This window comes from Bacillus multifaciens (assembly GCF_030756675.1).
GTDB lineage: Bacteria > Bacillota > Bacilli > Bacillales > Bacillaceae_G > Bacillus_A > Bacillus_A multifaciens.
In genome coordinates this window covers 1-55,529 of sequence record NZ_JAVBXD010000034.1, presented here as the reverse complement: position 1 = coordinate 55,529, position 55,529 = coordinate 1, and the positions used below count along the sequence as shown (strand labels likewise).

Annotated in this window: 52 protein-coding genes and 1 riboswitch; of the genes, 29 read left to right on the top strand and 23 right to left on the bottom strand. The window is 35.2% G+C overall.

Going from position 1 to position 55,529, the window contains the following annotated elements:
• Positions 1 to 373 precede the first annotated feature (373 nt).
• Together Q9306_RS18970 and Q9306_RS18965 are read left to right on the top strand one after the other, a co-directional pair.
• On the top strand, positions 374 to 1,144 hold the full coding sequence (locus Q9306_RS18970; RefSeq protein ID WP_306201263.1) for an ABC transporter ATP-binding protein: 771 nt from the start codon (positions 374 to 376) through the stop codon (positions 1,142 to 1,144).
• On the top strand, positions 1,131 to 3,077 hold the full coding sequence (locus tag Q9306_RS18965) for an ABC transporter permease (protein ID WP_306201261.1): 1,947 nt from the start codon (positions 1,131 to 1,133) through the stop codon (positions 3,075 to 3,077). Before Q9306_RS18970 ends, Q9306_RS18965 begins: the two co-directional genes overlap by 14 nt.
• A gap of 153 nt (positions 3,078 to 3,230) precedes the next feature.
• On the opposite strand, the gene fliB is transcribed toward Q9306_RS18965, so the two are convergent.
• Positions 3,231 to 4,478, bottom strand: coding sequence for a flagellin lysine-N-methylase (gene fliB, locus Q9306_RS18960; RefSeq protein ID WP_306201259.1), 1,248 nt, complete (start codon positions 4,476 to 4,478; stop codon positions 3,231 to 3,233).
• Positions 4,479 to 4,712: 234 nt separating this feature from the next.
• A complete protein-coding gene (hpt, locus tag Q9306_RS18955; protein ID WP_306201257.1) occupies positions 4,713 to 5,243 on the bottom strand; it encodes a hypoxanthine phosphoribosyltransferase in 531 nt (176 codons plus the stop codon).
• 559 nt (positions 5,244 to 5,802) lie between these two features.
• Between hpt and Q9306_RS18950 the strand changes: the two genes are divergently transcribed.
• The gene (locus tag Q9306_RS18950) at positions 5,803 to 6,126 is read left to right on the top strand and encodes a hypothetical protein (RefSeq protein WP_306201256.1); all 324 of its coding nucleotides are present in this window, start codon (positions 5,803 to 5,805) and stop codon (positions 6,124 to 6,126) included.
• Positions 6,127 to 6,507: 381 nt separating this feature from the next.
• Here the strand turns inward: Q9306_RS18950 and pgtP are convergent, their stop codons facing one another.
• Positions 6,508 to 7,872, bottom strand: coding sequence for a phosphoglycerate transporter PgtP (gene pgtP / locus Q9306_RS18945; protein WP_306201255.1), 1,365 nt, complete (start codon positions 7,870 to 7,872; stop codon positions 6,508 to 6,510).
• Positions 7,873 to 8,278: 406 nt separating this feature from the next.
• On the opposite strand from pgtP, the gene Q9306_RS18940 reads away from it, so the two are divergent.
• From Q9306_RS18940 to Q9306_RS18930, 3 genes are read left to right on the top strand one after another with little or no spacing between them, the layout of a single operon-like run.
• Complete coding sequence (locus Q9306_RS18940; RefSeq protein WP_306201254.1) at positions 8,279 to 9,181, top strand: substrate-binding domain-containing protein; 903 nt, start codon at positions 8,279 to 8,281, stop codon at positions 9,179 to 9,181.
• Complete coding sequence (locus tag Q9306_RS18935; protein WP_306201251.1) at positions 9,165 to 10,628, top strand: sensor histidine kinase; 1,464 nt, start codon at positions 9,165 to 9,167, stop codon at positions 10,626 to 10,628. The genes Q9306_RS18940 and Q9306_RS18935 overlap by 17 nt, the downstream gene beginning before the upstream one ends.
• A complete protein-coding gene (locus Q9306_RS18930; RefSeq protein ID WP_306201250.1) occupies positions 10,597 to 11,247 on the top strand; it encodes a response regulator in 651 nt (216 codons plus the stop codon). Before Q9306_RS18935 ends, Q9306_RS18930 begins: the two co-directional genes overlap by 32 nt.
• A gap of 72 nt (positions 11,248 to 11,319) precedes the next feature.
• Here the strand turns inward: Q9306_RS18930 and Q9306_RS18925 are convergent, their stop codons facing one another.
• From Q9306_RS18925 to Q9306_RS18915, 3 genes are all read right to left on the bottom strand, one after another.
• The gene (locus Q9306_RS18925; RefSeq protein WP_306201249.1) at positions 11,320 to 12,282 is read right to left on the bottom strand and encodes a sugar phosphate isomerase/epimerase family protein; all 963 of its coding nucleotides are present in this window, start codon (positions 12,280 to 12,282) and stop codon (positions 11,320 to 11,322) included.
• A 36-nt stretch (positions 12,283 to 12,318) separates the two neighbouring features.
• Complete coding sequence (locus Q9306_RS18920; RefSeq protein WP_306201246.1) at positions 12,319 to 13,614, bottom strand: MFS transporter; 1,296 nt, start codon at positions 13,612 to 13,614, stop codon at positions 12,319 to 12,321.
• A gap of 334 nt (positions 13,615 to 13,948) precedes the next feature.
• Positions 13,949 to 14,323, bottom strand: coding sequence for a RidA family protein (locus tag Q9306_RS18915; protein WP_251226185.1), 375 nt, complete (start codon positions 14,321 to 14,323; stop codon positions 13,949 to 13,951).
• 398 nt (positions 14,324 to 14,721) lie between these two features.
• Here Q9306_RS18915 and Q9306_RS18910 point away from each other — a divergent pair, with 398 nt between their 5' ends.
• Positions 14,722 to 15,393, top strand: a complete 672-nt coding sequence (locus Q9306_RS18910; protein WP_306201243.1) for a helix-turn-helix transcriptional regulator — start codon at positions 14,722 to 14,724, stop codon at positions 15,391 to 15,393.
• A gap of 170 nt (positions 15,394 to 15,563) precedes the next feature.
• Here Q9306_RS18910 and thiT read toward each other — a convergent pair whose 3' ends face one another.
• Entirely contained in the window at positions 15,564 to 16,133 is a 570-nt protein-coding gene (thiT, locus tag Q9306_RS18905) for an energy-coupled thiamine transporter ThiT (RefSeq protein ID WP_306201241.1), read from the bottom strand.
• Positions 16,134 to 16,219: 86 nt separating this feature from the next.
• Positions 16,220 to 16,321: riboswitch (TPP riboswitch) on the bottom strand.
• 360 nt (positions 16,322 to 16,681) lie between these two features.
• On the opposite strand from thiT, the gene Q9306_RS18900 reads away from it, so the two are divergent.
• The 7 genes from Q9306_RS18900 to Q9306_RS18870 all read left to right on the top strand — a co-directional run bounded on the left by Q9306_RS18900 (position 16,682) and on the right by Q9306_RS18870 (position 21,975).
• On the top strand, positions 16,682 to 16,909 hold the full coding sequence (locus Q9306_RS18900; protein WP_306201239.1) for a FeoA family protein: 228 nt from the start codon (positions 16,682 to 16,684) through the stop codon (positions 16,907 to 16,909).
• On the top strand, positions 16,906 to 18,894 hold the full coding sequence (feoB, locus tag Q9306_RS18895; protein WP_306201236.1) for a ferrous iron transport protein B: 1,989 nt from the start codon (positions 16,906 to 16,908) through the stop codon (positions 18,892 to 18,894). Before Q9306_RS18900 ends, feoB begins: the two co-directional genes overlap by 4 nt.
• 16 nt (positions 18,895 to 18,910) lie before the next feature.
• Positions 18,911 to 19,078 carry a FeoB-associated Cys-rich membrane protein gene (locus Q9306_RS18890; RefSeq protein WP_272188658.1) on the top strand — a complete coding sequence of 56 codons (168 nt, stop codon included), beginning with the start codon at positions 18,911 to 18,913 and terminating at the stop codon, positions 19,076 to 19,078.
• A 227-nt stretch (positions 19,079 to 19,305) separates the two neighbouring features.
• Positions 19,306 to 19,971 (top strand): PspA/IM30 family protein, encoded by a 666-nt coding sequence (locus Q9306_RS18885; protein WP_306201233.1) that lies wholly within the window; start codon positions 19,306 to 19,308, stop codon positions 19,969 to 19,971.
• Positions 19,972 to 20,219: 248 nt separating this feature from the next.
• Positions 20,220 to 20,624 carry a DUF350 domain-containing protein gene (locus tag Q9306_RS18880; protein WP_306201231.1) on the top strand — a complete coding sequence of 135 codons (405 nt, stop codon included), beginning with the start codon at positions 20,220 to 20,222 and terminating at the stop codon, positions 20,622 to 20,624.
• A 22-nt stretch (positions 20,625 to 20,646) separates the two neighbouring features.
• Positions 20,647 to 21,153 carry a DUF4178 domain-containing protein gene (locus tag Q9306_RS18875; RefSeq protein ID WP_306201229.1) on the top strand — a complete coding sequence of 169 codons (507 nt, stop codon included), beginning with the start codon at positions 20,647 to 20,649 and terminating at the stop codon, positions 21,151 to 21,153.
• A 12-nt stretch (positions 21,154 to 21,165) separates the two neighbouring features.
• Complete coding sequence (locus Q9306_RS18870) at positions 21,166 to 21,975, top strand: DUF4247 domain-containing protein (RefSeq protein WP_306201227.1); 810 nt, start codon at positions 21,166 to 21,168, stop codon at positions 21,973 to 21,975.
• Between the two features lie 52 nt (positions 21,976 to 22,027).
• Here the strand turns inward: Q9306_RS18870 and Q9306_RS18865 are convergent, their stop codons facing one another.
• From Q9306_RS18865 to Q9306_RS18855, 3 genes are all read right to left on the bottom strand, one after another.
• Positions 22,028 to 23,059, bottom strand: a complete 1,032-nt coding sequence (locus Q9306_RS18865) for a YdcF family protein (RefSeq protein ID WP_306201225.1) — start codon at positions 23,057 to 23,059, stop codon at positions 22,028 to 22,030.
• A gap of 386 nt (positions 23,060 to 23,445) precedes the next feature.
• The gene (gene cydB, locus Q9306_RS18860; RefSeq protein ID WP_306201223.1) at positions 23,446 to 24,474 is read right to left on the bottom strand and encodes a cytochrome d ubiquinol oxidase subunit II; all 1,029 of its coding nucleotides are present in this window, start codon (positions 24,472 to 24,474) and stop codon (positions 23,446 to 23,448) included.
• Entirely contained in the window at positions 24,464 to 25,810 is a 1,347-nt protein-coding gene (locus Q9306_RS18855; protein ID WP_306201221.1) for a cytochrome ubiquinol oxidase subunit I, read from the bottom strand. The genes cydB and Q9306_RS18855 overlap by 11 nt, the downstream gene beginning before the upstream one ends.
• Positions 25,811 to 26,034: 224 nt before the next feature.
• Between Q9306_RS18855 and Q9306_RS18850 the strand changes: the two genes are divergently transcribed.
• A complete protein-coding gene (locus Q9306_RS18850; protein ID WP_306201219.1) occupies positions 26,035 to 26,598 on the top strand; it encodes a beta-class carbonic anhydrase in 564 nt (187 codons plus the stop codon).
• On the opposite strand, the gene yidD is transcribed toward Q9306_RS18850, so the two are convergent.
• Positions 26,595 to 26,825, bottom strand: a complete 231-nt coding sequence (gene yidD / locus Q9306_RS18845) for a membrane protein insertion efficiency factor YidD (protein ID WP_020061405.1) — start codon at positions 26,823 to 26,825, stop codon at positions 26,595 to 26,597. The two genes, Q9306_RS18850 and yidD, sit on opposite strands and share 4 nt — an antisense overlap.
• 129 nt (positions 26,826 to 26,954) lie before the next feature.
• Between yidD and luxS the strand changes: the two genes are divergently transcribed.
• Positions 26,955 to 27,428 (top strand): S-ribosylhomocysteine lyase LuxS, encoded by a 474-nt coding sequence (gene luxS / locus Q9306_RS18840; RefSeq protein WP_306201216.1) that lies wholly within the window; start codon positions 26,955 to 26,957, stop codon positions 27,426 to 27,428.
• Between the two features lie 117 nt (positions 27,429 to 27,545).
• Positions 27,546 to 27,806 (top strand): hypothetical protein, encoded by a 261-nt coding sequence (locus Q9306_RS18835; protein ID WP_306201214.1) that lies wholly within the window; start codon positions 27,546 to 27,548, stop codon positions 27,804 to 27,806.
• 172 nt (positions 27,807 to 27,978) lie between these two features.
• On the opposite strand, the gene Q9306_RS24690 is transcribed toward Q9306_RS18835, so the two are convergent.
• Genes Q9306_RS24690 through ytzI form a run of 3 tightly spaced genes read right to left on the bottom strand, consistent with a single transcriptional unit; the run spans position 27,979 to position 28,637 of the window.
• Positions 27,979 to 28,230: a YczI family protein gene (locus Q9306_RS24690; RefSeq protein ID WP_371932405.1), complete on the bottom strand. Its 252-nt coding sequence runs from the start codon at positions 28,228 to 28,230 to the stop codon at positions 27,979 to 27,981.
• The gene (locus Q9306_RS18830) at positions 28,181 to 28,486 is read right to left on the bottom strand and encodes a YczI family protein (protein ID WP_306201212.1); all 306 of its coding nucleotides are present in this window, start codon (positions 28,484 to 28,486) and stop codon (positions 28,181 to 28,183) included. Before Q9306_RS18830 ends, Q9306_RS24690 begins: the two co-directional genes overlap by 50 nt.
• A 1-nt stretch (position 28,487) precedes the next feature.
• On the bottom strand, positions 28,488 to 28,637 hold the full coding sequence (gene ytzI / locus Q9306_RS18825) for a YtzI protein (RefSeq protein ID WP_306201210.1): 150 nt from the start codon (positions 28,635 to 28,637) through the stop codon (positions 28,488 to 28,490).
• A gap of 108 nt (positions 28,638 to 28,745) precedes the next feature.
• Between ytzI and Q9306_RS18820 the strand changes: the two genes are divergently transcribed.
• The 5 genes from Q9306_RS18820 (at position 28,746) to Q9306_RS18800 (ending at position 31,944) form a co-directional block, all read left to right on the top strand.
• Entirely contained in the window at positions 28,746 to 29,060 is a 315-nt protein-coding gene (locus Q9306_RS18820; RefSeq protein WP_306201208.1) for a hydrolase, read from the top strand.
• An 81-nt stretch (positions 29,061 to 29,141) separates the two neighbouring features.
• A complete protein-coding gene (gene ytkD / locus Q9306_RS18815; protein ID WP_306201206.1) occupies positions 29,142 to 29,621 on the top strand; it encodes an RNA deprotection pyrophosphohydrolase in 480 nt (159 codons plus the stop codon).
• Positions 29,622 to 29,843: 222 nt separating this feature from the next.
• Complete coding sequence (locus Q9306_RS18810) at positions 29,844 to 30,929, top strand: recombinase family protein (protein ID WP_306201204.1); 1,086 nt, start codon at positions 29,844 to 29,846, stop codon at positions 30,927 to 30,929.
• A 59-nt stretch (positions 30,930 to 30,988) separates the two neighbouring features.
• Entirely contained in the window at positions 30,989 to 31,330 is a 342-nt protein-coding gene (locus Q9306_RS18805) for a hypothetical protein (protein WP_306201201.1), read from the top strand.
• A 215-nt stretch (positions 31,331 to 31,545) separates the two neighbouring features.
• Positions 31,546 to 31,944, top strand: a complete 399-nt coding sequence (locus Q9306_RS18800; RefSeq protein WP_306201199.1) for an RDD family protein — start codon at positions 31,546 to 31,548, stop codon at positions 31,942 to 31,944.
• A 23-nt stretch (positions 31,945 to 31,967) separates the two neighbouring features.
• Here the strand turns inward: Q9306_RS18800 and Q9306_RS18795 are convergent, their stop codons facing one another.
• From Q9306_RS18795 to Q9306_RS18785, 3 genes are read right to left on the bottom strand one after another with little or no spacing between them, the layout of a single operon-like run.
• The gene (locus Q9306_RS18795; RefSeq protein WP_306201197.1) at positions 31,968 to 32,774 is read right to left on the bottom strand and encodes an ABC transporter permease; all 807 of its coding nucleotides are present in this window, start codon (positions 32,772 to 32,774) and stop codon (positions 31,968 to 31,970) included.
• Entirely contained in the window at positions 32,767 to 33,531 is a 765-nt protein-coding gene (locus Q9306_RS18790; RefSeq protein ID WP_306201194.1) for an ABC transporter ATP-binding protein, read from the bottom strand. The genes Q9306_RS18795 and Q9306_RS18790 overlap by 8 nt, the downstream gene beginning before the upstream one ends.
• Positions 33,532 to 33,542: 11 nt before the next feature.
• A complete protein-coding gene (locus Q9306_RS18785; protein WP_371932404.1) occupies positions 33,543 to 34,568 on the bottom strand; it encodes an ABC transporter substrate-binding protein in 1,026 nt (341 codons plus the stop codon).
• Between the two features lie 403 nt (positions 34,569 to 34,971).
• On the opposite strand from Q9306_RS18785, the gene Q9306_RS18780 reads away from it, so the two are divergent.
• The 5 genes from Q9306_RS18780 to Q9306_RS18760 all read left to right on the top strand — a co-directional run bounded on the left by Q9306_RS18780 (position 34,972) and on the right by Q9306_RS18760 (position 40,631).
• The gene (locus Q9306_RS18780; protein ID WP_306201190.1) at positions 34,972 to 35,946 is read left to right on the top strand and encodes a phosphotransferase enzyme family protein; all 975 of its coding nucleotides are present in this window, start codon (positions 34,972 to 34,974) and stop codon (positions 35,944 to 35,946) included.
• Positions 35,947 to 36,230: 284 nt separating this feature from the next.
• Positions 36,231 to 37,511, top strand: coding sequence for an ArsB/NhaD family transporter (locus tag Q9306_RS18775; protein WP_306201188.1), 1,281 nt, complete (start codon positions 36,231 to 36,233; stop codon positions 37,509 to 37,511).
• A gap of 52 nt (positions 37,512 to 37,563) precedes the next feature.
• Positions 37,564 to 38,901 carry a TrkH family potassium uptake protein gene (locus Q9306_RS18770; RefSeq protein ID WP_306201187.1) on the top strand — a complete coding sequence of 446 codons (1,338 nt, stop codon included), beginning with the start codon at positions 37,564 to 37,566 and terminating at the stop codon, positions 38,899 to 38,901.
• A gap of 33 nt (positions 38,902 to 38,934) precedes the next feature.
• Positions 38,935 to 39,588 (top strand): potassium channel family protein, encoded by a 654-nt coding sequence (locus Q9306_RS18765; protein ID WP_306201184.1) that lies wholly within the window; start codon positions 38,935 to 38,937, stop codon positions 39,586 to 39,588.
• A gap of 266 nt (positions 39,589 to 39,854) precedes the next feature.
• Positions 39,855 to 40,631, top strand: coding sequence for a 2-phosphosulfolactate phosphatase (locus Q9306_RS18760; protein WP_306201182.1), 777 nt, complete (start codon positions 39,855 to 39,857; stop codon positions 40,629 to 40,631).
• A gap of 227 nt (positions 40,632 to 40,858) precedes the next feature.
• On the opposite strand, the gene hblB is transcribed toward Q9306_RS18760, so the two are convergent.
• The 6 genes from hblB to Q9306_RS18730 form a co-directional block, all read right to left on the bottom strand.
• The gene (gene hblB, locus Q9306_RS18755; protein WP_306201180.1) at positions 40,859 to 42,259 is read right to left on the bottom strand and encodes a hemolysin BL regulatory component HblB; all 1,401 of its coding nucleotides are present in this window, start codon (positions 42,257 to 42,259) and stop codon (positions 40,859 to 40,861) included.
• A 1,017-nt stretch (positions 42,260 to 43,276) separates the two neighbouring features.
• Positions 43,277 to 44,398: a ClyA family alpha-helical pore-forming toxin gene (locus Q9306_RS18750; protein WP_306201178.1), complete on the bottom strand. Its 1,122-nt coding sequence runs from the start codon at positions 44,396 to 44,398 to the stop codon at positions 43,277 to 43,279.
• Between the two features lie 233 nt (positions 44,399 to 44,631).
• The gene (gene hblA / locus Q9306_RS18745; protein ID WP_306201176.1) at positions 44,632 to 45,750 is read right to left on the bottom strand and encodes a hemolysin BL binding component B; all 1,119 of its coding nucleotides are present in this window, start codon (positions 45,748 to 45,750) and stop codon (positions 44,632 to 44,634) included.
• Between the two features lie 33 nt (positions 45,751 to 45,783).
• Entirely contained in the window at positions 45,784 to 47,013 is a 1,230-nt protein-coding gene (gene hblD / locus Q9306_RS18740; RefSeq protein ID WP_306201174.1) for a hemolysin BL lytic component L1, read from the bottom strand.
• 70 nt (positions 47,014 to 47,083) lie between these two features.
• Positions 47,084 to 48,403: a hemolysin BL lytic component L2 gene (hblC, locus tag Q9306_RS18735; protein WP_306201172.1), complete on the bottom strand. Its 1,320-nt coding sequence runs from the start codon at positions 48,401 to 48,403 to the stop codon at positions 47,084 to 47,086.
• A gap of 1,128 nt (positions 48,404 to 49,531) precedes the next feature.
• Positions 49,532 to 50,665 (bottom strand): ClyA family alpha-helical pore-forming toxin, encoded by a 1,134-nt coding sequence (locus Q9306_RS18730; protein WP_306201170.1) that lies wholly within the window; start codon positions 50,663 to 50,665, stop codon positions 49,532 to 49,534.
• 994 nt (positions 50,666 to 51,659) lie between these two features.
• Between Q9306_RS18730 and Q9306_RS18725 the strand changes: the two genes are divergently transcribed.
• Both Q9306_RS18725 and Q9306_RS18720 read left to right on the top strand, forming a co-directional pair.
• Positions 51,660 to 52,718 (top strand): sensor histidine kinase, encoded by a 1,059-nt coding sequence (locus Q9306_RS18725; protein ID WP_306201168.1) that lies wholly within the window; start codon positions 51,660 to 51,662, stop codon positions 52,716 to 52,718.
• A gap of 92 nt (positions 52,719 to 52,810) precedes the next feature.
• On the top strand, positions 52,811 to 55,045 hold the full coding sequence (locus Q9306_RS18720; RefSeq protein WP_306201166.1) for an N-acetylmuramoyl-L-alanine amidase family protein: 2,235 nt from the start codon (positions 52,811 to 52,813) through the stop codon (positions 55,043 to 55,045).
• Positions 55,046 to 55,529: the final 484 nt, after the last annotated feature.

Below are 55,529 nucleotides of genomic sequence, written 5' to 3'. Positions count from 1 at the left end.
ACCTATAGATTTAGCAATTGTCTTTCCGCCTTCAGTACCCTCTAAATATCGTTTTACTGCTCGTATTTTTTCTTTTGAAGAAAATTTAGCCATAAAAAAGTGCACCTTCAATTGTTAGACTGTGTCTAACAATTGGGGTGCACTTCATTGGAAGAGTGGCTTTTTTTAACCTTACATAAATGTAAGGTTTATGTAAGAGAAATAGATAGCCTGTTATTATGGTAAATGGTATAGTAACAAGGTGATTTGGAAAAGAATTCTAATATAATTTTTTTATAGAGATAAGGTTTCTTATATAACAATTCTAATTGTGTAAGGAAGTGTAATCGTGGCAACAGTAATGATGAGATAAGGTAAAGCGAGGGATATAGTAATGAAAACAGTGTTAGAAGCTAAGGATATTAGAAAAGTATATAATACTGGTGGAAATACATACGAAGCGTTAAAAGGCATTAACTTGCAAGTGAAAGAAGGCGAGTTCGTTGGAATTATGGGACCGTCTGGATCGGGGAAAACAACGTTATTAAATGTTCTTTCTACAATTGATAACGCAACGAACGGTGAAGTTTTAATTGATGGAAATGATATTGTGAAAATGACTGATGATAAATTAGCGTTGTTCCGTCGCGACCACTTAGGATTCGTTTTCCAAGATTGTAATTTATTGGATACGTTAACGGTACAAGAAAACATTGCGCTCCCGCTGGCATTATCAAAAGTTAAGGCAAGTGAAATTGACCGTCTAGTTCTTGAAATCGCGAAAAAATTTGGCATTGATCATATTTTGGAGCAATATCCATACCAAGTATCTGGTGGACAAAGGCAGCGCTGCGCAGCTTCTCGTGCAATTGTTACAAATCCAAGTATGATTTTTGGGGACGAACCAACGGGAGCGTTAGACTCTAAGTCTGCAACTGATTTATTGGAGAGTTTGAAAGCATTAAATGAATATGACCAATCGACAATTTTAATGGTTACACATGATGCATTTGCCGCAAGTTATTGTGAGCGCGTTGTTTTTATTAAAGATGGTGAGTTATTTAAAGAACTGCACAGAGGAGAATTAACACGTAAGCAATTTTTTGGACGGGTTTTAGACGTAATGTCTACGATCTCTGGGGGTGCAGTAGATGACGTTATCTAGTATTGCCCTTCGTAATATAAAGCGTAACTTTAAAGATTATGCTTTATATTTTATGTCGATGATTTTTAGTATCGTCATTTACTTTACGTTTGCATCGCTTCAATATAATACGCAAATGGAAAAGGCAGCGGAAGGGTCAAAGGAAATTAGCGGTGCCTTCCAAGTTTCTAGCGTGATGCTCATTATTTTCGTAGCATTATTTATTATTTATTCCAATGGTTTCTTTACACGTAAACGAAAAAAAGAAGTTGGTTTATATTCTTTACTCGGAATTCGGAAACGCCAAATTGGGAAAATGCTGTTTTATGAAAATATGTTAATGGGGTTAATGTCGCTAGTAATAGGGATTATAATTGGCAGCGTACTGTCTAAGGGATTTCTTGAATTATTAGTAGGCTTAATGGGGCTTGATTTACAAGTTTATTTTGAGGTCCCATTAGCGGCGATTATTGATACAACTGTTGTTTTCTTTGTTATTATTTTATATACATCGTTGCAAGGATATCGTTTAATTTATCGTTTTAAACTGATTGAACTATTTCGCGCTGAGCGTGAAGGAGAAGGAATGCCGAAAGGATCTATTATTATCGCAGGTATCGCTATATTTTTAATTGGTTCTGGGTACTTCTTATCACTTTTGTTTACGAAAGTTATTAAATATGCAGACTTCATGATAATCGCATTTTATATTTTATTTGCGACTATACTTGGTACGTATTTATTCTTTATGTTCTTTACAGTTGTTGTTTTAAGAAGAGCAAGAAATTATAAATCATCCTTTTATAATGGAATGAATATGGTAACAACATCTCAGCTTTTATACCGCATTAAAGGAAATGCAAAATCTTTGGCGACAATTGCTATTTTGAGCGCGGTAACATTAACGGCTGTTGGTACATCTGTTACGACGTATTATAATACATTTACTCAGGCGAAAGATTTTGCTCCGTATAGTTTTTCTTATGAGAAAAAAGATCCCGCTTTCGAACAAAAGGTGAATGCAATCTTCGCAGAAGAGAAGAAACGTAATTCGATTACAGAGCAATTTGAAATTGAAATGGTGCCGGTGAAAGGGAAATTCGAAGGTGAAAAAGCAGATATAAGTATGAATTCTCATTATATGATGACGGAACAATATCAACTTGTGTCACAGTCTGCTTTCAATGTAATTGCGAAAAAGATGGATGTGGACGTGGTAAGTTTAACTGCTGGAGAAGCATTTATATTTGATGGTATGTATATCGAAGGACACGAGTTTAGTACAGCATATAAAGGTAATAAAGCAGTGTTTCCTATTGGAAATGAAACGAAGGCATTAACAATTAAAGATGCTGAAAGTCGTAATGTTACGAACTTAGGAGAATTAGTTGTTGTTGTGCCAGATGACGTATACGAGCAAGCGAAAAAGACAGTTGAAACAAGAGTTGTTAAAAATATGAATGTAAAAAATGAGAAAGACAGTAAAGTATTAACGGAGAAGCTAGTAAAGACTATGCCGAGAGGGTCTGAAGCTGCACCGGTCTTTAGAGATTTCTATACAGGGTTTAAAGGCGGAATGGAAGCAGCGGGTATGATGATGTTCATCGGTGTTTTCTTAGGACTTGTATTCTTACTGGCAACAGGATCTATCATTTACTTCAAACAGTTAACAGAAGCGAATGCAGACCGTGATCGTTACGTCGTACTTCGTAAAATTGGAGTAACAAAGCAAGAAATGAAGAAAGCAATTGCAAAGCAGATCTTCTATATTTTTGCGATTCCGTTGGTGGTTGGAATTTTGCACAGCTTATTTGCGTTAAAAGGATTATCAAACTTATTGCCGTTTGAAATTTTAATTCCGTTATTAATGAGTATCGGTGTATATAGTATCATTTATGTTGGATATTACTTTTTAACAGTTCGTTCTTACTTTAAGATTGTGAGCGGGGAGTAGGAAAAACTCCCGTAAATCAGTTTAACTACATCATCCTTTCTAAAATAGAAATAGCCCCTACTCCAATGATTAGAGTAGGGGCTTACATTTTATAGATAATACTGACATAAATCAAAGTTTTTTTCTGTTGGCTGTTTTATTCAGATTTCCTGCCTAATTCTTTATTAAAATTGCCATATAAGGCATTGTTGTAAATTCATTTGCCTTTAGTAAATCAAATACATTTTTTAGATAAAAAACGTTATGCTCAACTGATTTTGCGAAAGATTGAATAAGTTTGATTACTAAATCTGTCGTTAATTCTTTATGAAAGCCTGCCATTCCGATTAAATGAAGTTTTATCATTGAATAGTGAATGACTAGCATCACATAATCATCGAAAATCGTTTTGTGTCCAAGTGGGAACAAGTTTTTAAATACATAATTGACTAGGTAATTTTCTAAAATGTACTCATGTTGTGTCATAAATGGCTCGTAAAATTCTTCATAGGCCTTTTTATAGTGCTCTGTAATCTCTTCAACAGATGCTTCTTTTGTATATTGAATACCTTTTAACATCTCTGTTAAACAATCGCGGTATCGTTGGCTTGTTATAGCTGTGCTAGCACGATAATCGACTAATTCTTTACATAATTCCATTTGTACCGCCAAATGAGTAGGTATTTTGTCAAGTGATTCTTTCATTCCTTGATTAGACATCCAGTTGGTGAAATTAGCAATGACATTTGGAATTCCATGAACATCATCTTGATCAATGTGTTTCTGTATCTTTTGATAGAACATTCCCAAAATGATAAGACGCTCCGCTAGCGTATAAGAGCGGTCTTGGATAACTTGAATAGAGAAAATTCGTAATTCCCAAAAATATTTTTTTGGCGTATTATCGATTTTCAGGCCATCTGTTTTTAACTGTTTTACAATGGACCCAGGAGTACTAGCCGGTTCTTCAATCTCAGCAAAATCAATACCATTTGGATTTAAAAGAGCTAAACGTGCAACTTCAGGACATGACGTAGTAGCTGATTTCTCAATTACGCCGTTAATACTATTAATAGAGCGGGGGTAGACTGTACAAGTATTAGATAAATACTCTTCCCCTAATTTTAATTGAACCTTGCAAAGGTTCTCTTCAGATAGGAAGGAACATCTTCCTCCATCCTCCATTTTAATTTTAGCGTAAGACGAAGAAGATGGATTTGAACGTTGTCTTGTTACCTTATTCTTGAAAAGTGGCTTTAGTTCTAAATCACGAGATTTTTTGTATTTTTTATACGTGTCTTCATCAACTGTCACTTTCCATCCAATGCAACAAGAATCTTCACACTCTGATCCTATACAAGAGAATTGTTGCATATACTGAGGAACAAGTAGCTGTCTGTTTTTTGTGTCATTAAGTGTCATAGTACGCGTCTCCTTAGCTAATATTACAATGAGCTTTTTATTATGTATCAATTGTATATTAAGAAATACAGATTATCAATATTAGGTTGAGATAGTATTTTGGACATGAGAAAGTTACATCTAAGATACTTTCTTAGCTTAAAAAGGGACAGCTCTTATTTATATGTAAAAAAGCGAGGCTACCCAAAAGTGAACCTATTGGGACAACCTCGTTTTTTGTTAAGTATAATTATATTATTTATCCGTTGCAACTGACGCAATATATGGTAAGTTTCGATATTTCTCAGCACAGTCAATGCCGTAGCCAACGATGAATTCATCTGGGATCACGAAGCCAACATATTCAGCTGTTAAATCAACTTTACGGCGCTCTGGTTTATCAAGAAGCGTACAGAATTTTAACGTTTTTGGTTTATGCATTAAGAAGTGGTCTTTTAAGAAGTGAAGTGTTAAACCAGAATCGATAATATCTTCTACTACGATTACGTTTTTACCAGTAATATTTACATCGATATCTTTTAGTAATTTTACTTTTCCAGTTGTTGTTGTTTGGTTCCCATAGCTAGATGCAGAAATAAAGTCAATTGTTACGTCATTTTTAATATGGCGAATTAAATCTGCTGCAAATACGAAAGAACCTTTTAATACAGCAATAACAAAAATTTCTTCTCCTTCAAAATCACGTTCAATTTGCAGTGCTAATTCTTTTACCTTTTCTTGCAGCTGTTCTTGTGAGATTAAAGTGTCTTTTAGTTGAATGTCCATTGAGAGCCTCCTACATTGTCAAACTTGTGAACAGTTTGACTGTAAAGGATTGAGGGGGAAAAGTCAAAGGAGAGAGTACTTATTTTAAATAGGAAATGCAAAATATTCAGAATATGCAAATGCAACCTGGAAAAATGACATAAAGTAAAACTTTAATCAGTGGGGGTTTTCTTCATCCCCCACTGATTATTAGCCCTCACCAATCGGGCTTTTACTGCCCGTTAATGCGGGATAAAAACATCTTTCTTTTTAGTGGAGGACGAGAGCATCTGGCCATGCATAGTAGCGGTCAGTTCCTTTTCCTGCTACTTAAAACAAAGGGAGCAAGAAAGTGCAGGTCATGGTGTATTCTGCATAGCAGCGATTTATATATGATTACAAATGAAAATTTTAAATTTGTATATCCTTATTAAATATTATAATCCTTACAAAAATGTAAGGTTTTTTGTAAGGTTAATCGATAGTTTAGCAGCATGATTTTGAATAAACTTATCTATGTAAGGCACACACATTTTAGGGAAATAAGACGTTAGGCACTACAACTGAAAGGAGAAAGAGAATGGAGAAGCGCTCAGCGGCTCTTGCTTTATTATTAGAGAATGATGCGATTATGTTAGCTAATAATAAGGATTGTACAACTGTAATTGATCGGCGAGAAATACCAGTAGATTCACGCGATAAAATAGTATGGTACAAATGGAATGAGAACTACAAAGAGAATATAAATGAGCAATATCACATAGGGTATGATGTGCATAGAGTTGTTTTATGGAATGAGATGAAATCTTGGATTCATAAGCAAGACGGTAAAAATAATTTTGAAAGCAGCTGCGCACTCCATTCTCAAACTCCTGAAATGGTAAGAAAAAGAGAATCGCATTAGGAAAGTAACTTGGAATACTGAGGCACAAAAAAAGATTGTTGATTAAGCAATCTTTTTTTATTTGTATAAATACAAAGTAACTACTCAGTCACTCTATGAAAAACCGATAGAAAAGCATTTTTTTAAGTGATCGAGAGGGACTGGCTATGTATAATAGCGGTCAGGGCCTTTTCCTGCCACGCGCAAAGTTTTAAAACAAGGAAAGCCCGATTGGTGAGGGCTAATAATCAGTGGGGGATGAATAAAACCCCCACTGATTAAAGTTTCACTTTATATATATTTCTTCTACTAAACGTTTGCTGTAATAAGTATAAAAAAATGCCCTTTATCTGATTTTTTTTGGTCAGATGAAGGGCGTTTTCTTTCATGTTTTAAGTTGTTTTAGGATTGGAGTCCCTGTTTTTTGTTGTATTCTAGTTCTTTTGCTCCTCGATGAGCCAATATACAGCATATGATACAGCAAATCGTTGCTGCTAGTAATACGTAGAAGCCACCATTCCATCCTACTTTGTCAACCATTACACCAAAGAGGGTAGTACCTAAAGATGCACCTAAAATGTAGCTCATAAAACCTCGCAAACCAACCGCAGAACCAACAGCGAAAGGCGGAACTACCTCCATAGTTTGTACTGAAGCTAGGAATTGTGGAATATAAATCAAGCATCCAATAATGGCGGCGAAGATAGTCACCCAGTGTAAAGATGTACTTTGCCAGTAACCAATGATACAGAAGAGTATCATTGTCATAGCGATGATTGCTGGCGGCATGCGGTGCCCTTTGAATAATTTGTCTGATAGGTAACCAGCCAGAAGAGTAGAAGGAATAGCTGCCCATTCAAAGAATAAAAAGGCAACACTCATCTCTTCTTTAGTGAAATGTTTCACATGTAATAAATAAATAGGTAACCAGCTTATAATGCCGAAACGAACCATGTAAACGAAAACATCTACGAAGGAAACGAACCATGCATTTTTGTTAAATAAAACATAATTCTTGAAAATCTGCCAAGCACTCATGTCTGCTGGCGGTTTTGAATCAGCATTTTGTTGTGTTTGTGAATCGGATTCGTCCTTGATAATTTCGTTTAGCGGAGGCAAGCCTTCGCTTACCGGTGAGCCTTTAATAAGGGTTAGTATTATAAGTGCAATAACAATAGCTATAGCAGCTGGAACTTGGTAGCTTGCCGCTTGCCAGTGATTGGAGCCTAACATCGCAAAACTCATACCAACGATAGGTGCTACGATACCTCCACCTATATTGTGAGAAATATTCCATATAGCACCGATAGTTCCTCTTTCCTTACGAGGAAACCAGTTTGCGATAGTAATAAAGCTAGGTCCAACGCCCATTCCTTGAAAAAATCCATTAAAAACAACGAGAATTGCAAACATCCAGAATGCCGTGCTGAAGCCCATCATAATATTGACCATAGCACATAGAAGTAAACCAAGTGCCATATACCTTTTAGGATTAGCTTTGTCGGCTATACTACTCATCAAACCTTTACTAATTCCATAAGCGATAAGCATGGAACTGCTTAATAAGCCTACTTCTGTAGCACTAAGATTGAGTTGTTCCTTCAAATAAGGAGTAGATAAGGCAAAATTGTTACGTACTATATAGTAAGCTATGTAACCCAAGAATACTCCTAATAAAGATTGTAGCCGGAAAAGCTTATAGGTTTTTTGAACCTGATCTGGTGCTATTTTTGTAGTAGCGATTTTAGGTTTCAAAAATGAGAACATACTATCTACCTCGATTTCTTTACTTTGATTTACAGAAAAAACTTAGATTAGCATGAAATTAAGTATTTCAATAGAATGCCTTCTTGGTGAAGACGTTTTCAAAACACTTGTGTTGTATCATACCTCCTTTGCTACATTATCTTATATGCCAACTCGTTAAACTATCAGCAAATATCTGATTTTGTGTAAGAGTTTATCTGACAAAAAAACATTCAGGGCTATATATAGTAGCGATTTATATATACTTGCTGACACAATTCCGACATGAAAAGTAGTTTAGTATACAATCTTCCATGGATTTCATGGATTGTTCTGAAGTAATATATAAATATAAATTTCGAAAGCCTTAAATTAAGGTATTTCCACATAATGCATAAAGCCCTCGCCTGCAAGAATGGAGGAAAGTATGATAAATTTGTTGAGGCTTTTTTTTATATTTTTTATTACTTTACTTGCAATAGGCTGTCAGCATGATCGCTCAAGCTCTCAAATTATTTTCTCCGAATCTGAAGTTATGCCTGTTGCTTCTCAAGATGAAAAGCCCTCTCCTGTACGAATTGCAATTTCAAGTGTGTTATCACCGACGGATACAATTATGTACTACAGGAAAATAGCTGATTATATTGGAGAAAAGCTCCATAGACCCGTAATTTTAATCCAGCGCAAGAGTTATAATGAGATTAGCATGCTAATGATAAATGGAGGTGCTGACATCGCTATACTTTCAACAGGAGCGTATATTACCTACAAACATGTCGAAGGCCTTGAAGCAATTGCTATGCAAGAACGAATGGGAGTTCCCTATTACTATGGTTATGTTGTCGTACACCGTGAAAATGAAATATCCGATATAAATGATTTAAGAGGTAAAAACGTTGCCTTTACCGATCCAACCAGTTATTCCGGGTATATTTTTGTGAGGAAAAAATTAGCTGAATTAAGTGAAACTCCAGAGCATTTCTTCGGTCGTTATGTTTTTACATATAATCATGAAAGCTCCTTAGGCGCTGTGATAAATAAGGTTGTTGACGCAGCTGCTGTTGATAGTTTAGTTTTTGAACGCACGAAACGTCAAAATCCAGAACTAGTTAAGGATTTAAAAATTATTGCAAAAACGGAACCGATTGGTACCGGTCCTGTTGTCGTTAGGAGTAATTTGCCTGATGAAGAGAAGAAAATTATTAAAGAAAGTTTCATTTTCATGCACGAACAAGAACCAATAAAATCAGCTTTTCAGGGTCTGTTTATTGATCGTTTTGTTCCATTTGAACCTAAGTTATATGAGGTCACCTATGAAATGGATAAATAAATTACAAATAAACCAGAAGATATTTGGAGCTATCCTCGTTTCACTACTCTTTCTTGCTCTATTATTGGGATGTATCATTTGGGAATCGCTCACAAAAATGATGACAGAGGACCTTAAAAAGCGTGGCGTAAATATCGCTGAAAATGTTGCGGCATTGTCTTCGGATTACATTCTAACTGACGACTACTATTCGATTCACCTCCTCATTACCCGTGCACAGGAAGCGAATAAAGACGTTCGTTATATACTGGTCATTGACAATAATAATGTTCTTATTGGAAATACATTTTCTAAACATCTACCGAAAGGAATATTAAACGCACATAAGCCTAATGGTAGCAATAATGAAAAGTCCGCCATATTAACTTCAGATGAAGGAAATATCCATGACATACTTGTTCCAATTGAAGGTGGAGATGTAGGATTTGTTAGAGTTGGAATGGCAGAAAAAGAGGCGAAAAGCTATATTTTTACTAAAATAGTAGAATTGGTTTTCGCTACATTTTTGGTATGCATGGGAGCGGCAGGTATAGCTTATTATGTAACTCGTATCATTACCAAACCAATCAACAGTTTAGTTGATATAGCATCAGGTATATCAGCCGGTAATTTATCCTTAAGGGCTAAAACAGAGGGTGACGATGAAGTTGGAAAACTAGCGCGGGCTTTTAATGAAATGGCTGATAACCTGATTAGTTCGAGTACGGCAGTAGAAAAATTACTGAAGGAACTTCAAGAAAAGGATGCTCTTCGAGATACGTTAATCTTGAAATTATTATCCGCGCATGAGGAGGAGAGAAAAAGAATTTCTCGTGAACTTCATGATGAAACAAGCCAAGCTCTTACGTTTCTAATGGTTACAATGCGTGTTTTGGCTAATGAAGCTAAAGATGCTGAACAACAGGAGCTACTTAATGTAAGTCGAGAGACTGCGGCAAATATTTTACGAGAAATTAGAGATTTAGCGGTAGAATTAAGACCACCGATCCTTGATGATATAGGTTTAATTCCGGCATTAAAGAAATATATAAGAAAGTTTGAAGAAAAATTCGCTCTTGCTGTAATACTGCACGTTCCCGATGATGACATTGCTACCATAGATAGTCATATCGCTGTAGCACTATACCGAATTGTTCAAGAAAGTCTTACTAATGTGGTGAAACATACAGTAGCGACTGAGATTGTAATTAATATGGAGATTAATGATTATTCTATTAAGCTAAGCATCCATGATAATGGACAAGGCATACATGAGACTGATTTTGAAAAAGCTCGCCAGCAAAATCGGATTGGAATATATGGAATGAGAGAAAGAGCTGAATTACTAGGCGGTTCATTTTTTATCAAAACTCACAAAATCGGTGGGACTGAAGTTATGGTGTCTATCCCAGTAAAACAGAGAGAAGGGTGTCAAGATGAAAAAGACAATCAGCATAATGCTAGTTGATGACCACGCCTTGATAAGATCAGGTTTAAAACTACTACTGCAAAAAAGACCGTCCTTAAAAGTTGTAGGTGAAGCCTCTGATGGGCTTGAAGCCCTTCAACTTTACGACATTTTAAAACCTGATATTTTGATATTGGACATATCTTTACCACGCTTAGATGGGATCCAGGTTCTTAAAGAGATTAAATTACGTTATGAACAAGCGAAAGTCATAGCGCTCACCATGCACGAAGATGAGGACTATATAACGTTAATCATGAACGCGGGAGCTTCAGGTTATGTCCCTAAAGCAGCTGTAGATGAAGAATTATACACTGCTATTGATTCTGTTATGGACGGGTACCTATACCTTCGTCCAAAGGAAATTTCAACGATGTTAAAAAGAGTACAAAATGAAACGGAGTCCCGAAATCCTTATGTAATTCTAAGTCCGCGTGAACGGGAGGTATTGCAGTATCTTGTTAAAGGATTTTCATTGTCTGAAATTGCTCAAGAGTTAACTATCAGTATAAAAACGGTTGATACTCATAAGACGAGAATGTTGAACAAACTTAATCTTTCTAAGAAAAGTGAACTTGTTCAATATGCCATAAAGTATAATTTAATCAACATGATATAACGGGATAATGTTTGTTATAAAGTAAAACTTCCATCAGTGGTTTTTTTCATCCCCACTGATGGAAGTTTCATGTTATCTACAATATTTTTCTCTTAAAGCTAGTATATAGTCTACAGATTGTTGAACACCTTTTTCTTGATCTTCAAGCATTTTTTCTAATAGATGTTCAGGTGGATAATAGTAATCTTCCGTCTTAAGAACATCTAAGTCATATGGAGGATTTTCTACTTTGAATGCTCCCTCACCGACTTCGTATACGCCTCCAGTTCCTTTTGGACGTTTAAATTGAGCTACATATGGAAAACACATTTCTACATTGATTCTCGTTAGTGTTGATTCATTCACTAATATTTTAAAACATTCTTCTAAGTCGATATTTCCAGTTCCTGCTGGAACCCCACAAACTATATGGTCTTCACCGTCATGAATGACAATATGATCTTTAAAATGAGTTGTGTAGGCATACGGAGCTAATTTTCTAACTGCTTCAACTGGATCTTCCCATGCCATCATTCCATTTCCTAAATCACAATGTGCTCCAACCCAAGGGCTATTCACTTCTTCAATAATTTTAATTACCTCAGCTGTTGTTTCTTCTTCGTGATTTTCGACTCCAAGTTTAATTCGATATTTTTTTAGTAATGGTACGACTTGTTTGAGTTCTTCAGGAGCTTTAGCCATCTTTTCAGCATCGTATTCACCTACACAAACGTAAGTCCGGATGACATCTGCACCAATTTGATTTGCAATGTCTATTACTTTTGATAAATGCTCTATATCTGTACCTCTTGTATCAATTTCAGCATATAAACCATGTTTTTGAATTTCATCTCGAATCTTTTTCAAGTGATCAGGCTCGTTCCCGCCAAGCACTCCCCACTCTGGATGTAAATGTTTGTCTGCCTCATTTGTAATAATATTAATTTGTACCCCGTCCAATCCAAGTTCAGCAGTTCTTCTTATAAAGTCAATAATATCCATACGTTTATTGTGGAAAAATAAATGATAGCTTTCTGTTTCTAATCCAATTTTCATGATAATCTCACCTTTCCTATCTCCATGTTATTAATCTCATACTTCATTTGAAATTGAACTTTCCTCATTTATTTGTAATTCTTTTTTCTTTTTGACAATTCGAACTAAATAGCTGCTAATAATTAGACCAAGTACGGAAAAAGCAATCATTGTTAAAAATACATGTCTATAACCAGCCATTCCTGGTGTTCTATCTAACATGTTTCCGTATAGAGAAAATGCAAACATCGAAGGTGAATACCCTATTAAACAAGCAATGGAAACTGATGCACCACTGATTTCTCTTGGGATTCCCACCTCATCAATAGGAGCAAAGAATACGGCTCTTTGAGTAAAAATAATTGTGCCAAAACTAAGTGTAAAGATCATTCCAGTGTATACATTCATCGTCTCATGAGGTAAGAAGATAAAAATAGTCATTCCAATAATTGCGACTATAAAAGCAAGTCTTAAATATTTAGATGGAGACTTAAATTTTTTATCAGCTAAGAACCCTCCTAGCGGACCACCAACCATTTTGATAGCGTATTGATTGATAATTCCATAAGCGCCTACTAGTGCAACAGGCATACCATAGATATCTTTTAAAAACGGGATAAAATATGTTAAACCTATGTAGACGGAGTAAACAGAGAATATAGTAAATGCTACAGCCCATACTTCAGGCATCTTTAATGCTTGTAAAGCACCGTCTAGTGCAGCTTTACTTTTGTTAATTTTATTACCGTGTTCATCAGTATCTATTATTTCATCGTCTTCTACTAAGAAATAAGAAATAATCCCAATAAAAATTGCTGCTGATGCAAGGAAAATAATTGCGCCTTTAAAGCCGGTTGATCCAGATCCTAACCAACTAAAAATTCCAAGGGCACCAAAAGCGATAATTGTATCAACAACGCCTCTTCCTGCTTCAAGGAACCCGAATACTCTACCTTGTTCATCTTTATCTCCTAATAACCGTACAGCTTTAATTAACGCAGGCCAATAAGCAGTCTCTGCAAATAAAGCGAAAACAATCCAAACGGTTAATACGCCATAATAACCAGGAAATGTTGTTAAATACAATCCTGATACTCCAACACCAATCAAGCTGAACGGTATGATTTTCTTCTTAGAAAACCTGTCTACTATATACATCGATGCGATATAACCAAATGCTTGGATGATTCCATAAACCGATAAGATTACACCTATTTGGGTATGAGACAAGTGAAAATATTCCATCATGGGAATATAAAAAGCATCTTTTAAAAACGGAAGTTTAAAAATTGTTCCTCCACCCAATATCAGTACGACAAGTGCAACCCACTTATTTTTTTTGGGAGTATCCATTCTTTTTCCCCCTCAGAGGTTGATTTTTTCAGAAAAAGACAGCGCTTTCAAAACGTTAGAAACTTGTCACTCCATCACTATAAAGATTAAGTATTTTAATCGTTTCATAATAAGGGAATGTTATCTCATTTTTTATATTCAATTTTTCTGTATGAAAACTTTATAAAGTTGCGACCATCCTTTTCCTCCTCAGAGGTTGATCCCCAAAAAAGACAGCGCTTTCATAAAGCTTGAAATTTTGCACTCCATCACTATAAAGATTAAGTATTTTAATCGTTTCATAATGAGGGAATGTTATCTCATTTTTCATATTCAATTTTTTTGTATGAAAACTTTATAAAGTTGCAATAACTTCAATCTCAACAAGTGCATCTTTTGGTAATCGTGCGATTTGAATGGCACTTCGAGCAGGAAAATTTTCTGTAAAGTAAGTAGTGTAAACTTCATTCATTTGTGCAAAATGATTCATATCTTTTAAAAATACGGTTGTTTTAACAACTTTACTTAAATCGCTGCCTGCTTCTTCTAGGATGGCTTTTACATTCTCTAATGACAGTGTTGTTTGCTCTTTAATTGTTTCAGGCATTTCGCCGTTTTTAGGGTCAATCGGCAGTTGCCCAGAAGTAAAGATAAAATTACCCGCTTTCATTGCTTGTGAATAAGGACCGATTGCACCAGGTGCATGTTTAGTAGAAATAACCGCATTCATCCAAAAAACCTCCTGTGATAATAATTTTTTTTAGTTATAATAATTTTTTAACACAAGTTCATTGTAATGTTATATTTTCTAAATTTCAATAGATATTTTTAAAAAAGTTAAAAAATAATAATAAATTTTCATTGTAATAATAATTTGTTATTTGGTAAATTATTATTATAGAAAGGAAAAATCAAGAAAAACTGGGAAGAAATCATCTTATTATCTTCAAGTAAGGATTGTGTAGTAATATAGTAGTGATTAAAGTCTTTAAGCCAGCTTTCTTTATGTCCTTTTTAGATATGTAGGAGGCTATGTTTTCTTATGTTGTATACTATAAAAAGAAGAAAGCAAAGTGTTAGTACGAAATTTTGTACTTTCTTCTTATCTTAAAAAGAGGTGCGAGATCAATGGGAAATAAAGAAAAGTTAGAGCGGTATATTCCTCTTGTTCATTTCATTGCAGAAGTAATTGGAGAAAATGGTGAAGTTGTTTTGCATGATGTTACGAATCCAGACGAATCTATCATAGAAGTTGTAAACGGACATCTTAGTGGAAGAAAAGTTGGAGGACATTTAACAGACCTAGCTTTAAAGTTCATACAAGAAAAGAAATATATAGATAAACATTTTATTTCCAATTACAAAGGAAACTCAAAGAATAACCAAACGTTTCGTTCGTCAAGCTATTTTATTAAAGATGAACAAGATAGCATAATTGGGATGCTGTGTGTAAATATTGATATTAGTAATATGATAAAAGCAAGAGACTGGTTAGATAGTATAATTACGAGTAATACTAGCGTGAATGAAGAGGTAGAAAAGGCTCATCCTAATCTTGAATTAGACCTTTCTGAGAACTTAGAAGAAAATCTAGATAGTCTTCTTTCATCACTTATTACAGGAGTTTTATTAGAATGCAAAGTTCCGCCTGAGAGAATGTCTCCTGATGAAAAAATGGAAGTGATAAAAAAACTTAATGATAAAGGGGTATTTTTACTTAAAGGCGGCGTAAGTGAAGTAGCTAAGCATTTAAAAGCATCAGAAGCAACTATCTATCGGTATTTAAACAAGGTAAAGTAAATGTGTCATTTACTTTACCTTGTTTTGTCCTATTAAGCGATCTAACGTAAAAAGGCTAAAATCAGCAGGGCTTATTATGCAAATTTATACCTCTTATTTAATTAGGGTTTTATAAAATACAATAACATTATAAGGTAAATCGATAGTTTGTACTGCTCTTTTTTCTAGGCTTAAGCGCGTTTCGTAAATAAGCGTGGTGCTGTTATAAATAAAACGACAAGTAAAGCCGCACACAATGCGAAAGAACCAATCATTATAACGCCGTTAAAGATAAAGGAATATAAAATAGCTGATTGTCCTTTTGGTGCATATTGTCCAAAGAAAATAAAGCCGGCAATGAAGTGCCAAAAGTAACGAGCTAAGCTGCCAATAAATGTAGCAATAATGATATACGTAATTGTTCTTGCTTTTTGTTTATTGGCAATTGCTTGTTGAATTGGTGCATGAAATAATCCAGCAAAGCCAATAAAGGCAAAGGCAACGAAGTATTCAATAAACGCTTGTACCGGTGTGAAAATAGATGCATCTCCTGCGACGATTTGTAATAACCCCCAAACGAGTCCACTTAAGAAACTCGCTTTAAATCCCCAGCGGTAAGCAATAATAAAAATTGGAATCATAGCAAATGAGATAGAACCGCCTGTTGGAAGTTTAATAGAGAGCGGCAAAATGTCGATGACTAATGCAAATGCTGCGAGAATCGCTGCCTCTATCATTGCTTGTAAATTTGTGTTACGCATGTGAAAATCCCCCTACATCCAAGTTACAAAAGAAGAATCATGATCATAGGGGGATGAAGATATACAAATTGTAAATCACTACTTATGTATATACGTCTGCACAATTCCTACGTTAGCATTAACTAACAGGTTCAAAGGGTCGGAACAAAGTGTTCCCTCTCAGCGACGCGGCTCCCCCTGTGACAACGAGATTCTTAGATTGTTAGTACTATTGTAATAATAATGGGTAAGTATGGCAAATTTAATTTATATATAGGATTTGGAAAGACGAAATAAAAAGAAAACCTCTTTTTTAAGGGGACAAGAGGAACTGGCCGTGCGTAGAAGCGGTTAGTTCCTTTTTCTTACACTTGGGAGGTTTAAAACAAAGGTAGAAAATGAAAGCGGTTCAGGTTTTATTCTGCATAGCAGCGATTTTTATGTTAAATAAGATGGAATGGTCAAAAAATAGTAATAATTCATAGCATATTGTATAGTGCATTCTCAGAGAATCATGTTATAATTGGGACTGATAATAATTATCGTTATCTTTTGAGGGGGATAATTTGATGAACTTAGTTGATATGAGTATAGATAAAAAAGTACGTGTAAAAGACTTACAGTCTCTTGATAAATTATTAAAACGTCGTTTAGCTTCATTTGGATTTTCTGAAGGATGCGAACTTTGTATAAAACAAAAAGCAATGTTAAATGGTCCGTGTACATTAGAATGTCGTGGACAATTAATTTCTATTCGTCATTGTGACGCGAAAATGATAAAGGTGGAATTGGCGTGAACAAGGTTGCTTTGCTAGGAAATCCAAATACGGGAAAAACATCATTGTTTAATGCGCTTACTGGTTCTTATGAATATGTTGGGAACTGGAGCGGAGTAACCGTAGAAAAAAAGATTGGTAAGTTAAAAGATAAGCAAGGAATGTTAATAGATTTACCAGGTATATACGATTTAAATCCTGTATCCCGTGATGAAGGGGTTGTTACGCAGTTTTTATTAACAGAAGAATTTCATCATATGTTAAATATTGTGGACTCCTCGCAATTTGAACGTAATATGCATTTAACATTGCAATTATTAGAATTTGGAAAACCGCTTTCGATTGGCTTAAACATGATTGATGTGGCAAAACAGCGCGGGATTGTGATCGATGTAAAGAAGTTAGCTGAAATGCTAGGTGTAACAGTCATTCCTGTTATAGCAAGAAGTGGAAAAGGCTGCGAGGAATTATTAGCTGCTCTTCATGAAAGCGATAAGGCGGAGCAAAAGCCGTTTATTCTTTCATATGGTAAAGAAGTAGAGACAGGAATCCAGCGAGTTATGGATAAATTGCAGCGAGAAAATGATAAGCATGCAAGATGGCTTGCGCTACAATTTTTAGGAAATAACGAAGTGATAGAGAAAGAATTTGCCAAGTTGCCTATATATAATGAACTTGTAGCAATTCGTTCGGCATTAGAAGCGGAATTAGATGTTACGCTAGAACAGCATATACACGGAGTACGTGCAGCGTATATTGAAAAGTTGAAAACAAGTGTGATTCGTAATGAAAAAGAAGGAAGCATTCCTTTTTCGGAAAGAATTGATAAATTAATTACACATAAAATTTTGGGACTTCCGATCTTTTTAGGAATTATGTTTTTAATTTTTCAGGTTACGTTTTCGTGGATTGGAACGCCATTATCGGATCAATTTGATGCATTTGTCGGTGGTCCATTTACAGATTGGGTAACAGCAGGACTTACGAGTATTGGTGCATCTGAGTTCATTCGAGCGCTTGTTACAGATGGAATTATTGCAGGGGTTGGTGCAGTATTGGTATTCGTACCGCAAATTTTCGTATTGTTCTTCTTTATTTCATTGCTAGAAGATTCCGGATATATGGCGCGTATTGCCGTTGTAATGGATCGTGTGATGGAGTTTTTTGGACTAAACGGAAAAGCGTTTATTCCGATGATTATCGGTTTTGGTTGTAATGTACCAGGCATTATGGCAGCAAGAACGATTGAACAGGAAAAAGAGAGGCTGCTTACGATTTTAGTGACACCGTTTATGTCATGTTCAGCTCGTTTACCTGTATATGCATTATTTGCAGGGGTCTTTTTCCCAAATAGTCAAGCAGTTGTTGTATTTTCTTTATATCTCATTGGTATTATTCTGGCATTAATCGTTACAAAAATTATGTCTATTACGGTTTTAAAAGAAGAGAAATCAATTTTCGTCATTGAACTTCCGCCTTACCGTGTGCCGCAAGCAAAAACGTTATGGCGCAGTACGTGGGAAAAAGGAAAAGGATTTGTACGCAAGGCAGGTACATTTATCTTTGGTGGTTCTGTTGTGATTTGGTTATTAAACTATGCTGGGCCATCTGGATTCGGTGTAGATATGGGAGATAGTTTCTTAGCAATGATTGGCGGTTTATTTGCTCCAATTCTTGCGCCGCTTGGTTTTGGAACATGGCAAGCAGCTGCATCTCTGTTAACAGGATTTTTAGCAAAAGAAGTTGTTGTTTCGACAATGGCCATTATTTATTCTGTGAAAGAAGATGTATTAGGAAACGTAATCGGTACGCATTTCACAACGTTATCAGCATATACGTTTATGTTCTTTATTTTATTATATGTACCATGTTTAGCAACCGTTGCGGTTATTCGCCGTGAAACAGGATCTCTAAAGTGGACGATTTTCTCTGTTGTTTATCCGCTTGTTGTTGCATACGTATTAACACTAGTAATATACCAAGTAGGATCCATGCTCGGATTCTAAAAGGAGATGTATCATAATGATAGTCAATATTGTAATTGGAGCTGTCATTTTTGGATATGCAGGATATACGCTAATGAACTTCGTAAAGAGAAGTAAAAAAGGGAAATGTGCAGCATGTTCCTTAAATAAATCGTGTCAGTCAAAGATTTGTAGTCCGGATATGGAGCAAGTCGTGAATAAATAGAGAAAAAAGCTTTGCGAATTTCGCAAAGCTTTTTTCTATTTTTATGATTTGTTATGGAAATGTCAGATTATCGTTTGTATATTTACAAAACAAGATGTAAGTGCATTTTATTTTTGATATAATGTACACATAGGTTTGAAATATGAATATTCTTACTGTAAAGGAAGATTTTAAGGTTTTCCAAGTACTGAATTTGAAATAGGAAGCAGTTTATAGGAGGAATTTAAATGTCCGTATTTAAACGATTAAGAGATTTAACGATGTCAAATGTGTATTCATTAATTGAAAAAGCTGAAGATCCAGTTAAAATGACGGATCAGTATTTACGTGATATGCAAGAGGATGTACAAGAAGCAGAGAAAAGTGTAGCAGCTCAAATTGCGCTTGAGAAAAAGTTTAAATTGTTGTTTGAAGAACAAGAAGCACTTGTAAAGAAACGTGAAGAACAAGCGCATATGGCTGTTCAAGCAAATAACATTGATCTTGCACGTCGTGCCTTAGAGGAAAAGCAAACTGCAGAACAAAAAATGAATGAATACAAAGCAAGCTACGAGCAAAATAAAGCGGCTGCTGATAATCTTCGTGCGAAATTAGAAGAAATGCGTAAGCAATTAACAGAATTAAGAAATAAACGTGAAACGCTTGTAGCGCGTGTGAACGCAGCAAAAGCACAAAAGAATATTAATCAGGCAATGTCTGGTTTTGATGCGAATACAGCAAAAGCAGGTTTAAGCCGCATGGAAGAAAAAGCTCTTCAATTAGAAGCTGAAGCAGAAGCAAGCGGAGAAATTTATAAAAAAGAAAAATCATTAGATGAAGAATTTGCGAGTTTAAACAAAAACTCAGCTGTAGATGATGAATTAGCTCGTATTATGAAGCAGTATGAGAAATAATCTATATAAATACAAGTTGAAAAACTGACATAAAAACCGCTTTCTTTCTATGGTGGACGAGAGCAACTGGCCGTGCGCAGAAGCGGTCAGGGTCTTTTTCTGCCACGTGCAAAGTTTAAAACAAAGGTAGAAAGCGAGAGCTGGTTATTCTGTATAGCAACGATTTATAGAAAATAGACAAGAGAGCCGACATGTCATAGTAGGAAGTCATGTCGGTTTTCTATTATTTTTTCAGAGGTGACTTTTTAATGACAGGGATGAACATTTTAGCCATGCTTGTATGGACAGGTGCAAGTGCTATCCTTTTATTTCTATTGATGTGGATTGATTCACTTTTTACTAAATATAAAGATTTAGAAGAAATTAAAAAAGGGAATATGGCAGTTACGACGCGCTTTGCGATGAAGTTGTTTGCACAAGGATATATTTTATCGCAATCGATTTCAAAATCAAACGATTTATGGCAAGCATTACTTGCATCAGCGGTATCTTTTGTAATCTTATTATTTGTAGAAATGTTTGTTGAACTTATTTTGAGAAAAACAGTTAATTTAGATTTAGATGAAGGGACAAAACAAGGATATGTAGCACATGCTGTCTTAGCAGGTTCGTTACATATTGTCGGTGCCCTTATTTTATCAGCATGTCTATAACGAGAAAAGGATGGGTAGGTCAATGAGTTTATTTAAACGTATTAAAAATATAATAAAAAGTCCAGAACCTGCTAAACCTGAGAAAACGGTACTTACGTTAGCGCCTGGTGACATGATTGAAGTTTCGTTAGTCATGTATGAAGTGATTGGAAAAACAAGCATGCATTCTCGTAATGAAATTGTTTTAACATTGCAAGATGGAAGAACGATTCGATATTTAAAAATTGAAAATCGCGAAAATACGTATTATAAATTATATACCCCTATTGATGGACGATTAGATTCAATCAATGAGATTCCAACGACAATTGAAATGGATGATATAGATTACCATATGGAAGAGCAATATAACGGCCGTGTTGTCGTCATGGGAAAAACACCATTTGCAGCATCTGATGAACAATACGTATGGGAGTTCCAATCTGATAATCGAAAGCTGCTTCGTGTTGAGTGGCAAGATGGACGTACAATGATGTATGAGGGAGAATCGATTCTTTCAGCTGATGTACAAATCATAAGAGCAACGTAAGGGGGCGTAATCATGTCAAAACGATTGTTTCCCATGATTAAATCGCTCGGCATCGCTATACTTGCCATTGTTATGTTACTTGTAATTGCAGGTTTTGCTTTATCGGGATGTCAAAATGGAAAGTCGATTCAAGACCGTTACCCGTTAGAATCAGTTACGAAAGACGGTAAGCAAGAATCTTATGTGTATAGAGCCGCCAATAAATCAGTTCCTCAAGTTGCCAAAGAATTAATTGATGAACAAGAACCAAAACAAGCGTCTAAAGAAGACGAAAATCAAATGTTCCTTGTGTATTCTGATAAAATATACAACATTCAGAAGGATAAAGAGAAGCCATCTGACGCATTAATTGAAATCAGTAATAAAGAGTTTGTTCGTCAAAATTATCAGCCATCTTTCTTACAAGGCTTTCTGTTAGCAAGCATACTGGACGATATATTTGATTCGCGTAAATCGTATCATGGTGATTACCGCGGATATACAGACAGACAAAATCATAAACCGGTTATCCCAGAACGACCACCTACAAAAGAAGAAAAGAAAACACCGCCGCCTATTACGAAACAAGGTAAAGGTTCTGTTATTAAGAGAAGTGATAAAGTCGAGCAAAAACCATCTGTAGGTGATTCGGGAAGCATTACGGAAAAAGGAAAGCAAACTGTTCCACCTTCTACGGAGAATAAAGGGAAAATCATAAAATCACCAGGTGGTTCTAGTGAATCGAATGTTAAACCGAAATCATCGACAACAGGTCCACCGAAGAACACGTCTCCTCCTAAAACAAAGGTTGGCGGTTCCGGAAAAGTTACGAAGAGAAGATAAAGAAAAAAGCGCAAGAAGCATACGGTTGCTTCTTGCGCTTTTTTTGTATGGATTAAGAAAATAGAAAACTAATCGTTGTAAGGAGTATAGAGAATCCTAAGATAACTCCAACAACCTTAATATGCCGTTTACGCCCCATGACAACAATTGCAATATACTCTCGAATCATCGCATTTGGCCAATAATAAAAAGCTGTTTTTGAACCGATTCCTTGGCTATTAAGTCCAGCTTCTTTTGCATATAATCCAGCGCGGAAAAGATGGAAATTGTTTGTTGTGAAGATACTGTTGTATTTTCCTTCTTTTCGTGAATCCATAATTTGTTTTGAAAATAACATATTTTGATACGTGTTAACAGAACGATCTTCTTTTATTGTATGCTGGGTAGGAATCCCTTTTTCAACGGCGTACATTTGCATAGCCTCAGCTTCGGGAAGGTTTTCATCAGGGCCTTGTCCACCAGAGAAAATGATTGTAGGTGGAAAAGAAACAGCCGCTTGTTTCCAATAAAAATCAATTGCCTTATTAATTCTGCTTGCTAAAAGTGGTGGCACTTTATCGTTAATTAATCCACTGCCAAGAACGATAATGAAATCTTGATTACGTCTTGGTCTGTTGAATTGATACAGAAAATAAGCTGTTAAGAAGTTGGATAAGTGGAAAAAGAAATATACGATAATGAAAAACACGCCGCTAAAAATCGGTCCGAAATGAGGAGATAAAAATCGAGTTGGCTCAACTATTAAGAATACTATACTGAATAAAATACCTAGTCCAGCTAGTAGTGTTAAACAATTTGAAAAGCGTCGTCCTTCTTTTCTCATTAAAACCCTTGCATTCAGAAATAGCCCAATCATTAAAGCGAATATACCAAAGGTTAACATAAAACCAATGATGAAAAGAGGGATTGCAGCAATAATTCGAAATATCGCATGATCCGAGCTAAAACCTAAATAAACAAACAGGATAAGGAATGAGCAAAAGAACAGATTGAATAAAAATCCGATTATTAAACTTCTTGGATCCCTTAAATAAAAGACTAGAAAAATAATAAGTAAAATAAAGGTGATGACTTCTAAAAACATAGCCTATGTAAATACCTCAACTTTCTAATAAATTCTGTTTTTGTAACTACTCAGCTATACCTTTTAGAAATTTAGAAAAGGGTATGATTTTAGTGAAGATGTGTCTCTCTATTACTTGTAAATTCGTTTTTTGGCATATAGACTGTTGGCATGCAAACACAATAGGAGCCTGCACTTATTATCTACTTTTGTTTTCAAACCAGGCACGTGGCAGGAAAAGGCCTTGACCGCTCCTATGCATCGCCAGTCCCTCTCGCCCATTTAAAAAAATGCTTTTCTGTCGGTTTTTCATAAAGTAACTGAGTAGTTACCTTTTTTAATTATATATCAAGGAGTAAAGTAATTAACAGAAAAAACCATCCCCGGATAGAGGATGGTTCGCGATTTTAGTGATACCCTTTTGCAGAATCTTTATGAATTTTCTCTTTAAAAATTGTGTAGCTCCATAATTGATAGCCAATAACGATTGGTACCATTACCATTGCAACAAAGAACATAATTTTTAAGTTTAATTCACTACCCGCTGCTTGGAATAATGTTGTGCTGTACGCATCGTTAATACGTGATGGCAGCATTCTTGGGAACATACCAGCAAAACCAGTTGCCATAAACGTAGCAATTGTTAAGCAAACAAATGTGAAAGCTAAGCCAATTTTACGTTTGAAAACCATTGCCATAGCGATGACGCTCATTAACATCGCTAATGCTGGGATTAAGAACAGTACAGGATATTCCGTAAAGTTTTGGAATAAGTTTGTAAGATTTGACGTTGCGACGTAAAAGATAGCTAGAATGATTGCCGCTGCCATTGAAAATGGCTTGGCAATTTTATAAGCACGATCTGATACTTCACCAGTCGTTTTAATCATAACCCAAAGTGCACCGGATACGACGAAGATTGCCGTGAAGAAAAGGCCGCCTAAAATGCCGTAAGGGTGTAATAAGCTAAGTAAATTTCCCTCATAGCCATTTTTACCAATTTGTAATCCATAGTATAGGTTAGCGAATGTTACGCCGAATAAGAAAGCAATTAAGAAACTACCAACGGCATATGTCCATTTACAAACAGTTTGCCAAATTGGTGAATCATCTTTATGCATGAATTCTAGTCCTGCTGCACGAGCGAACAAAGCAAGTAATACTAAGAATAATGGTGTGTACAAGTAACTGAACATGTTTGCATATGTGATTGGGAAAGCAGCGAATGTTGCTCCCCCAGCTGTAATTAACCATACTTCATTTCCGCCCCAGAACGGTCCAATTGCTTCTTGCAGCTGATTGCGCTCTTGGCGATCTTTCGTAACGAATGGGAAAATCATTCCGTTACCAAGTGCATAACCATCGAGAATAAAGTAAACTGTCCAAATCACGCCCCATAAGCCGAACCAAATAATTGCGAGTGTATCATGAGACATGAGCTGCACCCCCTTTTGTAGTCTCTTCTAATGCTTCAGGTCCTTTTTTCGCAAATTTCAACATAAGGTATACATCAGCAATTAATAGTAAAGTGTAGAATAAGATTAAGCTAATTAAAGAGAACCAAATTTGCGGTACAGAAATTGGTGAAACTGATTCTGCTGTTCGCATTAGTTTGTATACTGTCCAAGGCTGACGTCCCGCTTCTGCAACAATCCAACCCGCGTTAATTGCTACATATGGAAGTAATACAGACCACATTGTAATTTTTAAGAAACGTTTTGAGCTTTCTAGTTTGCCTTTGCGGCTTAAATAGAAACCAAACCATGTAAGTGCCATAAAGAATGTGCCAAGCGCAACCATTAAACGGAAGCTATAGTAAACAAGATTTACGTTAGGACGCTCGTCTTTTGGAATATCTTTTAAACCGACAATTTTTCCATCAAATGAATTTGTATAGAAGAAGCTCCCGAGTTTTGGAATTGTTAATGCTTCGAAGTTCTTCTCATTTTTCACATCAGGAATTTGAATAATAGAGAAACCTTTTCCTTCTCCAGTGTCCCAAACAGCTTCCATCGCTGCACCTTTTGCAGGTTGCATTTTCGCTGCGAAAGCACCGGATTCGTGACCGATGAATGGTGTTGCAGTTGCTGCAAATAAACCGAATATTAAACCATACTTAAATGATTTTTTAAAGAATTCAACGTCATTTTTACGTAATAAGTGATACGCACTAATTGCCATAACGAAGAAAGAACCAACGATATAACAACCAACAACAGTGTGGAAGAACATATGCCATGCATATGGATTTGTAACTAGTGCCCAAAAGTCATTTAATTCAGCGCGGCCATTTCGGACTACATAGCCAACTGGGTTTTGCATGAAGCCGTTTGCTGTAATAATCCAAAGTGCGGAAATATTTGTTCCAAGTGCGACCATCCACATAGAGAAAGCACGGAACTTTGGTGAAATTTTATCTTTACCGAACAACCAAATTCCCATGAAAGTAGATTCTAAGAAGAAGGCAACAAGTGCTTCTATTGCTAGCGGAGATCCGAAAATATCTCCCATATATTTGGAGTACTCAGACCAGTTTGTTCCGAATTGGAACTCCATCGTAATCCCGGTGATGATTCCCATTACGAAGTTAATCGTAAATAACTTACCCCAGAAATTCGCCATTTTTCGATACGTTGGATTTAATGTACGTGCATATTGCGTTTCCATACACGCTACTAAAATAACAAGTCCGAGTGTTAACGGTACAAATAAGAAATGATAAAAAATTGTAATTGCAAATTGAAAACGACTCAGTAACAAAACGTCGGACATAATAAAACTCACTCCCTTTTTTTATTTTCATTATCTACATTTAGTTTATAGTGAAAATATGAGCAAAGTACGAGGTAGTTGTTACAGAACTGTGTGGAAATTATGGAAGAATTATGACTGTTGTCTGAAAAATTGTATTCTTAGGATAAAGCAATAAATTTTTTGTTTTTTTTGTTCTTTGGTACACTTATATTGTAGTTACAGAAAGAAAGAGGGGATTGACTATGAAAGCTCTAGAAGAGATTTTGCAATATAATAAGGAATTTGTTGAAAGTAAAAAGTATGAAGAATATGAAACAGGGAAATTTCCAAATAAAAAAATGGTGATTATTTCATGCATGGATACGCGCCTTGTCGAGCTACTGCCAAAAGCGATGAACATGCGTAACGGTGACGTGAAAATTATTAAAGTGGCTGGCGCTGTTATTTCACATCCATTTGGAAGTATTATGCGCAGCATTTTAGTAGCGGTTTATGAACTTGGTGCAAACGAAGTATGTGTAATTGGTCACCACGATTGCGGTATGGCGAAAATTCAAGCGAGCAGCACGATTGAAAAGATGAAAGAGCGCGGTGTTTCAGCTGAGAAACTAGATACACTTCGTTATTCTGGAATCGATTTAGAGAAGTTTTTACGTGGGTTCTCAAGTGTAGAGGAAAGCGTAGAGCACAGTGTTTCTATCCTTCACAACCATCCGCTTATGCCAACAGAAGTTCCTGTACACGGACTTGTTATTCACCCGGATACTGGAAAGTTAGATGTTGTTGTGAATGGTTACGAAGGTTAATTCTTCTTCTGTTTTTTCTCAGGGACAGGATCAAATCCGCCTGGATGAAATGGATGGCATTTCAAAATGCGTTTTACTGTAAGCCAACTTCCTTTTAACGCACCGTGAGTTTGAATCGCTTCAAGCCCGTAGTGAGAACACGTTGGATGGAAGCGGCACGTCGGTGGTGTCATTGGAGAAATAAACTTTTGGTAAAAGCGAATAATTCCGATGAAAATGCGTTTCATATTAATCTCCTTTCCTGCATATGCTGTAAGTATTATAGCACGGTCTGTACATAATACTTTACTATTTCACAATTCCGTTATATCATATTGGATATAACGGAATTGTGAATAAAAGCGGGAGGGATGAATATGCCATCAGTAGAAAGCTTTGAATTAGATCATACAATTGTAAAAGCGCCTTATGTAAGACATTGTGGCGTTCATCAAGTAGGCAAAGACGGTATCGTGAATAAATTTGATATTCGTTTTTGCCAACCAAATAAACAAGCGATGAAACCAGATGTCATTCATACGCTAGAGCATTTATTAGCATTTAATTTACGTAAATATATCGATCGCTATCCACACTTTGATATTATTGATATTTCGCCAATGGGCTGCCAAACCGGATACTACCTTGTTGTAAGCGGTACACCAACAGTACGCGAAGTCATCGATTTATTAGAGTTAACACTGCAAGATGCAATACAAATTACAGAAATTCCTGCGGCAAACGAAACGCAGTGCGGCCAAGCGAAACTTCATGACTTAGAAGGCGCAAAACGCTTAATGAATTTCTGGTTGAGCCAAGATAAAGACGAACTTGAGAAAGTGTTTGGATAATACGTGGGAAAGCTGCCTGGGAAAGGCAGCTTTTTTAGTTGTAAATAAGGAAAAAGCCAATTTCATCGAGGAGAAATAAGTATGCTACACTAATGATAAGAAAAGGAGGCGATTGTAATGAACTGGTCAGAAGTAAAAAAGAAATATCCTCATACATTTGTACTGATAGAGGCTGTATCTGTATATTCAAAAGACAATAAGCGTATGATTCAAGAAATGCCTGTGGTAGATGAGTACAAAAGTACAAGCGATGCATGGAATGCTTATAAGAAATTACATCGCGAGTTCCCTAAAAGAGAGTTTTATATCTTTCATACGAGTAAAGAAGAGATTGAAGTGGAAGAACAGCAGTTTATCGGTGTGCGAGGACGAGTATGAATATTAGAATGGAGCATGGTCTTCCGATTGCATCACGGGTGATGCCTATGTTTAATTTTGTCGAAGGATCTTTAAATCGTGTCGAAGCGCCGATATATTGAAAATACCGCCGATATATATGATATTTTCGTCGATATATTGTAAAAATCGCCGATATAAAGTAGTGAGAATATTATCGGAACATTTTTAAGAGAGCGATAAAGGATATGAAGATAGCACCACAAATGAGCAAAATCCCCATTGATTTGCGCTGCTCTTTTATCTCAGAAATTCCCCATGTTAAGAAGGTAAGACTTAAAAATACTTGTATATAAAATAGTAACTGATCGCTTTCTGAAGAAAAGGAATAACTAGCTAAAATCAAAACAATTGTACTAAATAGAATGCGAAGTATCCTTAGCACGGTAGCATCTCCCCTTATCATTTTTTGTTATAGTGTTTTGTTTAGAGAAAGAACTGAGAGAGAGGGACGCGTATAAAGCAAATGCACCAGCAACCAAAAAGACAATCCCAGTAGCTGTTTGTTGTTTCTGAAATTCTGCAATACTAGACATGAAACACATGAGTCCTAAAGAGATGAGCATATAAGGTAAAATGAATGGAATGTTATCTGTAAAAAATCCGAATGCTCCTAAAAGTAGCGTGATGATGGGAAAAGTAATCCGTAATATTTTGAGCATGTTATTTCTCCTTTACATTTTCTTCTTGATACGGATTATCCTCGATGGAATCTACTGAATGTTTATAGGAATATCCTTTATTAATTGTTAGTACTGAGAGCAATAGCACAACAATGACTACAATGACTGATATAATTAATATCTTCACCATAGAAAGACCCCCTTTTCTTTATTTTATCATCGTAGGTACTCTTCTTTACATATTTTTGTAAAAAATGAAAACAATAGAAAGTAAAGTAGGTGAAAGAAGGGGCGTTCTATGGATAAGAAAACATATTATATTTCAGTTGCCAATGGCGAAATTTCACAAGTGAAAACGGCCAATACATATAGTTTTACGATTGAAGCGACGGATGAGGAAATTTTGAAGCTGCGAGAGTACTTTGATAACGCGTATCGTGAAGATCTTGGGACATTTGTACGTTCGCATGTTCCGTTTGTAGAATATCATCATGATTCCAATAATGATCGGTATGATGAACAGCTGCAAAAAGCATATCGAATGATTTATGAGCTTGGTGACAATGAGGCGAAAGAGTTAATTGCACAAATGGGTATTATCGACGGGTTATGATAGGATTAGATTAGTCATACTAGTCAGAATGTGCTACAATTTATGGTAAGAAATTTGTAACCATCAATAGGGGAGTAGGGCATGTACACATTTAAAGATTACTATCATAACACTGTACAATTATCGTTTGAACGTTACCCATTTTCTCCCGAGCCAAAGCATGTGTGGGTTGTGTGCCGGTACGGAGATCAATGGTTATTAACCCATCATTTGCGCCGTGGTATTGAATTTCCAGGTGGAAAAGTAGAAGAGGGAGAAACACCGGAAGAAGCGGCAGTTCGTGAAGTTCATGAAGAAACGGGCGGTATTGTATCAAGCTTAACGTATATCGGACAATATAAAGTATCCGGAAAAGACAAAATAATTATTAAAAACATTTATTTCGCAACAATTAGTGCCTTAGAACAACATACGCACTATGAAGAAACAAAGGGATCTGTATTATTGAAACATATTCCTGAGGACATTAAAGAAAATAGACGCTTCAGTTTCATTATGCGTGATGACGTACTAGCGCGCACAATGCGGCATATAGAAGAAATCGGCTGTTTTACAAAGTAGAGCAACCGGTTTCTTTTTTTATTTTTACAGAAGTAGGTCTGTTCGTAAGGGATAAGCCACTGCTAAGTAGTATACAACATGACCGCTACTATGCACGACCAGATGCTCTTGTCCCTCCTAAAAAGAAAGGTTTTTTTAACCAACTGCTTAAATCGTATTATTGTATCTTTTGCCAAAATTGAGTATGATTTCAGTGATAAAATAGAATGCAAGGAGGATGTTATGAGGAAGCACTATATTCATTTTTTATTTTTGCTCATATTTATTTGCTTGATTAGTAGCTGTAGTAAAGCAAAGCATGTTGCAAAAGAAGTATGTAAAACAAAAGAAGAATGTTTAAAAACTGGAGATGCATTCCTTAGTAAGATTAATAAAAACATGCAAGGAATCTCTGAACTAGAAACATATACAGAAGTAGAAAATAAAGAAGAATTAGCAGCATACGAAGAACAAGGAAAAGATGACGAACGCTACTTCTTTTTAGCATCTTATTATATTGATAACAATGAATTAGTAGATCCGTATTTTGAAAAGTTGGATAAAAAAAGATTACAGAAAGTTTTTGCTGATGATAAAGAGGCGAGAGAAGAGATTAGCGCATTTCATGAAGACACGGATTATCACGAAACATTATGGGATATGTACAGTGTGTTAATTCCAGCAAAATATAGAGAGAATATAAAGGAATTTGATATTGTATCGGATGGCTATGATAATATCGTTGCGCATGTGATGCAAAATGAAGACAATCCTGAGAACTGGGTATTAAGTTTAGATGCGCTAGATTCCAACATTCATATAAGCGAAGTGATGAAAACGTTAATTCATGAAACGGCTCACGTTTTAACGTTAAATAAAACGCAAATACCTGTAGATAAAAAATATATAAAAGCTGTTACAGAAGAAAAAGATATTTCCGCATATGAATCGAAATGTATGACGCTGTTTCTAACAGAAGGCTGTACAAAGAAAGATTCGTATGTGAATCAATTTTATGAGCAGTTTTGGAAGCCGATTGAAGGGGAATGGAAAGAGAAAAAAGTAGAAACAGATTTAGAAGCGCAAATGCAGTTTTTTAAAGAGCATGAAGATAAATTTGTTTCTGAGTATGCAACAACGAACGTCGCGGAAGATATTGCTGATACATTTACAGCGTTTATTTTACAAGATTCTAACAAAGTGAAAGATTCAAAAGAGGTAAAGTATCAAAAGATTGCTTTCTTTTATCAATTTCCAGAGCTTGTGAAGATGAGAGCGGAAGTGCTGTCAGGATTACAGCAAATTTCGGAGGAAGTAGAAGAAGCGTAGGATGAAGCTTTTTCATATTTGATAAATGATTTGAGATTTTAATGATAAGGAGCCACTAAATGAAAGAAACAATACAATGTCCACAATGTACAGAGGATATTACAGTAGAACATATTATAGATGTAGCAACACCTTTTACAATGCGATGTCCATACTGTAAGGTAAAGCTAAAAGAAACGAAAGTAACACCAATCTTAATTGGAATGGCAATGATTATGATTCCTCTTTTTATTTATTTGGGGATAAGTGTAAAAGAAATTTTAACAAACTATTTTCCGATTGTGGATAAAGTCCCAACAATCATCGTCTTTTTTGCGTTTTGCTATCCACTGTACTATATGTATGAGAAGTATAATGCTTTGTGGATTGTAAATAAGGGGAAATTGAAGATAAAGAAATAATATTTAGAATGAAAAAATATTAATCTTGCAATCCGTGGAATAATGCGTGAAAAAAATGTCGAATTCAGTCGAAATTTGTTATAATATGAAAGTTATAGTTTTAGGATGTGATCTATAGAGGAGATGCGAGTCTTTTTGCTTCAGCAAGAGGAGAGAATCTATACATATATCTAAAATCTAAAGAGAAAAATACATAGTAGAATGGAGAAGATGATATGCATCACGAGTTAGCGGGGTTTTGGCGACGATTTGGGGCTAGTGTTTTAGATAACCTAGTATTTGTGCCATTTTTTATAATTTTTATGTTTGTAGGCGTGTCTTTGGATACATCAGAGGGCGTAGTAGGTATTTTACAAGTGCTATACTACTTAATCATTCCTATTGTATGGGCAGGGTTTACAGTAGGTAAGAAGGCAATAAACATTCGAATTGTACGTGTGGATGGACAGAAAATCACAATTTGGACTACAGTAAAACGTTACATATTAAGTGGAATTATATATGGATCTACATTTGGAATTGCCCTTATCGTAAGTGCATTTATGGTAGCATTGCGAAAAGATAAACGTTCTATTCACGATCTCATTGCAGGAACGCAAGTTATTCATGATTAATAAGGAAAGCAACCTACATTGTGTTAGGTTGCTTTTTTCGTCCGTGTAATGAACTTTTCAAATGCTGCGACAAGTACATACATAAGTGTGGCAAGAATACAGGTGAGAAGCACGCTCAGTAAGACGAGCGTAAAGTTAAAGACTTGAAAACCGTAGCTAATTAAATAGCCGAGCCCTTCTTTGGAAATGAGCAGTTCACCGAAAATGACTCCGACCCAAGAGAGGCCGACATTTACTTTTAATGTGGAAATAATCGCTGGGAACGATGCTGGTAAAATGACTTGTTTATAACATTGCCATTTGTTTGCGCCAAAGGTTTGCATGACCTTTACATAATTGGCGTCTACTTCTTGAAAGGCACTATAAATGACGAGAATCGTAACGATGATGGAAATGATGACACCCATCGCTACTGCCGATGAAATATTTGGTCCGAAGATGACGATAATAATCGGGCCAAGCGCCACTTTTGGCATTGCGTTTAAGACGACAAGGTACGGATCGAGTACACGAGCAATGAAGGGGCTCCACCATAAAAAGGTTGCGATGCACGTACCGAGAAGTGTACCAAGGATAAAGCCGAGACACGTTTCAAGGAGCGTTGTATATATGTGCGGCCAAAGGGAATGATCTTGCCATTTTGTGATGAGTAGATGAAAGATGCTAGAAGGTGAACTAAATAACAATGGATCAATCCACTCGTTTCGGCTAGCGATTTCCCATAATGCGAAAAAGAGTATGAGTAGGAGCAGCTGCAGTGTTCGAACGAAAAATGTCCGCTTTGTTTCACGTTTTTGAAAGCTTTGATGAAATTCTTTTATATTATCCAAGTTGTTCCAACTCCTTCCATATTAACTGGAAGAATGAAGGGAAATCATGGTGCTGACGTGCTTCAAACGGTGAGAGGGAGCGAATGGTTTCCGGAACTGAAAATACTTTCGCGATGCGGCCTGGTTTCGCTTGTAGTAAGTATATGCGATCGCTCATCGCAATTGCCTCTTCAATGTCATGGGTAACGAGAAGTGATGTTTTCTTATATTCTTTTAAAATCGAAAAAACGAGTTCTTCTAATTTTAATTTTGTTTGATAATCAAGAGCAGAGAATGGTTCGTCTAGTAATAATATTTTCGGGTTTGTGACGAGTGTTCGGACGAGAGCAGCGCGCTGGCGCATTCCGCCTGATAATTCACGCGGATATTGCTTCTCGACACCTTGCAGGCCAACTTCTTCTAGTAAATGCAAGGCATGTTGCTTCATTTTGGATGTGTATGTTTTTGTAATGTGTAAGCCGACGGAAATATTATCTTCAATCGTTTTCCATGGAAACAAGTAATCTTGCTGGAGCATGTAACCGATAGAAGACGTTGGTTTTGTAATAGGTTCACCATCGAGAAAGACGCTTCCTTCAATGGGCTGCAGTAATCCTGACATGATTGAAAGTAATGTTGTTTTGCCGCAGCCACTTGGGCCGAGGAAGGAGATAAATTCTCCGTCCTCGATTGTTAAAGAAATATTCGACAAGACAAGGCTGGCATTTTCTTTTGAGAAGAAGCAATGAGATACGTTAGAAAGCTCTAGGAGGTTCATTAGATCCGCCTCTACTTCTTAATGACACTTTCTGCGATGGATGTGTTCACTAATTCTTTATGTTGTACTTCTTTCGGCAATTCGCCAGCTTCTTTCATAATGCTTTGTAGTTGTTTCCACTCTGCCTCGTCTAAGAGTGGATTTGTTGCATACGAATGTTGTTGTTTATAGCGATCGATGACTTTTACCATAATATCTTTTGGCGTATCTTTAAAGCGCGGTTCAACAGCTTTTGCAATATCTTCTGCGCTATGTGTATCTACCCATTGCTGCGCTTTATAAATAGCACGTGTAAATTTCTCTGCGGTTGCCTTATCTTTCTTTAAGAAGCTTTCTTTTGCCATAAAGGTTGTATACGGAACAGTTCCGGATTCAATGCCGAATGAAGCAACGATATAACCTTTCCCTTCTTTCTCGAAAATGCTAGCAGTTGGTTCAAAGAGCTGCACGAAATCACCTGTACCAGATGCAAAGGAATTTGCGATATTCGCAAATTCGATATTTTGAATTAAATTGGTATCTTTGTGCGGATCAATTCCATGCTTTTTTAGTACGTATTCCCCAACCATTTGTGGCATCCCGCCTTTACGTTGACCGAGGAAAGTTGTGCCTTTTACATCATTCCAGTTAAAAGAATCGAGTTTTTTACGAGAAACGAGAAATGTCCCATCTGTTTGTGTTAACCTGGCAAAGTTAATTGCCGGATCTTTTGCTCCTTGTGCATAAACATAAATGGACGTTTCTGAACCGACAAGCGCAATATCGATGCCGTTTGATAATAAAGCTGTCATCGTTTTATCGCCGCCAGCAGTTGTTTGCAGATCAACCTCGAGTCCTTCATCTTTAAAAAATCCTTTTTCCATCGCGACATATAACGGAGCGTAAAATAATGAATGTGTCACCTCACCAACGCGCACTTTCTGTACTTTTGCACTTTCTTCTTTTTTATTACACGCAACAAATGTAAAGGCAGTAAGGATAATAATTAAAAAACACGCTAGAACTTTTCGCAATGTATGACACCTCCCAAAATACATTTACTTTAATGTATGTAGGTAAATGCCTATATGTGAGTGGACATAGGAGGAATTTTTTGAGTAGGGAAGAAGTGAATTGTAAGAGGTAGCTAATAAAGAAATAAGGAGGATTTTTATGATTGATTTTCTTGTTTTCTTTCTTATATTAGCCACTGGTTTTACAGTCCTACAATTTCTGTTTCATAGGTATGCGATGAAAAGCATTCATAAGTACAAGGAAGGAAATTTGATTCATACGTTGTTAGAGATGCACGTGAAGAAGGGACCGAAATTAAATTTCAGCGATTATTCCTTTATTTTTATCGTGTGTGTTTTGTGGTGTTTTTGGCTTTTTTCATCATAAAAATGTTCTTAAAAGAAATGAAGGAAATGTGCAAGGAAAAGAAGGGAAGAGGTATGTAACATGGATGCAAAAGTAAAACAAGCAATGCAATATTTTGGAGGAAAAGAAAAAAGCTGCGTTAAACTCTCGAGCGGATTTCAAAATAAAGTATACGAGTATACGTATGAAGGAGAAAGGCGCATTTTACGAATTACACCGAGCTCTCGTAGAAGCTTGAAGCAAATTCAAAGTGAATTGGATTTTATATATAGCTTACAAGCAGGCGACGTGAATGTCTCCTTGCCGGTTGCTTCTTGTTTCAGGAATGAAATAGAACAAATAGATATAGAGGAAGAGACATTTTTCATTACTTCATTTGTAAAAGCACCTGGTCAGTTTGTAAATGTAACGAGTGAACAAGAATGGAATGCGAAGCTGTTTCAAAATTGGGGCCAAACAATTGGTAAGATGCACGCAATTACTGGAATGAATGCTTGTGATTATGAAACGTACGAGAGACCAACGTGGAAGTGCGATATAAACTCTATGAACTTTTTAAAATCAATCAGTGTAACGTTAGCTGCTAACTATGAAAAAATGATTAGAGAAGTACAAGGGCTTTCTAGAGAGCGAGATACATACGGGCTCATCCATAACGACCTTCATCAAGGAAACTTTTTTGTTCAAGACAATGCATTAACAATTTTTGATTTTGATGATTGTTCGTTTAACTGGTTTGCTCAAGATATTGCTGCAACATTTTATCATGCGGTGTGGCAAGGGTTATCGGTAAGACCGGAACATGTAACGTTTCCGCAAGAATTTATGAAGCACTTCATAGAAGGATACAACAAAGAACATATAATGAATAAAGAGATAGTAAGGCAAATTCCTCTTTTTCTTAAACTGCGTGAAGTCTTTTTATTTACGTTGTTTCATAAAGTGTGGGATGCAAACAATTTAGAAGATTGGCAAGCATATACATTGCAAGATTTACGGTACCGGATTGAATGTGAAATTCCGTATATGAATGTAGACTTTTTGGCACTTGTTTAGGAAATATTTTCAAGGAGCTGACTCGAAAAAGGAATAATGTCAGCTCCTTTTCGTGCATATAGAATGTCGAATATTGCCGAAGTGTCTTTATCCTATGTCGAAGCGCCGATATATTGAAAAAAATGGTCGATATATTTGAAAAAGCGCCGATATATCAGTGAACATATAAGAAGAAGTTGATTCAAAAGGCATCTACATCTCTTTCGAGTCAGCTCCTCTTTGCGTGAATAAAAAACACAGCAATCGTTACAATAAAGTACATAAAAAGATTATGGAGGGTACACGTGGAAACGAAAGCGATTATAGCGCTAGGTATTTTCTTACTTGCATACGCTGGTATTATTTCAGAAAAACTCCACCGTACACTGATCGCTATGTTAGGTGGAATTTTGATGGTGGCCTTCGGGGTCATCGATCAAAAAACTGCTATTCATCATATTGATTTTAATACAATTGGTTTGTTAATTGGGATGATGATTATTGTATCGATTACTGCTCAAACAGGCGTATTTGGCTATATTGCGATACGGGCTGCGAAAAAGGTAAAAGGAAATCCCATTCGACTTCTCTTTGTATTAGGATTGATTACTGCCCTTGCATCTGCTTTTTTAGATAATGTCACGACAGTTTTACTCATTGTTCCAGTTACATTAAACATCACGTCACAACTTAAGGTAAATCCTATTCCTTATTTAATTACTCAAATTTTCGCTTCGAATATCGGTGGTACTGCGACAATGATTGGAGATCCGCCCAATATTATGATTGGAAGTGCTGTAAAAGAACTAACATTTCTTGCGTTCATAAATAATTTATCATTGATTAGCTGTGTAATTTTATTAGTGTCCCTTATGATATTTACGTTCATTTATAGAAAAAAGTTAAAAACAACGCCTGAGTTAATGAACGAATTGCTGAACAAGGACGAAAGAAATGAAATTAAAGATGCAAAGCTGTTAAAAAAGTGTGTCTTTGTTATTGTTTTGACAATTGGCGGTTTTTTTCTTCATCAATTTATCCATATTGAAACAGCTACAATCGCCTTGTTTGGTGCCTTTCTTTTACTGCTGATGACCGGCGACGAATATTTAGATCGAACATTAGAAAAAGTAGAATGGACTATTCTTTTCTTTTTTATCGGTTTATTCGTTATCGTTGGTGGATTGGTGGAAACAGGACTTATAGCAACGGTAGCTAAAAAAGCGATGGCTTTAACTGGCGGAGAGGTAAAAACGACAACGCTCTTAATTTTATGGATGAGTGCGATTGTTTCTGCTTTCGTTGACAATATTCCATTTGTAGCAACAATGATTCCCATGATAAAAGAAATGGGGTCAATTGGCATAACGAATTTAGAGCCATTGTGGTGGAGTTTATCGCTAGGAGCGTGTTTAGGTGGAAACGGAACACTGATCGGAGCAAGTGCCAATTTAGTGGTAGCTGGCTTAGCGGCGAAACAAGGCCACCATATTTCTTTTATGAAATATTTAATAGTTGGATTTCCTGTGATGATTGTATCCATTATCATATCAACGATTTACATATATGTTAGGTATTTAATGTGAAGAAAGAAGAGAAGAGCAGTTTTCCTCAAAAAAATGTATAGGAGAAACAACTATGAAGAACAGACAGATTTATATGGATCCTCCGAAAACATTAGTAGTAGGATTCGCTTTCATTATTTTTATAGGTGCGCTTCTTTTAACGCTTCCGATTGCGACAAAAGACGGTCAAGGTCTTCCTTTCTTAAACGCATTGTTTACAGCTACGTCAGCTACATGTGTAACTGGGCTTGTCGTAGTGGATACTGGAACAACTTTCACGTTGTTTGGCCAACTCGTTATCTTGTTTCTTATTCAAGTAGGTGGCTTAGGTTTTATGACGTTTGCAATCTTTTTTTCTGTTTTGTTAGGAAAAAGGATTTCTTTGAAAGAAAGGCTGTTATTGCAAGAAGCGTTGAACAATTTATCCATTGCAGGTATTGTTCGTTTGGCAAAAAGAATTCTTATTTTTACAGTTGTAATTGAATTCATCGGTGCGATTTTATTAACAATTCGTTTTGCGTTTGATATGCCGCTTTCTAAGGCTATATATTACGGGATATTCCATGCCGTTTCCAATTTTAATAACGCAGGGTTTGATATTATGGGGGAGTTTAAAAGCTTGACTGCGTATGTAGAAGATCCAATTGTTACATTGGTCGTCTGTGCACTCATTACACTAGGCGGTATTGGCTTTATCATTATGAATGAAGTATATGAATATAAACGGATTAGACGCTTTTCCTTGCATACGAAGGTCGTTCTGTTTACAAGTTTTTTGCTAGTAGTAGTGGGCACAGCTCTAATTTTCTTATTGGAATTTCATAATCCAAAAACGTTACAACCGTTATCTGCATTTGGAAAATTTTTAGCTTCTTTATTTCAAGCTATCACACCAAGAACAGCCGGGGCAAATACACTCAATATTCCAGATTTACACCATTCAACCCTTTTTATTATTATTATTCTCATGTATATAGGGGCTTCTCCTGGATCTACGGGGGGAGGAATTAAAACAACCACATTTGCAATCCTTTTAGGTGCAGTACGGTCACAAATAAAAGGAAAAGAAGATGTGATCTTTTTTCGAAAAAGAATTGCATACGACACCATTTATAAATCACTTACCGTTATGTTAGCCGGTCTTTTTATCGTTATAATAGCTGCCATGCTGCTAACAATAACAGAACCAGGAAAGGACTTTTTGATGATTCTCTTTGAAGCAACATCTGCTTTTGGAACGGTAGGGCTCTCTATGGGACTGACCCCTGAATTATCTCCGTTTGGAAAAATCATCATTACTTTAACGATGTTTGCAGGAAGGGTAGGTCCATTGACCATCGCTTTTGCCGTTACACTGCGAAGAAATGCAGATCCGTTCAGTTATCCGAAAGGAAAAATTATGATTGGCTAGATTATCATTCATCCTTAGAGGAGCGATAGGAATATGAAAAAGCAATATGCGGTCATTGGACTTGGAAGGTTTGGTTCAAGCATTGTAAATACATTAGTAGAAGCAGGAAATGAAGTATTGGCAATAGATAGCAACGAAAGACGTGTCAATGAGCTGGAGGATGCGGCTACCCATGCTGTGATCGCTGATGCGACAGATGAAGAAGTATTAAAAGCAATTGGCATTCGGAATATTGATACAGTCATTGTTGCAATTGGAAATGACATTCAAGCAAGCATTTTAACCGTGTTGGTATTGAAAGAATTAGGCGTAAACAAAGTTGTCGTCAAGGCGCTTAATAAACGACACGGCCAGGTATTAGAGAAGGTAGGCGCAGATTGGGTTGTATTTCCCGAGTGGGATATGGGTGAGCGTGTAGCCCATCAGCTTATGTTACCAAATGTTCTTAATTTCATTGAACTCGCCAAAGATTATAGTATTGAAGAAATTAAAGTGCCTCCTAGCATGTCAGGGAAAAGTCTGAAAGAACTAGATATTCGAGCAAAATTAAATTTAAATGTCATTGCTATTAAAAGTAAGGGGAGAATCAACATTTCTCCTTCCCCAGATGAAATTGTACAAGAAGGGGATGGTTTAGTGATGATTGGAGAAAAGATCAATTTGCATCGTTTTGCAGATTTTGAATAAGCGGTTAGCTCGGTAATGATGTAACTTAAATACCTTTTTTAGAGGGACAAGAGCATCTGGCCGTGCATAGAAACTATGATGTTTAAAACAAAAGGAGAAATCAAGAAAAAAGCGATGTAATAGCTCACTACATATGTAAGCTATTACATCGCTTTTTTATACAGACCTCATTCAATATGTTATCAAAATTCTGAAAAATAGTCTATTTCTTTTTGAATCGTGCGGCTAACATAAGAATGAAAGCAATAATGAATGGGGGCTATTATATGTCAGTGTTTGCACAATCTTCATTTCAATGCCGGATCGAGTGGGGGCGGCGCGGAGCTAGGGAAGCAGCAAAACGAGGTGATATTACTATTATTGTCGATGTTCTTAGTTTTTCTTCCGCAGTAGCTAGTGCTTTACATGTAGGTGCTGAAATTTTCCCGTATCCATCGCCGCTGAATGAAAAAGCAAAAGCGTACGCGAACCAATTGGAGGCAGAGCTCATATTAAGCAGAGCAGAAGCTGCAAAAACAGGGAAGCATTCTTTATCTCCGGTAACATTTAGCGGTGCTGATTTAGGGAAAAGATTTGTTTTATGTTCGTTAAACGGTGCATCTTGTACATGGATTGCTTCGAAAGTTCCTGCTCTTTTTATTGGCTGTTTACTCAATGCCTCAGCAGTTGCAGAAGCAGCGAATCATATCCAAAAACAAACGGGCGCCAATATTACAATTGTCCCTTGCGGTGAACATTGGGAGGATACAGAAGATGATGAAAATGACTTGAGGCCAGGGGTAGAGGATTACTTAGGTGCAGGTGCAATTATGGGGAAATTGCAAGGGAGTAAGTCGGTTGAAGCGCAATTATGTATGGGCGCTTTTCGGTATGCAAAGTCCAATCTTAACAAATTTATTTGGGATTGCGGAAGTGGTAGGGAGTTACGAGAGCGTGGCTTTGCGGAAGATGTAACGCATAGTGCAGCTGTAGATGTGCTGCAAGTAGTACCTATTTTACAGAATGGTCGATTTGTGAATTTTGTAAAACAAGATTTCCTTTAAGGTCCTGTTGCAAAGTTTTAATGCCCTGAAAAAATGCGAATTAACATGCACTAATCTGGAATAAACGTTCAATAATATACAATGAATTCTATGTTACATTCATAAATTCGAACAATTTTTAAACTTTGCAACAGAACGCTCTGAATCATCTTTTTCACTTAACTTAGTGTCCAGTTTAGCGTACCATCTTCAATAGCTACGTAATTTTTCTGTCTAACTTTTCGGGCTCAGTTCATTATATTTTCTACTTTGTCTTTATAAACAACATATTCTTTCCCATCCACTAATGCTACCACCGCAAATTCATCATTTGGATTGAATGAAAGCCAGTCAGCCCACATGCTTGTATTAGCCCCTCCACTCCACATATTATGAACAGTGTTTTTAGTTAAATTCATAACTTTATAAGACGCATTTGGTGCATTTGTTCCAGTCTTTATTTCAAATGCGTATGCGTTATGAATTGTTTTATAAAAGTAGAAAACGTTTGATGGACGAAGTTGATTCATAAGATCCTGTTCTTTTTTCTCTGCAATTTTTATCCCTTCTTGTAATGTGACAACATCTGTTCTTAATGTTTTCCAACTGTCTTTAGCTGAATTCAAGTTAGGGTTTAAGAATTTATATCTATTTTGATCAGCTTTTTGAGCTGCTTTATCAATATGTCCCAGTACGCCCGAATATTGAGAGTCTAAATTATCCCATTGTGTGGACATATAAGTAAGAGCAGCAATAGCATTATCAATCGCACTATGCATATCACTAATATTATGAAACGCAACTCCAACTACACGATTTAATGTTATTTTATAATCTACAGTCTTACGTAATTCTGATAATGTAGGCTCTAATCGGCCTAAATTATCTCTTGCTGTACCTATCATTATACCACCAGAAATCAACGTGGGAATAAATGGGATTTTCACCATTGTTAATCCATCAGATTCTAATTTTTTATAATAGTTTACTTGTCCTAAAATTTCATCTAAACGTTTTTGGTCAGTCTCCACATCAGCACCTTGATTTTTTAAAATCGATTGCAAGGTCTCTTTATGGCTTCCAAATGCTCTGACATCTTCTCCAATATCGTTTTTTAATTTAGTTAATTCTTCTATTAATGCTTTTGCAGACTTTTGATTTTGTTGAATTTCCCCCCGTAAATCTGTAATCCCTGTTTTTAAAGCATCTCCATTCCCTGTATTGATCGCTTTTACTAATGTTTCATAATAATTTTCAAATTTTGTATCGTAATCAATAATGTCTGTCAATGTATCTAAAAGTTGTTTTTTTACTTTCGTATCCCATGTAACAGCATGTGCTCTAGCATTCTTTTGATCTTGCACAATTTTATCAGGTAAATCTGTATAACTATTAATCGTAATTCCTTCAAAATTCACATCTGGATTATTAATTAGCAAGTAAGAATAGTCATTCATAGATTTTACAAATACCGCAGCATCTTGCAAGACTTTTTTCATCTGTTCTTCATTTGCTGAAAGGGACATATCGCCACTGTTAGTTTGTTGAATTTCACTTGCAAAGGCTGTTACTGGTGTAACTACATTAGCTGTTGTAATCGTTAAAAAAGTCGATACAGCGAGTAGTTTGTAAGGGATTTTTTTTATCATTTTATATTCCTCCTATGTAGGCTTTGATTGTAAGTTCAATTCTTCTTTAAAAGCGAAATTAGTTCTGCATCTTTATGAATGTCATTTCAACTTTGTTTAGCAGCATTTAAATCATTAAGTATTAAAGAGAATTTATGCTGTTACATAGAGTCGATATTATTAAGTAAATCTTTATAATTAGTCCTCATTGTTTTCTATTGTTATTGAATATTTGTTAGGGTGTTAAACTCAAGAAACTCTCGATATTATTTACTTATGTAGAATGTAAGGACCTTACGCCCTCATTTAAACATTATGTTTTTAATAAGTAAACAATAAAATTTGACCACCTACATTTAGAAATTTAGATGTTTTATATTTGTGTTTGGAAAAATATTATATCTGAAAAATTAAATATTATTAATTACTTTACTAAGTGAAATAATTATGCTCTGATAATTAAATTTAAACGAAAATGATTTGTATCAATTTATGTTAATCGCTGGATAAAAAATATTTTTAATATAATTTAATAGTGCTTTGTTTGTTGTTTTACTTTATTTAGGAAATGCAAAATTGCATATAAATACGGGGCATATTAACGATAAATACCCCAAAATATTATTATCTAATGAATAGTAATTATAGTTCCTGTAAATATTACAGGGGAATATTTCCTTCTAAAGAGAATGTGATGTGATGTGCTAAAAATATTTTGAAACGTATAGGTATACACTAGATACACCAGGAGAATATAAAGCAAAAAACAAGGATAACTATATAGAGGATAAAACGCTTGGAGAGTATAAAATGAAAAGTAATAAAGAGTGGAACTTAATCTCTCATTAGTGGACGATAAGACACCATTTTTAAGATGGAGAGAGTAGCAAAGAAGATTTTGGATGAAACTTATACACGGAAAAGGCGAAGTCTTGAATCAAACTCCCCCTTTTTTGTGTATAAGAATTTATTAATTATTGTATAATTATTTTACGATGTAATCCTAGATTCTCTATGTTTTGGACAATTTTGCATGCCCTATTGTTCTGAAGGTCCCACTTTTAAGTTTTTTATCCCGTCTTTTAGTGTGATTGCATCTTTTGTTAATGTTTTCCAACTACCTTTAGCTGCATCCAAGGTAGGTTTTAAGAATTTAAATTTATTTTGATCAGCTTTCCCAGATGCCTTTTCAATATGTCCTAGTACTCCTGAATATTTAGAATCTAAATCTTGCCATTGCGCGGACATATAAGTAAGAGTGCTAATGGCTTTATCAATCGCACCATGCATCTCACTAATATTATTAAACGCAACTGTAACTACACGATTTAATGTTATTTTAAAATCTATAGTCTGACGTAATTTTGCTAATTCTGGCTCTAACCAACCTAAATTATTTCTTGCTGTACCTATCATTATACCGCCAGAAATCCATGTGAAAATAGTGGGAATAGATACTGTTATTATTCCATCAGATTCTAATTTTTTATAATAGTTTATTTGTCCTAAAACTTCATTTAGATGCTTTTGATCGTCTTCAATCGCGGCTCCTTGGTTTTCTAAAATCGACTGCAAGAGAGCTTTATCGCTTCCAAATGCTCTAACATCTTGTCCGATATCTTCTTTTAACTTAGTTAGTTCTTGTATTAATTTTTGTGCATGCTCTTGGTTTTGTTGAATTCCACTTCGTAAATCTGTAATCCCTTTTTTTAAAGTATCTCCATTCCCGGAATTAATCGCCTCCACTAATGTTCCGTAATGATTGTCAAATTTTTTATCATATTCAATGATGTCTGTCAATGTATCTAACAGCTGTTTTTTTACCTGTGTATCCCATGTAACAGCATGTTCTCTAGCATTCTTTTGATCTTGTATAATTTTACCAGGTAAGTCTGCATGCCCATTAATAGTAATTCCTTGAAAATTCACATCTGGATTATGAATTAACAAATAAGAATAGTCACTCATAGATTTTGCAAATACCCCAGCATCTTGCAAAGCTTTTTTCATCTGCTCTTCATTTGCTGAAAGAGACATATCTCCATTGTTAGTTTGTTCAATTTCACTTGCAAAAGCTGTTACTGGTGTAACTATATTAGCGGTTGTAATCGTTAAAAACGTCGATACAGCGAGTAGCTTGTAAGGAATTTTATTTATCATTTCATGGTCCTCCTATGTAGGTTTTGATTATAAGTTTTATTCTTCTTTAAAAGTAAAATGAGTTCTGCATCTTTATGAATATCATTCAAAGATAATTTAAAGTGAAAGGCGAAGTCCTTAATCAGACTCCGCCTTTTCGATGTATAAGGAATTGTTAAATGAATATTTAACGATGTAATCCTAGATTTCTATATGTTTTTAGGCAACTTTACAACAGAACCGATCTTTCCTTGTTATTGTGGATTAATAGGCTCCACTTTTAATTCTTTGATACCTTCTTTTAATGTGAGCGCATCGGTGTGTAATGTTTTCCAACTGTCTTTAGCTGCATTCAAGTTAGGTTTTAAGAATTTAAATTTATTTTGATCAGCTTTTTCAGAAGCTTTTTCAATATGTCCTAGTACTCCTGAATATTGAGAATCTAAATCATGCCATTGCGTAGACATATAAGTAAGAGAATTAATAGCATCATCAAGCGCCTTATGCATCTCGCTAATACTAGTATGTGCAACTCTAACTACACGATTTAATGTTACTTTATAATCTACAGTCTTACGTAATTCTACTAATTCTGGCTCTAATTTCTTCAAATTCTCTTGTGCTGTAAGCACGATTAAACCACCAATTAACGGTAGGCCCAAAATGGCACCCTTCATTACATTGAATCCATCAGATTCTAATTGTTTATAATAGTTTACTGATCCTAAAACTTTATCTAGACGCTCTTGATCGGCTGCAACATCAGCACCTTGGTTTTTTAAAATTGACTCCAAGAGCTCTTTATTACTGCCAAATTCTCTAACATCTTGTCCAATAGCGTCTCTTAATTTAGTTAATTCTACTATTAATTGTTGTGCAACCTTTTGATTTTGTTGAACTTCAGTTCGTAAATCTGTAATCCCTTCTTTTAAAGTAGCTCCATCCCCTTTATTAATCGCCTCTACTATTGTGTCATAATAACTATCAAATGTTCTATCGTATTCAACAATGCCTGTCAATGTATCTAACAGCTGTTTTTTTACTTGCGTATCCCATGTAATAGCATGTGCTCTAGCATTCTTTTGATCTTGTACAATTTTACCAGGTAAATCTGCATACCCATTAATGTTAATTCCTTCAAATTTCACATCTGGAGTTGTAATTAACATATAAGAATAAGCATTCATAGATTTTGCAAATAATCCAGCCTTTTGTAATGTTTCTTTCATCTTCACGTTATTTGCTGAAAGAGACTCTCCAGTGTTAGCTTGTTCAATTTCACTTGCAAAAGTTGCTACTGGCGAAATCACAGAAGTTGTTGTCATCGTTAAAAGCGCCGATGCAACGAGTATTTTGTAAGGGATTTTTTTCATCGTTTCATATTCCTCCTATATAGCTTTTGATTTTTAGTTCTTTGCTTCTTGTGTAAAAGCGATGTCTTTCGAAATGAATTCTGCATCTTTATGAATATCACTCCAGCTTTGTTTAGCAGCTTTTAAATCATCAAGTATTAAAGAGAATTTATGTTCTTGCATAGAGTCGATATTATCATGTAAATCTGTATAATTGGCCCCCATTTTATTCCATTGTTGTTGGATACTTGTTAGAGACATTATCGCTTGATCCACTGTTTGATACAGATCTGTTAAAGTTGCTTTCGCGTTAGTAAGCGAAATAACTGCTTGGCTAGCAAGATCGGCTTTCGTACCTAATTCTCCAATTTTTTTAGAAATTTCGTTATAGGAGTCCATATGTTTAGACGCCGCGACACCAGATGCTGTTCCTAAACCGATACCAGCTGCACCGAGAGCTGCAAGACCGCCAATAACAGCTGGTGTTGCTGTACCGCCAGTCACAACAATTACTACCGTTCCTGCAATGGCTGCGGCAACTAAAATGAATGCTCCCAATCCACCACCAATTGACCATGCTAATACATTGTTAAAATGCTCTGTCTGAGTAGAACGTAGCTTCTCAATTTCAGCTTGAAGTTGTGGAATCAGGGCATTATTTCCGGCTAGTAGTGCCGTTAATCCACCTTGGCCATCTGGGCCACCAACATTATTTTTAAACCCTGTAGAATTGTCATACAGTTTTGCTTTGAAGTCTTGTAACATCTTAATTACTTCTGTAACTTCTTTTGAATTTGTATTAATTGTAGTGATTAAATCACTTAGGCCCTCTTTTAACTCTGCTTTATCTTTCTTTTGTACAGCAGCTGCCAATATATCGTAATAATTTTTAAATTGTTCATCGTAATTCACGATATTACGCGCTGTTTTTTGAATTTTTGGCTTCGCTGTATCTAACCAATAATTCGCATTGATTCGTGACAGTTCCTGGTTAAGGTGAATATTTTTAATTAATTCTGCTCCTTCTGAACCTAAATCAATATTGGATAAATTTATATTTGGCTGTTTAATCATTGTTTTTGCGTACAAATCCATTACAAGAATATGAGATCCTGTTTCAGCTAATGCTTTCTTCAGCCCTTCAGACCCTAATTCATAATTCCCTACTTTTTGTTCTTGAGCAGTTTGTTCCTGGGCAAGTACGTGAATAGTGTTGCCGTTAGTAGCAGTTATAAGTGTTGCTAGAGTGGCTACAGCTAACACTTTAAATGGAAGTTTTTTCATAACTATTCTCCTTCTCGGTTTTTTGATAGATTTTTATCATCGTTATATTATTTTTGTTAAATTCATAATATTAAAACTTATTAGCTTGTTCTCCAAGGTAACTTGTTACATTTTTTAATTGTCTTAATGTATCTTTTTGAGACTGCTGATCAGTTGTATCAACATTAGTAGATAATTTTGTAATACTATTTTTGATTAGATCCAAATCCGCTTTATAGCGTTTTAGTAGGTCAAGTTCTACATCTACTTGATTTGCAAATGTATGTAAATCATTTTGCATAATAAGAAGCATTGACTTTTGTAAATCTGCTACTGTTAGGTTCTTTGTTAAATCATAAAATTTTTGGTTTTGTGTCTCTAAATCAGCTAAATGTGCTCGTTGCTCTGCTGTTAGTTTATTTATCTCAGCGAAGGCACTATATGTTTTTTTAATTTTTTCAGGGTCAATAACTTTCGTAAGGTCATACTCTTTTGTCTTTGTAACTGCTGCTGCAGCTATTTCAGCTTTTTTGGTTTTCTCAATTGCTTCACGAGCTTCTTTTTTGGCAGTCTCAATCTCTAGAGCAGATTTACCTTTTTCTTTCAATTCTTGCTCTACTTTTTTCTCTGCTTCTAAAATAGAGTTGTTAATTTCTTTTCCTTTGTTATACGCTACCACTGCTGTTTGAGCAGCCGGTTCAATGATATCTTTTGAAAGATTATAGACTTCTTTGAATATAGTAAGTCCTTGTTCATTTAAAGCTCCTGGTAACAATGCGATTTGTTGTAAATCATTTTGAATTGATTTTTGGGTATTTTGTAATTCATTTTTTAGCTGGTCAATTTTTCCTGTGCCCTCTGAACTTAGTACACCCTGTGCTTTTGTCACGTCAGTATCAAGATTTTTAAGTTTTGTATCAAGCTGTAATTTAAGATCTGTTAATTCATTAATTTGACGTTGTACGTTTTCTTGGTTCGTCATAGCCATATCTTGAAGAACTTCAAGTCTATCTACAAACCCTTCTTTATCTTCTTTACTGTCTACAAACGCTTTTAATGTTGGATAATAGCTATTAAATTTAGTTACAAATCCTTTACTTTTTGAATTTAATAGAATTAATTTTGGGTAAAGTTCCGATGACCATTCGTTCATATCTTTCTTGATTAGGTCTTGATTCGTATTTAAAGCTGGGACTTCCGCTAGCTGTACATTAGGATTCATTAAAGCATGATCTATATATGTTTGAATTAATTTAGATTGCGCACCTAATTTTCGTAATGATGAGGAAATATCCGTGTTTTCCTGTTGCGTCTCTGCCTGAGCGATTGGCGTTGCGAGAGCATTGATAGGAATATTCGCCCCAGTAACAATGGATGTTATTAAAAATCCTGTAATTATTTTATTTTTCATTCAGAACACCTCTTCACTATTGTCTTTTTACAATTTTATTCATACATCTTGAACGATCTATCGCTTTGTTTTCCCCTTGCATAATTGAGGTAGGAGAATTCTTTCGGATAGAGTGTTAAATCAAGAAACTCTCGTTATTATCTATTTTCATAGAATGTAAGGACCTTACGCCCTCATTGTAAACATTATGTTTTTGATAAGTAAACAGTAAAATTTCATTGTTTATATTTGAAGATTCAGACGTTTTGTATTTTGGTTGAGAAAAATATTATAGTTAAAAAACTAAATATTATTAGTCATTTTACGAAGTGAAATAATTATACTCTGATAATTAAAGCTAAAATGTAGTAATTTTCATTGATCTATATGAATCGCTTGATAAAATATGTTTTTAATATAATTTTAAAGTACCTTGTATATTGACTTACTTTATTTGGGAAATGTAAAATTGCATATTAATATGGTCATATCAACGATAAATAATCCATAAACTTATTATCTTATGAATAGTAATTATATTTTCCATAAACATTACAGGGGAAAAGTTTTTTATACAGGGAATAAGATGAAGTATGCTAAAAATATTTCTAAATGTACTAGGTATAAACTAAATACACATGGAGAATACAGAGCGAAAAACAAGGATAACTATATAGGAGAGAAAACGCTTGAAGGGTATAAAATGAATAATAATATATATCCAAGTTAAAAAAACGACATAAAAATCCTTTTCTTTTAGAGGAGGACGAGAGTATCTGGCTATGCATAGAAGCGGTCAGGGCCTTTGCAAGGTTTGAAAACAAAAGTAGACAATAAGTGCAGGCTCCTGCCCGGTTTGCATGACAGCAGTCTATATGCCAAAAAATGAATTTGTAAGTAATAGAGAGACACATCTTCACTAGAAGCATACCCTTTTCTAAATTTCTAAAAGGTATAGCTGAGTAGTTACAAAGTTTTTAAAAGTAAACAAACCTCTATAATTATCTTGGCATTTGGATGAAACTTATATAAAAGTGAAAGGCGAAGTCTGTAATCAGACTCCGCCTTTTCGGTGTGTAAAGGAAGTTTTAAATGATTATTTAACGATATAATCTTAGATTTTCTATGTTTTTGACAACTTTGCATTCCTTATTTTTGTGAAGGTTCCACTTTTAATTCTTTGATTCCTTCTTTTAATGTGGACGCATCTGTTTTAAATGTTTTCCAATTATCTTTAGCTGCCTTCAAGTTAGGTTCTAAGAATTTAAATTTGTTTTGATCAGCGTTTTCAGAGGTATTCTCAATATGTTGAAGTACCGCTGTATATTGAGAATCTAAGTTATTCCATTGCGTGGACATATAAGTAAGAGCATCAATAGCCTTATCAATCGTATTATGCATCTCATTCATATTACTATACGTAACTCCAACTACACGATTTAATGTTACTTTATGATCTACAGGCTGACTTAATTTTTCTAATAATTGCTTTGATACCGGCTCTAGGTCTTTTAATTGATCTTTGGCTACACCTAGCATGATACCACCAGCAAGCATTGTCGGAACAGTCGGAACGAATAATACTTTTATTCCATCAGATTTTATTTTTTTATAGTAGTTTATTTTCGCTAAAACGTCATTTAGACGTTTTTCATCTTCTTCAATCTCAGTTGCTTGTTTTTTTAATATTGAACTCAAGAGATCTTTATGGTCTCCAAATGCACTGACATCTTGTCCAATATCGTCTTTTAACTTAGTTAATTCTTGTATTAACCTTTTTGTATACTCTTGGTTTTGTTTAATTTCACCTTGTAAATCTGTAATTCCTTCTTTTAAAGTATCCCCATCCCCGGCATTAATCGCATCTACTAGCACTTCGTAATAATTATCAAAAGTTGTATCGTATTTTACAATACCTGTCAATGTATCTAAAAGCTGTCTTTTTATTTGCGTATCCCATTTAACAGCATGTTCTCTTGCATTCTGTTGATCTTGTAGAATTTGATTAGGTAAATCTGTATGCCCTTCCATATCAATTCTTGCAAAATTCACATTTGGATTATTAAGTAATAAATAAGAATAGTCATTCATAGATTTTGCAAATAACCCGGTCTCTTGCAATGCTGTTTTCATCTTTTCTTCATTTACGGAAAGAGACATATCGCTAGTAGTAGTTTGTTCAATTTCACTTGCAAAAGCTGCTACTGGTGTAACTACATTAGCTGTTGTAATCGTTAAAAATGTGGATACAGCAAGTAGTTTGTAAGGGATTTTATTTATCATTTTATATTCCTCCATAGGGTGTGATTTTCAGTTCTATATTCCTAGATCTTCAACGAACTACTGTTGGGCTCTCTCCTTGCACACGCTTGAGAAAGGAGAGTTCTTTTGGATAGAAGGTTAAAAATTCTCGTTATGATTTACTTCCATAGAATGTAAGGTCCTTACGCCCCTCATTTAAACATTATGTTTTTAAGAAGTAAACAATAAAATTTCATTACCTATATTTTGTAATTCGGATATTTTATATTTATATGTAGAAAAATATTATATTTTAAAAATTAAATACTAATAATTACTTTACTAAGTAAAATAATTATACTCATATATATTAAATATAAAATGAAATGGTTTTTTATTAATCTATATTCATTTCTTGTTAAAAAATGTTTTTAATATAATTAAATAGTACTTTGTATGTTAATTTACTATATTTAGGAAATGCAAAATTGCATATAAATATGGCCATATTAACCATAAATAACGCATCATATTATTATCTTATGAATAGTAATTTCATGTAAGCCTATCGATCTTTAGTGATACTTTTGAAAGAAATTTGTTACAGTTTTGCAAGAAAATTGAAAGATATTTAAGCTAAGATGGATTTACTGATATTAGTTTTATCTTACAAAGAACATTCAAGGCATGCATTTTATACTCGCAAATTCTTGAACAAATTTGTGAGTTTGGATACAAGAAGAGTAAGACAGTAACTGTGTTAATGAGGCATCTATATAAATATAAATTGAAAAACCGACATAAAAATCCCCCTTTCTTTTTAGGGAGGACGTGAGCGCCTAGCCATGCATAGGAGAGGTCAGGGCCTTTTCCTGCCCCATGCGATGTTTTAAAACAAAGGAAGCAGGCTAATAGCGGTCCTGTTATATTCTGCATAGCAGCGATTTATATGTCGAGAAATCAAAATGGATTTATATATGTAAAAAGTTAGAGTAACATAGGTTATTGGATTTGAGATAACTGGGGGAAATACAATATGAAATTACGAAATCAATTGTTATTGATGAATATATTAAGCACCGGAATTATGTTAAGCGCTATCTGGTATAGTGAAATGAAAATGTTACTTAGACCAGAGCAAACGCAGCTATTTATAGGAATTGTAATTGTAGCAATGGCGTTTTCAACAATGATTTATTGGATATTAACACGCCCTATTACGGAATCGATCCAGAACTTGATTGTATTAACAAAGCAATTTAGTGATAGACAATTTGGGACGATGTATAGAATTGGATATGGACCACAAGAGTTTAAGGAATTAGCGACCGCTTTTCAACAAATGGCTAAAAAGTTAGAAGAAGGGTTTACTCAGTTAGAAGAAGGAGAGAAAGCACGTACAGAGCTCATTGCGAATATTTCACATGACTTACGAACGCCTATGGCTAACATACAATTGATGGTAGAGGCATTACAAGATGATGTAATTGAGGATCCTGAAATGAAAGCGCAGTACTTAACAATAATCCATAAAGAAATACAAAGGTTAAGTGGACTAATTAATGATTTATTTGATCTTTCTAAGTTAGAACTTGGGCAGGAAGATTTTTATCCAAGTTTCACACATATGGATCGTATTCTATTAGAAGTACTAGATTCACATTCTATTTTATTAGAGGAAAGACAGATCCATTTGCAATTACAAGTTTCTGATACATTGCCTAAGCTCTGGATTATGCCTTGCAAGATAGCACGAGTTATTAGTAATTTGTTACATAATGCAATTCGATATTCTCCAGTGTCTGGAACGATTGAGTTAATTGTAGAAGAAAATAAGCAGAAACATCACGTTCAATTTATTGTACGTGATGAAGGAGAAGGCATTGCTTATAGTGATCAACTGCGCATATTTGAACGCTTTTTTAGAACGGATCCATCAAGAAGTTCACAATCTGGGGGATCTGGGCTTGGATTAGCCATTGCACAATCATTAATTGAAATGCACAAAGGCGAAATTGGTGTACGAGATCGTTCAGACGGTAAACAAGGGAGTGAATTTTGGTTTAATCTTCCCGTTACACTGGAAAAGAAGTAAGACGATTGAAAGACTTTTGTAATATTTACGAAAGGGAATTGAAAGATTTACTAGATATGATGTAGTCAAACATACTAAGCGAGGGAAACGAAATGAAAAAGACATTTAAAACATCAGGAATTGGAAAGAAGGTAATTCCTGCAACAGCAGCATTAGGTATTCTTTTTTCTATGGCTCCTATTGGAGAGAACAAGGCTAGCGCAGGTATAGGTACCGTACTAGATGTGACGATTACTTCATTAGGTATAGTGAAAGACATTTATGAAGGACTTGGGATATCTCCAGATGCTCCAGGACCAGGCACTCACATTGATGTGTATGCAGAAAATATAACTTACAAGGCTCCTAATTTTACACCTGGGGAATTTAATATTTCCATGTATCATACAGAAAATGACTCGAATTTTACTAAATCCGTTAAAGTACTCTATCCAAATGGAAAAATTGAAATTCATAAATTAAAAACTGGGCAGCAGCTTAAAATTACTGAAGCGGGTACAATTATAGATCTAAATCCTAATGCAACATCTGTCTCAGAACACGATCTTCTTTACATTACACAAGCACAATTAGACGAAGGAAAGACCGGAGTTGTGATGAATCAAGGTCAAACTGCATTCGTAGAAAAAACATCTGGTAAAAACCCAAGACTTGTTATTCCATTTCATAAGAAAAGACACCCATCATATACATCTGAATGGTCATTTGCTAGAGGAACAGATGCCCTATTTGATGAGTTGTCAGAAGAGGAAAAACAAATATCAACACTGACTTCAAAGCCAGTATCCAAAGATGTCCTTTGGAATTATCTCACAAGCGATTCTAAAGCTCTTGCAGATTTTCATGACCGATCAGTAAAGCTATTAGCAAATACGAAACTGAATCTAGAAACACCTCTTGCATTACCATTTATTACATTGAATGACGGTAAACCTTATCAAATTATTCCTTATGAAAAAGGAACAAATAAAGTAGTAATAAAAACAGGTCCAAAATATCTTTCAGGGAAAGAAGGAAATGCACTTCAATATTCCGATTCGATTGGTGAGGATGAAGTGTTTGAACTTGTTCAAATTGAAAATTCTGGTCAAAACGAATTTCAATTCCGTTTGAATAACAAGAATGGAGTAAGTTTGGCTGGTAATCAGTATATTTCCCAATTTGGTACGGATTGGAGCTTCAAATCTGAAATTCGTTTCACTGCAAAAAACAATAATGAAATTCATAATTGGCTAAGAGAGTGGTATCCGGGGAAAGAAAATGCGAAGCAAAAATATGACGAAGTAGAGATCAAAAGTGATGAAAAGGATCTTACGGAATGGACTGCAAAAGATTCTTCTGGGAACGTGATAAAAAACAGTTGGGTAAACCGAGGTTCTGATTATTATTATGCAGGTTCTGATGGAGTTTTCTTAAAGGGTTGGCATGAAATTGAAGGTAAGAAATATTATTTCCATCCAGATTATTTCGGGGCAGTATTATCGACAAGTGGCTCGAATGGAAATCATAAGATTGATGGGAAGAACTATCACTTTGATGATAAAGGTGCTTTGCAACGATCAGCTTGGAGCGATCAAAGCTATTCTGATGAGTCCGGAGTGTTTATTAAGGAAGGTTTACGAGAAATCGATGGTAAAGTTTATTATTTCCAAAATTACGAGGCCACTACAAATGAACTACGTCTAGAAGATAAAAATATCATTCTTCATTTTTCTGACAAAGGCGTGCTGGAGAGAGCTACTGATCTGAATGGAAAAGCGCTAAATAGTATAACTTATGTTACTCTTAATGAGAAACAGTTGGTGTTTGAAAAAGATGGTTCTATTAGAAAAAACGGTGTCTCTAAAATCTTTTTACCTGGATTATTTGATAAAAAGGATCAACCCGTACTGGTTTATTACAACTTAGAAGAAGGGCCTGCCTATACTGGTTGGAAAGAAATTGATGGTAAAAAATATCATTTCGTGGGTGGCAAACACTATACTTTCGATGGTCATGAACCTATTGACGGAAAAAGATATTATTTTAATCAGGACGGAGAAGCTAAGCTAACTGGGTTTGATAAAGTTAACAATAAAATATACTATTATAACGATAAAGGCGAAATGCAAACGGGATGGCAAGAAATCGATGGCAAGTGGTATTACTTCGATGAGTCTGGAGCAGCTAAAATAGGATGGTTCCAAGTTGGTGGCGGATACCACTTCCCTTATTATGGATACTTTACTTATTATGCTAAAGAGGATGGTTCTATTTATACAGATACCAATGTTGAAATCAATGGAAAAACCTATAAATTTGACAGCCATGGGCACAAAGGTTATTAATAATACAAAAAAGCCTATTTTTATTTTTATATTTATGACTTGTCAACAGAGATTCCTCTAACTAACTTAATCCATATAACTCTAAAAAACTAAAAATAGATGTTCCACTCAGTGAATGAGAAAATGGTTTGAAGAGTTATCCTATATTTGTAAAAATGGGTCATATCATGCAATGGATTTTACTCCTATAATATGACCCATTTTATTTTTTTTTGCTTCAATCTTTTCAATTTGTATTGTACTCTCATATATCACCGACTTTTCTGTTATAATAGCTTTTGCAGTCAATTTTGGAATGGATATCATAATAATTGTCTTTTTGCTACAAGGTTTTTCTAAGCTTAGTAGAATTTGATTACATATATCCACTTTGATCTTTTAACATCTATATAAATCAATTTTAATTTTTCGACATATAAGTTGCTGTTATGCAGACTGCAACACCACCTGTACTCGCTTTTTCCCTTTGTTTTAAAACATCGCA

Coding starts and splice junctions, on each gene's coding strand:
- Q9306_RS18970 (WP_306201263.1), top strand. CDS start 374: ATGAAAACAGTGTTAGAAGCTAAGGATATTAGAAAAGTATATAATACT.
- Q9306_RS18965 (WP_306201261.1), top strand. CDS start 1,131: ATGACGTTATCTAGTATTGCCCTTCGTAATATAAAGCGTAACTTTAAA.
- fliB (WP_306201259.1), bottom strand. CDS start 4,478: ATGACACTTAATGACACAAAAAACAGACAGCTACTTGTTCCTCAGTAT.
- hpt (WP_306201257.1), bottom strand. CDS start 5,243: ATGGACATTCAACTAAAAGACACTTTAATCTCACAAGAACAGCTGCAA.
- Q9306_RS18950 (WP_306201256.1), top strand. CDS start 5,803: ATGGAGAAGCGCTCAGCGGCTCTTGCTTTATTATTAGAGAATGATGCG.
- pgtP (WP_306201255.1), bottom strand. CDS start 7,872: ATGTTCTCATTTTTGAAACCTAAAATCGCTACTACAAAAATAGCACCA.
- Q9306_RS18940 (WP_306201254.1), top strand. CDS start 8,279: ATGATAAATTTGTTGAGGCTTTTTTTTATATTTTTTATTACTTTACTT.
- Q9306_RS18935 (WP_306201251.1), top strand. CDS start 9,165: ATGAAATGGATAAATAAATTACAAATAAACCAGAAGATATTTGGAGCT.
- Q9306_RS18930 (WP_306201250.1), top strand. CDS start 10,597: ATGAAAAAGACAATCAGCATAATGCTAGTTGATGACCACGCCTTGATA.
- Q9306_RS18925 (WP_306201249.1), bottom strand. CDS start 12,282: ATGAAAATTGGATTAGAAACAGAAAGCTATCATTTATTTTTCCACAAT.
- Q9306_RS18920 (WP_306201246.1), bottom strand. CDS start 13,614: ATGGATACTCCCAAAAAAAATAAGTGGGTTGCACTTGTCGTACTGATA.
- Q9306_RS18915 (WP_251226185.1), bottom strand. CDS start 14,323: ATGAATGCGGTTATTTCTACTAAACATGCACCTGGTGCAATCGGTCCT.
- Q9306_RS18910 (WP_306201243.1), top strand. CDS start 14,722: ATGGGAAATAAAGAAAAGTTAGAGCGGTATATTCCTCTTGTTCATTTC.
- thiT (WP_306201241.1), bottom strand. CDS start 16,133: ATGCGTAACACAAATTTACAAGCAATGATAGAGGCAGCGATTCTCGCA.
- Q9306_RS18900 (WP_306201239.1), top strand. CDS start 16,682: ATGAACTTAGTTGATATGAGTATAGATAAAAAAGTACGTGTAAAAGAC.
- Q9306_RS18890 (WP_272188658.1), top strand. CDS start 18,911: ATGATAGTCAATATTGTAATTGGAGCTGTCATTTTTGGATATGCAGGA.
- Q9306_RS18885 (WP_306201233.1), top strand. CDS start 19,306: ATGTCCGTATTTAAACGATTAAGAGATTTAACGATGTCAAATGTGTAT.
- Q9306_RS18880 (WP_306201231.1), top strand. CDS start 20,220: ATGACAGGGATGAACATTTTAGCCATGCTTGTATGGACAGGTGCAAGT.
- Q9306_RS18875 (WP_306201229.1), top strand. CDS start 20,647: ATGAGTTTATTTAAACGTATTAAAAATATAATAAAAAGTCCAGAACCT.
- Q9306_RS18870 (WP_306201227.1), top strand. CDS start 21,166: ATGTCAAAACGATTGTTTCCCATGATTAAATCGCTCGGCATCGCTATA.
- Q9306_RS18865 (WP_306201225.1), bottom strand. CDS start 23,059: ATGTTTTTAGAAGTCATCACCTTTATTTTACTTATTATTTTTCTAGTC.
- cydB (WP_306201223.1), bottom strand. CDS start 24,474: ATGTCTCATGATACACTCGCAATTATTTGGTTCGGCTTATGGGGCGTG.
- Q9306_RS18855 (WP_306201221.1), bottom strand. CDS start 25,810: ATGTCCGACGTTTTGTTACTGAGTCGTTTTCAATTTGCAATTACAATT.
- Q9306_RS18850 (WP_306201219.1), top strand. CDS start 26,035: ATGAAAGCTCTAGAAGAGATTTTGCAATATAATAAGGAATTTGTTGAA.
- yidD (WP_020061405.1), bottom strand. CDS start 26,825: ATGAAACGCATTTTCATCGGAATTATTCGCTTTTACCAAAAGTTTATT.
- luxS (WP_306201216.1), top strand. CDS start 26,955: ATGCCATCAGTAGAAAGCTTTGAATTAGATCATACAATTGTAAAAGCG.
- Q9306_RS18835 (WP_306201214.1), top strand. CDS start 27,546: ATGAACTGGTCAGAAGTAAAAAAGAAATATCCTCATACATTTGTACTG.
- Q9306_RS24690 (WP_371932405.1), bottom strand. CDS start 28,230: ATGATAAGGGGAGATGCTACCGTGCTAAGGATACTTCGCATTCTATTT.
- Q9306_RS18830 (WP_306201212.1), bottom strand. CDS start 28,486: ATGCTCAAAATATTACGGATTACTTTTCCCATCATCACGCTACTTTTA.
- ytzI (WP_306201210.1), bottom strand. CDS start 28,637: ATGGTGAAGATATTAATTATATCAGTCATTGTAGTCATTGTTGTGCTA.
- Q9306_RS18820 (WP_306201208.1), top strand. CDS start 28,746: ATGGATAAGAAAACATATTATATTTCAGTTGCCAATGGCGAAATTTCA.
- ytkD (WP_306201206.1), top strand. CDS start 29,142: ATGTACACATTTAAAGATTACTATCATAACACTGTACAATTATCGTTT.
- Q9306_RS18810 (WP_306201204.1), top strand. CDS start 29,844: ATGAGGAAGCACTATATTCATTTTTTATTTTTGCTCATATTTATTTGC.
- Q9306_RS18805 (WP_306201201.1), top strand. CDS start 30,989: ATGAAAGAAACAATACAATGTCCACAATGTACAGAGGATATTACAGTA.
- Q9306_RS18800 (WP_306201199.1), top strand. CDS start 31,546: ATGCATCACGAGTTAGCGGGGTTTTGGCGACGATTTGGGGCTAGTGTT.
- Q9306_RS18790 (WP_306201194.1), bottom strand. CDS start 33,531: ATGAACCTCCTAGAGCTTTCTAACGTATCTCATTGCTTCTTCTCAAAA.
- Q9306_RS18785 (WP_371932404.1), bottom strand. CDS start 34,568: ATGTATTTTGGGAGGTGTCATACATTGCGAAAAGTTCTAGCGTGTTTT.
- Q9306_RS18780 (WP_306201190.1), top strand. CDS start 34,972: ATGGATGCAAAAGTAAAACAAGCAATGCAATATTTTGGAGGAAAAGAA.
- Q9306_RS18770 (WP_306201187.1), top strand. CDS start 37,564: ATGAAGAACAGACAGATTTATATGGATCCTCCGAAAACATTAGTAGTA.
- Q9306_RS18765 (WP_306201184.1), top strand. CDS start 38,935: ATGAAAAAGCAATATGCGGTCATTGGACTTGGAAGGTTTGGTTCAAGC.
- Q9306_RS18760 (WP_306201182.1), top strand. CDS start 39,855: ATGTCAGTGTTTGCACAATCTTCATTTCAATGCCGGATCGAGTGGGGG.
- hblB (WP_306201180.1), bottom strand. CDS start 42,259: ATGATAAAAAAAATCCCTTACAAACTACTCGCTGTATCGACTTTTTTA.
- Q9306_RS18750 (WP_306201178.1), bottom strand. CDS start 44,398: ATGATAAATAAAATTCCTTACAAGCTACTCGCTGTATCGACGTTTTTA.
- hblA (WP_306201176.1), bottom strand. CDS start 45,750: ATGAAAAAAATCCCTTACAAAATACTCGTTGCATCGGCGCTTTTAACG.
- hblD (WP_306201174.1), bottom strand. CDS start 47,013: ATGAAAAAACTTCCATTTAAAGTGTTAGCTGTAGCCACTCTAGCAACA.
- hblC (WP_306201172.1), bottom strand. CDS start 48,403: ATGAAAAATAAAATAATTACAGGATTTTTAATAACATCCATTGTTACT.
- Q9306_RS18730 (WP_306201170.1), bottom strand. CDS start 50,665: ATGATAAATAAAATCCCTTACAAACTACTTGCTGTATCCACATTTTTA.
- Q9306_RS18725 (WP_306201168.1), top strand. CDS start 51,660: ATGAAATTACGAAATCAATTGTTATTGATGAATATATTAAGCACCGGA.
- Q9306_RS18720 (WP_306201166.1), top strand. CDS start 52,811: ATGAAAAAGACATTTAAAACATCAGGAATTGGAAAGAAGGTAATTCCT.